Below are 57,671 nucleotides of genomic sequence, written 5' to 3' on the forward strand. Positions count from 1 at the left end.
GAAGCCGAGGTGCCGCTGGCGGAAGACCGCGAGCCCGCGCTCGTCGAGGCGGGAGATCATGGTGCCGCCGATGCGCACGCCGCCGCGCGTGGGCTTCTCCAGCCCCGCGAGCTGGTTGAGCAGCGTGGATTTGCCGGAGCCCGACGCTCCGTAGATACAGCAGATCTGGCCGCGCGGGATGGCGAGGTCGATGCGTTCGAGGGCCACGACAGTCTCGTCGGCGGCGGGGTATTCCTTGCGCAGGTTGCGCACCTCGATCATGGGGCGTTGCGTCTTCGCAGCCATCGACACTCCGTTCTCTCAAACCGCTCGGCGAACCATCGGTGTTCCGGACAAGCCACGGTGCGCGATGGCGCCTCGGGACGGACCGTCCTTCGTCCCAGTGTCCCATGCCGCCGTCCGTGCCGGCATCGGTCTCGGGGATGAATCAGGGACGGTTCGGGGAATGTTCGGGGAACGTTCGTAGGGAAGGCTGCCGGCGATGACGGCCCTGCGACGGCCCCTCCCCCGCGCGTCCGCGCGTGTTCTCCCCGGACGCCGTTACAATGGTTGCGGTCCGGCCCCGTAGCTCAGCTGGATAGAGCATGTGACTTCTAATCTCAGGGTCGCCGGTTCGAGCCCGGCCGGGGTCACCGGAAAACCCCTTGGAATTCCAACGATTCCAAGGGGTTTGATTTTTCCGTCACCCCCGTTTCGTCCCTGATGGGGACGTCGTTTTCACCGTGTTTCGCCGGGATTTCGCAGACGTTGGGGTGCACGGAAGGCACGAAGGGCACACATGGCGTCGCGGAGGTCAGCCGTGGTATTCGCGGTCGGCGATCATGCGCCCGGACTGGTCGAGGGCCGTGGAGAACCTGCCGTAGTCGGAGAGGATGACGCCCATGTACAGCATGTCGACGAGGGCCACGTTCGCCACGCGGGAGAAGATGGCGTTGCCGTAGATGGTGTGCGCGCCGGATCCGGTGAGCAGCGTCACGTCGGCAGATCCAGCGAGCGGGGATCCTACGTGGTTGGTCACGGCGATGGTGTGCGCGCCGGCGGATTTCGCCAGACGCAGCGCCTTGACGGTGTCGGCGGACGAGCCGGAATGGGAGAACGCGATGGCCACGTCCGTGTCCCGCAGGTGGCCGGCGCCGATCTGCTGCAGGTAGGCGTCCGTGTTGAGACGGCAGTCCAATCCCAGATACATGAGCTTCGTGAACAGGTCGGTGGCCGGCACGAGCGAATTCTCCACGCCGTAGATGTCGATGGCGTCCGCTTCGGCGAGCAGCGTGGTGGCCTTGCGGAACGCCTTGACATCAAGGGATCGCCGCAGCTCGTCGATGAGCGACGTGGCGCCGGCGGCGGCCTTGGCCGGCACGTCCTCCGGATCGTCCCATGGGTTGAGGTCGAAGCCTTCGAGCGGGTCGAACGTCACCTGATGCTCGGCCTCCGGATGGCGCAGCACGTAGCGCAGTTCGCGGTATCCGCCGAAGCCGAGCTTGCGGGAGAAGCGGATGACGGTGGGTTGGCTCACCTGGGCCTCGTCGGCGAGCTGGCCGACGGTGAGTTCGGCGGCTTCGTCGAGATGGTCGCGCACGTAGCGGGCTACCGCCCGTTCGGCGGGGCGGAGCGAAGGATAGATGTGGTCGATGCGTTCCCGAATTCCCACCGAAGACTGCACTGTTCCATCTCCCCGGAGTAGTTCCGCCCGCGCGCGGGCGTCTTGTTCGTTTGCCGCAATCGACACTAGCCGACGCGGGTGTGGCGGCGGATGACGCGGGTTGTCTTCAAGGTGAACCGTCCGTTAACTTTTGCGTCGCATTGCGATGCGGATGCATCCGCCATCATGGCTCGTCTCCGGCGGAACGCGACGGGGCCCGGCCATGGCCGGGCCCCACATCGGGATACCTTTTCAATCGTCTCCTATCCGCGGTCTCCGTACCTGCGCCCGACGATGGTCATGCCGATGCCGGCGAGCGCGGTGACGGTGGCGGCCACGGCGATCAGGGCGACGGCGGAACCCGTGTCGGACAGCCGCTTTCGACCGGTGGCGGCATCGATGGATTCGTCATCCCCGTCGTTTCCGTGTTCCGCCGGCCGGCTCGGTCGGTCCGTCTTGTCTTGGTCGTCGGGCGTGTTCGGCCGGTCCGGTTCGGAGGGGTCCGGATCGACCGGCCGCTCCTCCTTCGTCAACGCCCTCCATGCCGATTCCAGGGTCCGTTTTGTTTCGTCCACCGCTTTGCCGTCGGGCTCCGATTGCTGCAGCATCGTGCGGGCCGCGCTCAGCGCCTGTGCGAACGGCTGCCATGTCTCGGCGGTGTAGTCCGTCTCCTTCGGCCCGGAGGAGTCGATGTCCGCGACGAGTTCCGTCAGTGGCTGCAACGTGTTGGTCACGGTGATTTCGGTGATGTAGTACGCTCCCCAGGTGGTTGCCGCCTTGTTGATGCGTACGCGCATGGCGGTGACGTCACGTTGCATGGGCATCGTGACGGCGTGGTGTTCGGCCGTGCCGTCCGAGGTGCTCCATGTCACGTCGCCGGAGGAGGCGACTGGCGTCCATCCGTCCTTGCCGTTCGCTGAGACCTCGATGTCCCAATTGGTGGGGTTCTGGTCTTTGGCGTAGATGCCGGCCAGGTCGACGGTGTCGAAGGTCTGCGGCTTGTCCCACGTCAAGGTGACGTATTGCGGATAGGTGGGGTCATTCCGGCTTTTCGTGCCGCTCCATTCATCGCCGTCGTTGACGTTCGAGGCCGGATAGTCGGCGTTCACGCTGCTGTGTTCCGCGGTGGCGTCCAACGCCAGGTTGCTCAGTACGTCGCCGACCGGCATGGCGAGGCGCAACGCCTCCCCCGTCTTCAGTGTGATGGCGTAGGTGCCGTCGTCCTGCGCGGCGACGGCGCGTTGCTCGGCCGCCGTCCATTCGCCGTCGTCGCCGAATGCGCCGACGCTGGCGGCGTCGGGTCGTTGTTCGGTGGTGATGGTGACGGAGCCGGCGGTGTCGGAGGTCACGTACAGGTTCCGGCCATCGATGGCAGCGATGCCGACGGCGCCGTCGGTCGTGTGGAATCCGAGACGGTACCGGCCGATCGTCTTCATGGCCGAGTATTCGGTCTGCGGATCGTCTTGGTCGATGTTGAATCCGGTGCGGTCGGATGCCGTCGCGCCCGCCAGCACCTGTCCCATGGCGTTGAGACCCGGGTTATACCGCTGCAGTTCTTTGGCTTGTTCGGTCATGGTGGGGATTGTGCCGAGTTTCCAGTCGTAGTACATCTCCTGGGAGTGGATGTCGCTCTGGTCCAGGTTGGAGTACAGCGCGTGCGGACCGTTGAAGTGACCGCCGCCACCGTCGCAGAACCAGTTGTCGATCTCCCAGGTGCCGTATCCGCCGCCTGCGGCGAAGGCGGTGGTCTCCAATGAGGTCAGATTGGCGTAGTCGCCGGAGTTCTCGGCGATGTGGCCGAGTGTGGAGTTCCGTTTGCCGTCGGCGATGATCTCCTTCATGCGGCTGACGCTGGTGGAGTATGGATCGGGGCCGGCGAAGTCGATGTATGCGTAATCGTTGACGTTCACGGGATAGCCGGAGCCGGAGTAGTTCACGCGGGTGGCGATGCTGTAGTCCGATTCCTTGACGGCTTTGCCGAGATCGTTGATCCAGTTGATGTATTGGTCTTTGAAATGCGGGTTGTTGTTCGCCTCGTTCTCGAGCTGGATGGAGATGACGGTGCCGGCCGGATCGGTCTGCGCCAGGTGGGCGAAGATCGCCTCCATCGTCTTGATTTCGGCTTGCTTCATCGCTTCGGCCTTCGGACCGGTGGTGATGAGCGGATAGTCGACCTTGCCTTTGCCTCCGGCGATGTCGTAGTAGTCCCCGATGGGGTTGCCGTCCTCGTCCTGCACGTACCAGGACGGCGCGGTGTATTGGTAGCCGATGTCGACGGTTTTGTGTTCCTTGCCGTTCCATGCGCTGCTGTATGTGGGGATGCGCGAGCCGCTTTGGCATGCGGATCCGAACCATGCGAGGTCGATCTTCAGTCCGTATTTCCTCGCCCACTTCACGTAGGCGTCCAGCACGGTGAAGTCGTATACGCCGGGAGCCGTTTCGACATCTCTCCACAGCAGCGCCTGCGAGATGGTCGCGTAGTTGAGGTTCGCGGTCTTCTCGTACGCGTTCTCACTGAAGCCGAGATCGAGGTGTTCCGTAGGATAGCCGTCTCTGCTGGAGCCGGAGTCCTCCTTGAATTCCTCCTGATGTCCCATGCGTTCCCAGGTGCCCATGTTCTGAGTGAACGAGTACAGATAGGGGCGCCCGTTCACTTCGAGGTAGTATTCGCCGTTGCTTTTCCGTGCGACGCGGGAGACCACGCGCCGATTGTCCTGTGTGTGTCCGCCGTCTTCCGCGGCGACCGCACCGACCGGTGCGACCATGGCGGCTGCGGCGATGACGGCGATGACGGCATGCAGCGCCGTCCTCCATGGATGATGTGTCGTCTGTGACATGATGTTCCTTCTTGGGTGGTTGATTGTCGTGCCGGTGGATGATTTGGGGGACGATGCCCGTGGCATCGTCAGAGCGCTATTGCGATGTAAGGCGTCGGCGACTCATTGCGATACGTCTCGCCGTTGACGATCACGGTCAGCCCGATACCGTGGCCGTAACGGTCGCCGAAACGGTCGTAGTAGATGTCGGCCGTCGTGCCGCCGACCGGCAATCCCAGCAGGCGCCAGTACGGCATCGAGTGTCCTACGGCGAGCGGCCTCACGATGAGCGTGGAATGGGCGGCATCGCCCGTCTTCGGACCATCGGGCATGCCTTCGACACGTACACCGGCGAGACCGGAGATGACGAGGTCGGCGAACGTGGAGTGGTTGTAGTCCTTGCCGCGTTCGTAGCCTCCTTTGTCCTCACGCCATTTCCATGCTTCAAGCCGATCGCGGGAAATCCACGCTCCCGTGTCGGCGTCGAGGTCCTCGTCGATCCAGTCGACGACCCCGCCGTCCGGGGCCTGACGGCGATGGATGGCGGCGTAGCGGCGCATCTCACGCATGAAGTCATCGGAGGTGACGCCACCGCGACCGGAACGGATCTCGGCGATCATCGAATTGAGCGTCTGCGTGGTGGCGAACGGCCAGCAGGGACCGTTCCATTGGCATTCGTGCGGGGAATCGCAGTTCATGTAGCGAGGGTGGCACGCCTCGGCGGTGCGGATGCCTACGGCGCCGCCGAAATGGTCGGTATCGGCGAGGAACCGCCATGCGTCCTCATGACGTTCGTCGGCGAGATCGAACATCCATGGGATGTAGCCGATCTCCTCGCGTACGTTGCGTGAGGGATCCACGTCGGCGAAGTCCGTCGTGGCGAGGATGCCGTCCTTGTCGTCGAGCGGCAGCACTTTGAAGAACCGTCCGTCCTCGTCCCACAGCTCCTCGTGGATGAGCGCGGCCAACGAGGCCGCCTTCGCCTCGAATTCGTCGGCGAGCGCATCCTGACCATCCCAACGTGCGATCGTCGCGATGGCGCGGGCGTTGGCGGCCATGTAGCTGTTGAGCGTCGGGCGCAGCCCCGAACCGGAGATGGAATCCTCCATCGCGTCGCGGTCGTCGTACGACCAGAACAGGCCGTAGCGGGTCATGTTGCGTTCCTCGACCGTGTGATAGAAGCGCACGAATTCGTCGAGCAGCGATACGGCGAACGCACGATCGTCGCGGATCTCGGCGTAACGACGAACCGCGTCGACGACCCAGGACGAATAGGACAGCTCGTCGCCCGGCCCTGTGAACCAGAAACCCACATAGTCGCGGACGAGTCCCGGACCATTCCTGAGCCAGCGCGCCTCGGCAATATGGTGACCGCTGGCGCAGTTGATGGAGTTGTATGCGCCCGCCCAGTACACGTCGGGAAGGAACTCGGTGATGATACGTCCCTCCGGCGTGGATGCCAGATGCTTGCGGAACGTCCACCAGCGGAACCAGTAGACGCGTTCGATGAGCGCGTCGGAGCATTCGAAGAACGGCACCTCATGCTTCATCCAGTCGGCGGCCGCCTCGTTGGGGATGTCCTGGACGTACAGCTCCTCGTCGTTGCGGTTGAAGTCGGAGACGTAATGGTCGATGATGTCGTCCGGTTCGCGCAACGGCGTCGGTGCGGGAGGCTCCTCGACCGGACGGCACACGCCGTCCTGATGGGAGGTCCGATATACGTCGTTCATGGAATCGTCCTTTCAGTCGTAGGACCACACCCGATGACCACAACGACCGCAACGTTACGAATCATCATCGGGCATACGTGGGCGTTCCGCGCGCGGAAGAACCGCGGCGGATCGATATGAAATCAATGAGAATGCGACGGGAGGCGCGAGCGAACCGACTCAGGCCGATTCGCCGCGAACCAAATGGAATCCGACGGTCTCGCGCCTCACCGGCGAGGAGACGTCGCCGCCCATACGGTCGACGAGCATCGTCACCGCCGATTTGGCCATGCCGTCGAAGTCTACGGCGATGGTGGACAGCAGCGGCGAGGTGTACGAGGCGGGACTGACACCATCGAATCCGAACACGGCCTTGTCGCGTGGCACCTGGATGCCCATGCTGGCGAATCCACGCATCAGTCCGAAGGCGAGGAGGTCGTTCATGCAGAACAGCACGTCGTATCCGAGGTCGTTCTGGGCGATCATGGCGGCGGCCTTGAGCCCTCCGTCGACGGTCCATTCGCAGGGCACGATGTCGGTTTCGACGCCGAGGCCCACACCCGTCATGGCCTTTTTCGCCAGTTCGATACCGGTGTTGCGCCCTTCCGCGCTGAACTGGCCGGCGGACAGACGCTGTCCACCGACGATCGCCGCATGCTCGTAGCCGCGCTGCTTCAGATAGGTGAACGCCGCCTTGAACGCCGGTTCCAGCGGCAATGCGACGTTGTCATACAACGGATGAGGGGAGTAATCCTCGAACAGCACGGCGGGATGGTTGCCGATGAGCGAACGCAGTTCGCTTTCCGGCACGTTGTGCAGGTTGAGGATCAGCCCGTCGCACATCGGCGAGTTGACTCGCTTGAGGAAGTCGCGTTCGACCGCGACCGAGGCGTTGGTCTGCTGGACGATGGTCTGCAGCCCGTGCCTGGCCGCCTCTTTGGAGATGGCCCAGGCGAGATCGGCGAAGTACGGGTTCTCGAGGTCGGGCACGACGAAGGCGATGACGTCGCTCTTGCCCTGCTTGAGGAAGCGGGCGGAGGCGTTGGCGCTGTACTTGACCACGGCGGCGGCCTTCAGCACCTTCTCACGTGTGGCCGGCTTGACGCCGTCACCGCCGCGAAGCGCCGCCGACGCGGTGGTGACCGAGACCCCGGCCTCGCGGGCCACATCCTTGAGCGTCGCCACCATGCCACCTTTCATGTTCATCGTCGTCTCCCGTCATTGTAGCAACCGAAACGTTGCGGAGGGGCTGGCCGACAGATCGCGCCCCATCCGCGAATCACCCCTTGACCGCACCGGCGACCAGACCGGAGACGATCCAACGTTGGCAGAACAGGAAGAACACCACCACCGGTGTGAGCGCGATGCAGGTGATCGCCATGAACAGCGGCCAGTTGGTCGAGTAGCCGTTGACCGCGTTGTACACCTGCAGCACCACGGTGCGCTTCTCCTGCGTGGAGATGAATACGCTGGGCCTCAGGAAGTCGTTCCACACGGCCAGCGTCTGGAAGACGATCACCGTGGCGAGAATCGGCCGGATGAGCGGCAGGACGATCTGCCAGTAGATGCGCCAGGGGCTGGCGCCATCCACACGTGCCGCCTCGAACAGTTCGAAGGGCAGTTTCCGCATGTATCCGACGATGAGGTAGTAGCAGAACGCCGAATCCGCGGCGTACAGGGCGATCAGTCCGGGAAGGCTGTCAACGATGCCGACGGCGCCCTCCATCTTGTACAGCGGCAGCAGCGTGGACTGCACGGGGATGCAGAAGGCGAGCGTCAGGACGGCCCCCATGCCGACGGTGAGCCAGTTCCTCTTGAGCACCATGGCGTAGGCGGCGAGCGAACCGATGGCGACCTGAAGGATCACGGCGAACACGGTGACGACGATCGTGTTGAGGAACGCCGTCCAGATGCTGCCGTCCGCGATGGCCTGTCCGTAGTTGGCGAACATCCACTTCTCCGGCAGAGCAAAGGGATGCCTGGTCATGTCCACGCTCGTCTTGAACGAGCTGATGATGACGTAGTAGAGCGGAAGCGCGCAGACGACCGCCAGAACGAGCACCACGATCGACCGCACGATCCTGCGCGACAGGCTGTTGGCACGTGCGTTTGTCATTCGAATCTCCTTTGCACGCTGTTGGCGACGACCTGCTGCACGCTGACCAGCAACAGGCAGGCGATGGTGAAGGTGACGGCGAGCGCCGAGCCCACGCCGTACTGCGACTGTCCGGTGCCGCGCAGCAGGATGGCCTGAGTGATGGTCATCGTGGCGTTGCGGGGACCGCCGGCGGTGAGGGTGTACGGGAGGTCGTACACCTTGAGGTTGCCGGTCATGATGAGGAAGGTGGACACCACCACGGCCGGCACCAGCTGGGGCAGCGTCACGTGGAGGAACTGCTGGCGAGAGTTCGCACCGTCGATGAGCGACTGCTCGTAGAGATCGGCGGGAATCGCCTGCATGTAGGCCAGATACAGGGTGGCGTGCCAGCCGACGCCCATCCACACGCCGACGAAGATCACCGCGAACTGGGCCCAATGGTCATCGGACGTCCACGGAATCGGAGGGATGGTGAACAGGTCGAGGATCTGGTTGAGGATGCCGGACTTCATCGGGGAGAAGATCTGGCGCCAGATGAGGCCGAGGATGGCCTGGGCGGGGATGCCGAGGAAGAAGAACAGCGAACAGGCGAAGGACCGTCCGAAGAACTTCTTGTTGAGGGTGACCGCCAACGGCAACGCCAGCACGGTGATGAGCACCGTGGTGGAGACGGCGAACAGGAGTGTGAATCCAAGACTGTGCAGGAGCTCGGGTTCGGAGAAGATCGTGGCGTAGTTCCTGAGTCCGACCATGCCGTAGTCGTCCGAGAATCCGTTGTAGTCGGTCAGCGAATAGTAAATGGACGACAGCAGCGGGACCAACGTCAGGACGACGAACACGACCATGATCGGCAGCAGGAAGACGAAGGTGGCCCAGTTCTCCGGGCCGATGCGCCTCCTGCCGGCAACCGCGCCGGAGGACGGCGTGTTGCGGGTTCGCGAAACGTTCATGGGAGGATGGCTTTCTTGCGGTGATTGTTGTGTTGCGATGATCGGGTTGACGGTGCGGCCTTCCGGCAGATCGGGGCGGTCGGCGGGACGGGTACCGGCCCCGTCCGCCGTCCGCCCCGCGCGGAACGGCCACGCGGATCGTCGAATCAGATCACTTGACCGAATCCCACTTGGAGTCGAGGTTCTTCGCGGCGTCGGCCGGTGTGGTCTTCCCACCCTGGATGCCCTGCTGCTGGGAGATGACTTCGGCGCTCATCGCGGTCGAGCCCTTTTCGAACGACACCCAGTGGAACTTGCCCTTGAAGAAGTAGTCGTCGTACAGGAGCTTGAGCTGCTCGTCGATCTGGGAATCGTAGTTGCTGGACACGGATGCGGAGCCGTAGGCGGTGGTGAAGAGCTTCAACCCCTCCTTGGAGTTCATGAAGGAGAGGAATTTCTCGGCCTGGGCCTTCTTCTTGGTCTTGGCGCTGATGGCGAACGCCGGATCGGCGCCGCCGTCGATGTAGGGCTCGGAGCCCGGGTACGCGGGGAACGGCGAGAAGCCGTAGTTCACGCCGGCGGCCTTGATGTCGGCGACGTCCCAACCGCCGGTACGGTACATCGCCGCTTCGCCGTTGATGAAGGACTGCTTGACCTGGTCGGCGTTGAGGCCGGTGGCCTCCTCGGGCAGGGCGCCGGACTTGATGAATCCGTCGTTCCATGCCTCGAACGCCTTGGTCCACTCCTTGGCGAAGGTGCTCTTGCCGGCGTAGATCCGCTTGTCGCCGTCCTCTCCGGCCTTCGCGTAGTAGCTGCCGAGCAGACCGATCAGCGATCCGGACATCTCCTGGCCGTTCTCGAGGAACGGGGTGATGCCCTTGTCCTTGAGCTTCTTGGCGAGCGCGGCGAAGTCGTCGAGGTTGTCGGGCACGGAATCGTAGCCGACCTCCTTGAGCAGGTCCTTGTTGTAGACGACGCCGGCCAGCCATCCGGAGATCGGCATGCCGTAGATCTTGCCGTCCTTGGTGTAGTCGGCCAGATACGTCTCGTCGATGCCCTTGAGGTAGTCGGCGTCGGTGATGTCCGCGGCCGCGCCGTTGCTCATGAGATCGGCGCGGTTGTTGCCGTTGAGGTTGAAGACGTCGGGGGCCTGGTTGCCGGCGATGCGCGTCTGCAGGGTGGAGTTGTAGTCGGAGTCGCCCTGACTGTATGAGATCTGGACCTTGATGTCCGGGTTGGCCTTCTCGAAGGCGGCGACTACCGGGTCCATCGTGTTCTTGTTGTAGTAGGAATACACCGTCAGGGTGTCGCCCGATGCGGACGACGAGCCCGAACCGCACGCCGCCATCGGGACGATCATCGCCATGGCGCCGACCGCCGCCGCGACCATCCTGGTAATACGTGACCGCATTGTCTTTCTCCTTGCTGGTTATGGATGTTCTCGCTCCATCGTTGGGCGATGACTTCACTTTAGCACCATTTTCCGTAACGTTACGGTTTTTCTCCGGCAAGCGCGGCGACTCATGGAGAAAACGCTGATTTTTCAACGGTTTGCAATACTTCACAACAGATATATATCAGCGTGTCGCAACGTTACGTTTTTTGCTTTCACCATAACGTTACGACATACAACAAGAGGATGTCGGCAGCAAACGGCGAGAAAGGCTCGCGGACGCGGCGGCACTCCGCCCGTCACACGACGACGGAAACGGAATCCGATGCGCCCGGCCCGGCCGTCACGGCTCGATGATCCAGGAAAGGCCCACGAGCACGATGAGGAAGAGGATGTTGACGGCGGAGTAGACGGCCAGATAGCGGCCCTTGCGGTCCGGGTACTTGCGCACCACGTTCTTGTAGCCGATGAGCGAGGCCATCGAGGCGATGAGCGTGCCCATGCCGCCGAGGTTCGTGCCGATGATGAGCGGACGCCACTGCTCGGTGAATCCGGACAGAAGGATGGTGGTGGGCACGTTGCTGATGAACTGGCTGGAGCCTACGGACACCTCGAGCGGGTGCGCGTCCACGAGGGATGCGGCCAGCTCGTAGAATTCGGGCACACGCTTCATGTTTCCGATGAAGATGAAGAACATGGTGAACGTGAGCGGCAGACCCCAGTCGACGTTCCGGAAGACCCTGCGGTCGCAGATGAGGAACGCGGCGAACACCACCACGCACATGGCCCACAGGGGCACGAAGTCACTCACCGCGAGCAGGCAGACCACGAACAGCAGCGTATAGACGACGGTGCGCCATCCGCCGTAGCCGGCGCCGTAGCCGGTGATGCGGATCTCGTCGGGCTGATGCTTGCCGCGCTCCGGCGCGAGCACCCCCTGCTCGATGCCGGTGCCATCCAGCTCGTTGAACTCGGAGACCGGCCGCCCTCCGAACACCACGCAGGTGACGATCACGAGCATGATGGCCGCCGTGGCGGAATACGGCGCCATGATGCCGATCATCTCCATGGCCGGCATGCCGGTGAGGGCCTTGAGGTACAAGGTTGTGCGCGTTGCCAATCGGCGTGAGCATGCTGCCCACGTTCGCCCCGACCGTCATGAGCGTGCCGACGAGCACCGCATGCTCCTCCATGTCCGCCATGACGAGCACGGAGATGGCGAACGGGATGAACGTGACGAGCGCCACGTCGTTGGTGATGAGCATGGCGGAGAAGAACGTGAGCGAGATGAGCGTGAGCACGAGCCCGCGCTGCGTGTTCACGTGTCTGAGCAGCCGCGAGCCGATGATGCGGAACACGCCGATGCGCTGGAAGCCGCACACCACGAGCATGAGGCATACCAGCTGGCTGATGGTGCTCATGTGGACGTAGCCCTTGTAGTCCGCGTCCGGCGGCACGATGAAGCACGAGATGAGGGCCAATACCGTGGCGACGATGAGATTGGTTTCGCTCTTAAGCAGCCCGACGAGCCAACGTCGCATCGGTTCCTCCGTGAATGTTCCGGCATGGTGCGCCACTCATTCTAATGGAACGCCCGCCCCAACTACGTTCCCACGGCGTGCTGTTTTCCGACCTTTTCCGTCGAAAAACCGGGATGACGACTACTGCCGATTAGGATTCATCGCCGACTTTTCATTGTTGCGACATATGAACGAAAGGGAAACGTACGGCAAATTCCAAACATGCCCCTTCCGCATGCACCCACCACATACCCACCACCCGCGCCGTCGCCGCCCGGGCCGCCGGAAACTACGCGACTACAGCCGGCCGGTGTAGTTTCACTCGCTGTTCACCGTACTTTCAACCAACTTTCCCCCGTTTGACGTCCGTACGCCCCCAAGCGGCGACACCATGGAATACGGCAGAGGTTCACGCCGACACGACGCCTTCCCGGCGTCGCGATAACAGAATACGGACCCGGCCGGCAAGACCGGCACCACACGATACGGACCGCCCGCAAGGGCGGGTCTCCGGAAGGCAGTTGAAGGGAATATGCTCGAACTCAAGGACATCACCAAATCGTTCGGCGACACGCACGTGCTGAACGGCATCAGCCTGGAGCTGGACAACGGCAAGATCATGTCGATCCTCGGCCCGTCCGGCGGCGGCAAGACCACGCTGCTCAACATCATCCTCGGCATCACCGAGCCGACCAGCGGCCAGCTGCTCTACGACGGCGAGGACCTCACCCACGTCCCGATGGAGAAGCGCGGCTTCAACATCGTGTTCCAGGACTACGCGCTGTTCCCGAACCTCACCGCCTACGAGAACATCACCTACGGCCTGCGCAACAACCCGGGCATCTCCTCCGAGCAGGAGATCAAGGAGCTCATCTCGCTGCTGGGGCTCGAGGAGCACCTCAACAAGCGCATCGACGAGCTCTCCGGCGGCCAGAAGCAGCGTGTGGCCCTCGCCCGCACGCTCGTGATGAAGCCGAAGCTGCTGCTGCTCGATGAACCGCTGTCCGCCCTTGACGGCGTCATCAGGGAGTCCATCAAGGCGAAGATCAAGCAGATCGTCGAGCAGTACAAGCTCACCACGATCATGGTCACGCACGATCCGGAGGAGGCGTGCACGATGAGCGACAAGGTACTCATCATCAACCACGGCAAGGTCGCGCAGTTCGACACTCCGGAGAACATCATCGAGCATCCGGCCAGCGACTTCGTGCGGACGTTCATCCTCCACCAGCTCGAGGTCAAGCGCAACAACATCTACACGCTGTTCAACGAGGGCGACGGGGCCGCCGCCGCGCACGCCGGAGCCGAGCCCGTCGCCGCGGGCCGGGAGGCCTGAGCCATGTCGGTCGAATCCATCCAGGCGGGCAAGCAGCTGCCCAACATCCGCCCCGAGATCCACAACTACGAGGCGCGTCCCTCCAAGCCGAAGCAGACGGAGCTGTGGACGCTGCTGGCGATCGTCGCCGCCTGCTTCCTCGGCTTCCTCGTCGTGCCGATGATCCTCGTGATCATCCGCTCGTTCACCACCGCCTCCGGCGCCGGCACGCTGGAGAACTACGCGACGATTCTATCCCGTCCCGAGTTCACGCGTTCGATCACCAACTCGCTGACCGTCTCCGCGGTCTCCGCGCTCGTCGCCGTGATCCTCGCGTTCCTGCTCTCCTACACCATCAACTGCACAAACGTGCCGTCCGGGTTCAAGAAGGCCATCGCGCTGCTCGCCCAGCTGCCGATGCTGCTGCCGACCATCACCTACGGCTTCGCGATCATCTACTCGTTCGGCAAGAACGGTCTCATCACGCAGCTGATCGGGCATCCGCTGTTCGACATCTACGGCTTCAACGGCCTGCTCATCGGCTATGTGATCTACACGCTGCCGACCTGCTTCCTGCTCATCAACAACAGCTTCCAGTTCGTCGACAAGAAGTTCATCATCGTCTCCCACATCATGGGCGACAAGCCGTGGACCACGTTCCTCAACACCGTGCTGAGGCCGCTGGTCGGCACGCTGGCCGTCGCGTTCATCCAGTCGTTCTTCCTCGCGTTCACCGACTACGGCATCCCGACCTCGGTGGGCGGCGAATACGACGTGCTGGCGATGACGCTGTTCAACCAGATGCTCGGCTCCATCCCGAACTTCAACCGCGGCGCCGTGATCGCCGTGTTCATGCTCATCCCCTCGATCATCTCGATCGTCCTGATGACCGTGCTCGAACGCTTCGCGATCCGCTACAAGCAAATCAGCCAGGTGGAGCTGCCGAAGGGCAAGCGCCGCGACTGGACGTGCGGCGTGCTGTCCGTCGTAACGCTCGTGTGCGTGCTGTCCGTGTTCCTCGTGATCCTGCTCATCCCGTTCGTGCAGGAGTGGCCGGACCATCTCGGGTTCACGTTCGCGCATATCGCGAACCTGTTCACCGATTCGCAGCTCACGCAGGTGTTCGTCAACTCGCTGTACGTTGCCGCGATGACCGCGATCTTCGGATGCCTGTTCGTCTACGCCGCGGGCCTGGTGACCTCCCGTTCGAAGCTGCCCGCGTGGGCACGCCGCTCGGTCGATTCGATCTCCGCGATCATCAACACTGTCCCGGGCATGGTGCTCGGCATCGCGTTCCTGTTCGCCTTCTCCGGCTCGCCGCTGCAGAACACGTTCTGGATCCTCATCATCGCGAACATCATCCACTACTTCGCCACCCCGTACCAGATGATCAAGGATTCGCTCACCAAGATGAACGCCGGTTGGGAGACCACCGCCAAGCTCATGGGCGACAACTGGATCAAGACGCTGGTGCGCGTGGTCACGCCGAACGCGTGGCCCACGCTGCTGCAGATCTTCGGCTACTACTTCGTCAACGCGATGGTGACGATCTCCGCGGTGGTGTTCCTCACCGGAGCCCGCACGCAGGTCATCACCACGAAGATCTCCGCCCTGCAGCACATCGCCAAGTTCGACGACGTGTTCGTCCTCTCGCTGCTCATCCTCGTGGTGAACCTCGTGGTCAAGGGCCTGATCGCCCTGTTCACCCGCGACCGCGCCAAGGCGCGCGCGAAGGCCCGCGCCAAGGAGCGCGCGGCCGTGAAGACCCCGCAGGTGGCCGCCTCGTTCAGCACCGTGCGCCCGAGCCGTCAGCTCGCCGCCGCGGCGGCGACGTTCCAGCTACCGACCGACAACAACCGCAAGGCCCGCGGCCTGCTCACGGGCATCGCGTCCGCCGTGTGCGTGGCGCTGCTCGTCACCTTCGGCGCGGTATCCACCTCCGCGGCGGCCGCCGGCGGCAAGGTCGTCATCTACACGAACGCCGACGAGGAGGCCGTCACCGCCTTCGAACACGCGCTCGACCGCAACGGCTACAAGGACCAGTACATCATCCAGGAGTTCGGCACCTCCGAGCTCGGCGGCAAGATGCTGGCCGAGGGCAAGGCGCTCGAGGCGGACATGCTCACGATGAGCTCCTACTACGTGGATTCCGCGCAGGAACGCAACCACATGTTCGCCGACCTGACCGACGTCCACTCCAAGCTGCTCGGCACCACGGAGAACTCGAAGGCCCCGGCCTACCGTTCCCCCACCACCGCGCAGGAGGGCGCCATCATCATCAACACGGAGGCGCTGAAGTCCGCGGGAGTGCCGAAGCCGACCAGCTACGCCGACCTCGCCAAGCCCGAGTACAAGGGGCTCATCTCCGTGCCGGACATGGAGGGATCCTCCACCGGCTGGCTGATGGTCCAGGCCATCGTCGACGCCTACGGCACCGGCGAGAAGGGCAGGCAGATCCTCACGGACATCTACCGCAACGCGGGCCCGCACCTTGAGCAGTCCGGTTCCGGACCGCTGAAGTCCGTGCGCGCCAAGGAGGTGGCGATCGGCTTCGGCCTGCGTCACCAGGCGGTCGCGGACAAGAAGAAGGGCCTGCCCATCGACTACGTGGACCCGACCGAAGGCAACTACTCGCTGACCGAATCGGTGGCGGTGCTCGACAAGGGCCGCGCCACCAACCCGAAGGCGCAGAAGATGGCCGGGATCATCATCGACAAGGGCCGCAAGGAACTGCTCCAGACGTACCCGACGCCGCTCTACCAGGGCGAGCAGGCCCCGGCGAATGCATCCAAGCGTTCGAAGACGTTCCCCAAGCCTTTGACGGTGGATCTCCTCCAGCAGCATCAGGACTTCTCGTCCGAGTGCAAGCGCATCGCGCAGGGCGAGTAGTCGTCCTTTTCGGCCCGGTGGGGGTTGACGGTTCCCGTCGCCCCCACCGGGCCGGGATACGGCTCCCGCCTATCCGGCATCCCGCCGAAAGTGAACGCCGAGCGAACGGGATTCACAAAACTACATACAACACGCCGAGCGCACCCCATAATCAACGTAGAAGTTTTCTCCGATTACGTGCGTGACTACACTCGGCGCTCGGATACGACAAGACGCCGCAACGACATCGATCGCATCGGAATTCAACGAAACACCACACGAAACCATCCCGGAGGGTTTCCGGGAATCCCACGAAAGGAGACCATCATGGCCAACGAATACAAGCTGCTCACCCCCGGCCCTCTGACCACGACGCGCACCGTCAAGGAGGAGATGCTCTTCGACCACTGCACGTGGGACGAGGACTACCAGCAGATCACGCAGAAGATCCGCCGCCAGCTGCTCGAGCTCGCGCACTGCGATCCGGCCGACTACACCGTCGTGCTCATGCAGGGCTCCGGCACCTTCGGCGTGGAGAGCGTGCTCACCTCCGTGATCGGCAAGGACGAGAAGGTGCTGCTGTGCACCAACGGCGCGTACGGCGACCGTCAGGTCAAGATCTGCGAGCACGCCGGCATCGACTACGTGCAGTACGCCGAGCCGTACGACCGCATCCCGGACGCCGACAAGGTCGAGGAGTACCTGCGGAACGACCCGTCCATCACCCACGTCTCGATGATCCACTCCGAGACCACCTCCGGCCTGCTCAACGACATCGCCGCGGTCGCCACCGTCGCCAAGGCGCACGGCTGCACGTTCATGGTCGACGCGATGAGCTCCTTCGGCGGCGTCGACATCCCCGTCTCCGGCTGGGGCATCGACTTCCTCGTCTCCTCCGCGAACAAGTGCATCCAGGGCGTGCCGGGCTTCAGCTTCATCATCTGCAACAAGGCGAAGCTCGAAGCCTCCAAGGGCAAGGCCCGCTCCCTGTCCCTCGACCTGTGGGACCAGTGGAACACGCTCGAGAAGGCCAACGGCAAGTGGCGCTACACCTCCCCCACCCACGTGGTGCTCGCCTTCTCCAAGGCCCTCGACGAGATGTTCGCCGAAGGCGGCATCCCCGCCCGCTCGGCCCGCTACCAGCTCAACAACGACCTGCTCATCGCCCGCATGAAGGCGCTCGGCTTCCGCGTGTTCCTGAACGAGCATCAGGGCCCGATCATCACCACGTTCCTCTACCCGCAGGGCACGCAGTTCGACTTCCACGACATGTACGAGTTCATCAAGGAACGCGGCTACGCGATCTACCCGGGCAAGCTCACCACCGAGGACACGTTCCGTCTCGGCAACATCGGCGAGATCTACACCGACGACATCGAGAAGGTGACCGAGCTGCTGGCCCTGTACATGGGCGAGCGCGGCCTGCTCGAGGCCGCCACCGGCTCCGCCTCCGTACCGGAGGCGATCGCCGCGATGGACAAGGCGGGCGAACCGATCAAGGCCGCCGCGCCGAAGAACGTGAAGCTCACCGCGTGAGCCGCGTTCCACGGGGAATCCAGCGGGAATCGCAAGAGGAAACCAAAGGAGTTACGACAATGACCAACCGTTTCGAGGCCGTCATCTTCGACTGGGCCGGCACCACCGTGGACTACGGCTGCTTCGCCCCCGTCAAGGCGTTCCAGGAGGCGTTCAAGGAGTTCGGCGTCGAGCCGACGATGGCCGAGACCAGGAAGCCGATGGGCATGCTCAAGCACGACCACATCGCCACGATGCTGCGCATGGACCGCATCGCCCGCGCGTGGGAGGACCGTCACGGCGCCGCCCCGACCGACGCGGACACCGATGCCGTGTACGCGCACTTCGAGCCGAAGCTGCTGTCGATCCTCGACGGCTTCGCCGATCCGAAGCCGGGCGTGGTCGAGGCCGTCGCCGCCCTGCGTGCGGACGGTCTCAAGATCGGCTCCACCACCGGCTACACGGACAGGATGATGGAGATCGTCGTGCCGAAGGCGGCCGAGAACGGCTACGCGCCGGACTTCTGGATCAGCCCGGACGGCGTGAACGGCTTCGGCCGCCCATACCCGTACATGGTGTTCCGCAACCTGGAGAAGCTCGGCGTGACCGACGTGCGCCGCGCCGCGAAGGTCGGCGACACGCTCTCCGACATCCGCGAGGGCAAGAACGCCGGCGTGTTCACGATCGGCGTGACCGAGGGCAGCTCGCAGATGGCGTTGAGCCAGGCCGAGTTCGAGGCGCTGTCCGATGAGGACAAGGACGCGGCCCGCGCCAAGGCGCGTGACGCGTTCGTCGCCGCCGGCGCCGACGCGGTCATCGACACGATGGCCGAGCTGCCGACGCTCCTGCGTCAGATCGCCTGAGCCGTCGCTCCGTGCGCACGTACGCACGCACGCACCCGGAAGCTCCCCTCAACGAGGGGAGCTTTTTTCGTCGGCCGCGCACCCGGCGATGACGCGGATGCCGCGTTCGATGTCGCCGGCGTCGGGCCGGACCATGTTGAGGCGAATGTGCGCGTCGTCGGTCTCGTCGACGTCGAAGACGCCGCCGGGCATGAACGTGACGCCGTACGCGCGGCATCGGGCGAGCAGGTCGAGCGCACGCACGCCGTCGGGCAGCGTCACCCACACGTAGTAGCCGCCATCCGGCACGGTCCAGCGCATGCCTTCGGGCGCGTACCGCTCGAGCGCGGCGAGGGCCGCATCGCGTCGCGCGCGGTAGGCGTCGGTGAGGGATGCGACATGGCCCGCGATGCGTCCCTCCTTGAGCAGTTCCAGGCAGATACGCTGCGACGATGTGCTCGTATGCTGGTCGACCATGCGCCGCAACGCGGCGAGACGGGCGATGACGTGCGGGTCGGCCACGACCCATCCGGTCCTCAGGCCCGAGGTGACGGTCTTGGAGAACGTGGACAGGTACATCACGTATCCGCTGTTCTCCATGCCGGCGAGCGGCACGGGTCGGGACGCGGCGGACACGTCCCGCTCCCCCATCGGCCCGTGCGGGTCGTACGACCCGTACCACAGTTCGCCGTAGGCGTCGTCCTCGATGACGAGGCACTGGTAGTGCCGTGCCACGTCGATGAGTGTGCGGCGGCGTTCGATCGGCATCGTCGTGCCGGTGGGATTGTGGAACGTGGGGATCGTGTAGATGAGCTTCGGACGGAACCGCGCGCAGTATCCCTCCAGCAGGTCGGTGCGCATGCCGTCGGCGTCGACGGGCACGCCGACGAGCCGCGCGTCGGCCGAACGGAACGTCTGCAGCGCGGGGAAGAACGTGGACTGTTCGACGAGCACATGGTCGCCGGGATTGACGAACGCGCGCACGATGAGATCGATGCCCTGTTCGGAGCCGGACAGGACCATGACGTTGCGGGCGTCGCAGTTGACGCCACGGTCGCGCATGTGCGCGGCGAGCAGGCCGCGCAGCTCGTCGAACCCTTCGATCGGCGATTCCGGCTGGCCGTCGAACTCGTGCGAGGAGAACGCCTCGAGACTGACGGCGCGCAGCAGGTCGTCGGGGATGTCGGCCGGGTTCGGCGAGCCGGTGGCGAAGTCGACGGGGCAGGGCCGGCCATCCGCGGAGCCGGCCGCCCGCTGTGCCCGGTCGGCCTCGGCGATGTCGTGGTAGGTGAACCGGTTGGAGTAGTCGGAGAACAGCACCGACCACGGCGGACGGATGACGGGAGGCTCGGCGGCCCCCGGTTCCGTCGACGCGCCGTCGCGTATCGTGTGGACGACGGCGGGTTCGCGTGGCGTCCGCGGTTCTCCTTCCCGACCCACGGACACCGTCGATGCCGCCTGTGATGTCGCCGTCACCGCCGTCACCGCCGTCACGAACGTGCCCTTGCCGACCTTCGAGGCGATGAGGCCTTCGTCCTTCAGCTGCTGGTAGGCCTGCAGGACCGTGGCGCGGTTGACGTCCAGACGCGAGGCGAGCTCGCGTTCGGGCGGCAGCCGGTAGCCGGCGGCGAGCGCGCCGGACACGATCTGCTCGCGCAGCTGCGCGGCGAGCTGCCGGTACAGCGGCGCGGCGTCATGCCTGTTCAGTGCCAACCGCATCCCGCCTCACCGCCTTTCCTTGGGATTCCGTTCGACGCGCCTTACGAACACCCTAGGCTACAGGCCGAGGAACAGCTCGTGGATGCGGGTGTCGTCGGTGAGTTCGGGGTGGAACGCGGTGGCGAGGATGTTGCCCTGGCGCAGGGCGACCGGATGCCCGTCGACCTGCGTTTCGACGCGCGCCTCGGGTCCGACCGAGACCACGTACGGCCCGCGGATGAACACGAGCGGGAAGCCTTCGATGCGTTCCGGGTCCCCGGGCGCGCCGAAGTCGGCGGTCGTCTCGAAACTGCCGAGCTGGCGTCCATATGCGTTGCGGCGTACGACGGCGTCGAGCGCGCCGAAATAGACGTTCGGGTCGTTGTCGAGCCTGCGGGCGAGCAGGATCATGCCGGCGCAGGTGCCGAACACCGGTTTGCCGGCCTTGATGTGCGCGTCGATCCGCTCGAACAGGCCGGTGGAGCGCAGCAGCTTGCCCTGCGTGGTGGATTCGCCGCCGGGCAGGATCACCCGGTCGATGGAGTCGTCGAAGTCCTCGGCGGCGCGCAGCAGCTTCCACGGGGCGCCGAGACGGTCGAGGACGGCGGCGTGTTCGGCGAACGCGCCCTGGACGGCGAGGATGCCGGTGACGCCGTGGCGTGCGGTCTCGGCGTCGTCGGACTCCTCCTTGGAGATGTATTGGACGGCTACGACCATGATGGGACTCCCGGAATCACTCGCCGCGGGCGGCCATGATGGTCTGGATCTCGTCCTCGTTGATGCCGACCATCGCCTCGCCGAGGTTTTCGGAGAGCTTGGCGAGCAGGTCGGCGTCCTGCCAGTTTGCGGTCGCCTTGACGATGGCGGCGGCGCGCTTGGCCGGGTCGCCGGACTTGAAGATGCCGGAGCCGACGAAGACGCCCTCGGCGCCGAGCTCCATCATCAGGGCCGCGTCGGCCGGGGTGGCGACGCCGCCGGCGGCGAAGTTGACGACCGGGAGACGGCCGTTGTCGTGCACGTACTTGGCGAGGTCGTAGGGCACGGCGAGCTGCTTGGCCGCCTCGTAGACCTCGTCGTCGCGAAGTCCCACGAGCTCGCGGATCTGCTTGTTCATCGTGCGCATGTGACGTACGGCCTGGATCACGTCGCCAGTGCCCGGCTCGCCCTTGGTGCGGATCATCGCCGCGCCTTCGGCGATGCGGCGCAGGGCCTCGCCGAGGTTCTTCGCGCCGCACACGAACGGCACGTCGAACTGGTTCTTGTCGATGTGGTAGACGTCGTCGGCCGGGGAGAGCACTTCGGACTCGTCGATGTAGTCGATGTCGATGGCCTGCAGGATCCGGGCCTCGGCGATATGGCCGATGCGGACCTTGGCCATGACCGGGATGGAGACGGCCTCCTGGATGCCCTTGATCATGGCCGGGTCGCTCATGCGGGAGACGCCTCCGGCGGCGCGGATGTCGGCCGGGATGCGTTCCAGCGCCATGACCGCGCAGGCGCCGGCGTCCTGGGCGATCTTCGCCTGTTCGGGCGTGGTCACGTCCATGATCACGCCGCCCTTGAGCATCTGGGCAAGGTTGCGGTTGAGTTCGGCACGGTTCTGCGTCATGGTGTTCGGTGTCCCTTCGTGTGAGGTGATGATCGGACGGGATCGTCGCCGCGCGTTGCCGTGGTCGACGTCCGTCGGCGTTCATTATCGAACGCGAAAGCACGCACCCACCCAAGCCGGTCCAATTTGGACCGGACCAATCAGGGATTTCCTCACCCAGCCAATCCGGCTTCGGCCATGCAATCCAGCCATGCGACCGGCCACGCGGCCAGGCCGTCCGTCACCCGATGTTGTTGCCGTAGACCTGGGCCTGAAGGTCCTTGCGGGAGGTCTCCAGCTTGGTGATCTCGCCGAGGAGGGCGATCTTCTCCTCGCCGTCCGGGAGCATCGCCATGCGGCGGCGGGCGGCGCCGATGCGGCGCATGAGCCCCATGTCGAGCAGCTTGGCGAGCAGTTCGTTGGCGTACTGGAGCTCGGCCTTGGAGGGGGCGCGCAGCTGCGCGTCGGCGGCCGGGGCGTCCTGACCGGCTCCGCCTCCCTGACCGGCCCTGCCTTCGGCGGGCAACGGCAGCGGCATGACGGCGAGCTCGTTGATGACCGGTTCGAGCATCGGCCCGCCCGCCTTGGTGAGGTTGTGCATCCACAGACCCTGCGGGGTCTCGTTCGACGGCAGCCCGCCGGCCGCGGCGATCGCCTGGTAGAGCGTGCGGAACACCGGCGTCATGAAGTTCGCGAGCGTCAGCGCCTCGAACCAGTTGTGGTCGACGGCGCGCGGCACCTGGATGAGCATCGCCATGAACTGCTGTTCGGCGATGAACACGGCGTCGTCGATGCGGAAGTACGTCTGTTCGGCCGCATCCCGATGCTCGATCTCACGCCGGCGGGCCGGGTTCATGTACGGATCGCCGGCACCGCCGCGCTCCTCGCCACGCGCGAACGCGTCCGAACCGCCGCCCGCTCCCCCGAACCTGCGGCGCGGCGCGTACGCGTCATCCTCGCGCACATGCTGCCGGCGGCGAGCCGTGTTGACTTCGCGGCGCATGATGTCGAGATCCACGCCGATGCGGCGCGTGGCCTTGCGCGTGTAGATGTCGAGCAGCGAGCGGTCGCGAATCTGCGCGACCAACGGCGCCACGGCCTTGACCGCGCCCATCTGGCCGGTGGTGTACGTGGTGTCGAACCGGCCGATCGCCGCGTCGATGACGAAGTCGTACAACGGCTTCGCGTTCGCCACGAGCGAGCGCACCGCCTCGTCGCCTCGTTCGATCCTCAGGTCGCACGGGTCGAGGTTGTCGTCGGCGACGGCGACGAACGTCTGCGACAGGAACGCCGAGTCGAGGCCGAACGCGTGCAGCGCCGCCTTCTGCCCGGCGGCGTCGCCGTCGAACGTGAACACGATGCGCGAACTCAACGGCTGCCCCTCGACCTTCAACGGCCCCACCAGCTGGACCGCGCCGAGCGAATCGTCGGCGATGAGACGCCGCACGATCTTCGCATGCTCGGCGCCGAACGCGGTGCCGCACGTCGCGATCGCCGTGTCCACGCCGGCCAGATGCATGGCCATCACGTCCGTGTAGCCCTCGACGATGACGACCTGGCGCTTCTTGACGATCGCCTTCTTCGCGAGGTCGATGCCGTAGAGCACCTGGTTCTTGCGGTAGAGCGCCGTGTCCGGCGTGTTGATGTACTTCGCGGCGATCGTGTCGTCCTCGTACAGCTTGCGCGCGCCGAAGCCGAGCGTGCGGCCGGTCGAATCGCGGATCGGCCAGGTGACCCGCCCGCGGAAGTAGTCGTAGACGCCGCGCTGGCCCTGACGGGCCAGTCCCGCGTCGAGCATCTCCTGCTGCGTGAAGCCCTTGGACGCGAGGTGCCGCACGAGGTTGTCCCAGCCCTGCGGCGCGTAGCCGCAGCCGAAGCGTTCGCAGTCGGCCTGGCTGAACGTGCGTCCGCCGAGGAGCTTGCGCGCGGCGAGCGCCTCCTTGGTCATGATCTGCGAGACGAAGAAGCGTTGCGCCTCCTCGTTCGCTTCGAGGAGCCGGGCGCGTTTCGAACCGGAGTGTCCTTCCGCACGTCCGTTGCCCGTGTTCTCGTAGTGCAGTTCGATGTGGTATTTGTCGGCGAGCAGCTGGACGGCCTCGCGGAAGTCGATGTTCTCCTGCTGTTCGACGAATTTGAACACGTCGCCGCCGAGTCCGCAGCCGAAGCAGTGCCAGACGCCGAGCGCGGGGCGCACGTTGAAGCTGCCGGTCTTCTCGTCGTGGAACGGGCAGAGCCCCACGTACGTGCCGGTGCCCGAGGGCTTCAGCGACACGGATGCGGATACGATGTCGTACAGGTCCGCGGATGCGCGCACCTTCTCCACGTCTTCCTTCTTGATCATTCCGGCCATGACACACTACCCTACCGCCTGGCGTGGGATGCCGGAACAACTCGCCCGTCGCCGTGCCGGACCCGTGCCGCACCCACGCGGGCGCGTGGCGACGGGCTCAGAACAGGATGGAGTGGAGGGCGAGCGCGGAGGAGTCGGTGAGGGAGGCGACCTGGTCGACGGCGACGCGCAGGCGTTCGTCGTCGTTGGCGGCGTTCTCCCAGTCCTCGAGGAACTGCGCCTCGAGGATGTCGGAAGGGTGGGGCGAACCGTCAATGAGCACGTCGACGAGATCCGTCACGATGCGGCGTTCCCGCTCGTGCAGCGGCTCCTTCTCACCGGGCGCCATGACGAAATACACGGCCACGCCCTTCAATGCGACGATCTCGTATGCGGTGTCCTCGGGGATGACGACGTTCGCGGAGTACCGGGTGAGCGGGCCGGAGCCGTATGTGTCCCTCGTGGCCTCCTCGACGCTCCATGCGAACCGTCCGATGAGGTCGGAGGTGATGTTCTTGAGCTGTGCGAGCGCGGTTCTGGATCCGTTGAAATGCTCGGGGAACATGTCGAGACGCCTGAGCCGCAGGAGCGCGGCGACGAGCCTGTCCTCCTGCCATTGCGGGCCGTACCATTCGCGCGCGGAGACGGCGATGCGGTCGACGATGCGCGCGTCGCGCAGGACGATGGGCTCGAACGCGCCGGTGGCGATGGCGTCCTCCACGTCATGCACGGAGTAGGCGATGTCGTCGGACAGGTCCATGATCTGGCATTCCATGGGTTTCGCCTCATGGGGCGCACCGGTCTTCAGCCAACGGAAGACGGGTTCGTCGTCCGGGTACACGCAGTATTTCAGGCTGCGCTCCCCTTTGGGGTGTTGCGCTGCCTCGGCGAGGGTCCACGGGTATTTGACGGCCGCGTCGAGCGAGGCACGCGTGAGGTTGACTCCGGCGGAGCGGCCGTCCGGGTGGAACACCTTCGGTTCGAGTCTGGTGAGGAGGCGCAGGGTCTGCGCGTTGCCTTCGAATCCGCCGATGTGCGCGGCGATGCGTGCGAGCTCACGTTCGCCGTTGTGTCCGAAGGGCGGGTGGCCGAGGTCGTGGGAGAGGCATGCGCAGTCGACGACGTCGGGGTCGCAGCCGAGGAGTTTGCCGATCTGGCGTCCGATCTGCGCCACTTCGAGCGTGTGGGTGAGACGCGTGCGGGCGAAGTCGTCGGTGCCGGCGACGAGGATCTGGCTTTTGGCGCCGAGCCTGCGCAGCGCGGACGAGTGGATGAGGCGGGCCCTGTCGCGCTCGAACGCGGTGCGCGCGGCCGATTTGGGAGGTTCCGGCGCCCAGCGCTCCTCATCGGAGGCGGCGTACCCCTCCCCCGCCGGTATGCGTTCGACCGGTCGTGTCTGTTCCATAGGCGACTCCCCTCGCCCACAGCCTATCAGTCGCGCGGAACCTCTCCGACGTCGTCCCGGCTGTCCTGCCGTTCGTGCTGCTGCAGCTGCTGGAGTTCGGCGACCTCGTGTTCGAGTTCGGCGATGCGGCGGACCTGTTGCGCGATGAGCAGGTCGCGCAGGTCGCGCCTGCCGTTGCGCACGCGGAGTTTGGGAACGAAGGTGCGTTCCTCGGTATGGTCGTCGTTCCGGTCGGCATGCGGTTCGGTTCCGGCACGCTCGTCGCCGTCAAGGTATTGACCGCGCCAACGGGCTATGCACCGTTCGATGCGTTTGTACCCGATGAGCGACGAGTCGAGGCCGTTGTCATGGAAGATGCGGGCGGGCGAGTCGCCCGCGGCGTAGCGTCGGATGCATTCGCGCTTGAACGCCTCCGTGTAGCGGATGCGGCCGTTGGATACGCGGTCCACGGCCGGCAGGGACCTGAGGTATGCGACCTCCTCGTTCGTGAACTCACCGACTTCCACGACGACCTCCTTTCCCGGGTCATGACACATGCGATGGGTTCGATGCATCCGTTATATCGAACAGATGTTCGAAGCGGGCGATATCTACCGCTTGCCGTCAAGCGGCGTGTCGCCATAAGAAACGGGCGCGCCGGCCGCGCGATACGACCGGCGCGCCCCATTTGTTGTTGGGGATTGGGCCTCACCCGGCCATGCGACGGGCATGGTCCGGATGAGACGTCGGCATCATGCTCACGCGTTGAGCGCGCGCTTAGTGGCACGGCTCTTGGCGAACACCGTGGCGGCCGCGCCGGCGAGCAGCGCGCCGAGCACGACGAACAGGGCGATGCCCGCGGCGCCGGTCTTCGGCAGCTCGGTCACGTTCTTCACGTTGAGGACCGTGGCGGTGGTCTTGTCGGCGGGAATGGTGACGAGACCGTACAGGTCGTCGGCCTTCCCCTTGGTGACCGTCGGGTTGCCGTTCTCGTCGATCCGCACGGTGAAGTTGGCCTTGACGGACTGCATGTAGCCCTCAGCCGGCTTCTGCTCACGGACCACGTATCCCCACGCCTTCAGGCCCTCGACCTTCACGACGCCGCTCTTCGGGGTGCGCAGCCTGGTGGTGTATTCACCGACCTTGACGTCCTTGTCCTCACGATTGACGGACGGGTCCGTGTAGTCGGACTCCTTCTTGTCTGCGGCGCGCACGTATTCGCCTTCGCCGACCTTCTTGAACACGAGCGCGTTGCCGATGCCGTCCCCGGAATAGACGACGTCGAAGTACGCGCCCTCGACGCCGGCACCCTTGGCGTCCACCTTGGTGAACTGGAACTTGCCGAGCGTGGTGGTCACGGTCCTGCCGCCGGATTCGGTGCCGCCGTTGTGGCTGACGGTCGCGGTGTTGGTGACCTTGTCCAGGGCGTCGCCGTTGACCAGAGCGGTGTAGGCGAGCGTGATGGTCTTACCATCGTTGCCGGCCACGTTGTCCAGCGTGACCGTGGTCGTGGTCTGCCCGGTCGCGGCGTCCACGGTCGGGCCGGAGAGCGTGTAGTCGGCGCCCGCCGTGAGCGCGGTCTCGTTGCCGTCGAGCTTGCCGTTCGAGTTCTCGTCGTAGAACACCTTGATGCTGTCCGCGTTCACGGTCAGGCCCTTGGAGGCGACGTCCTTAATCGCAAACGTGTAGGTCTCGTATCCGGTGGTGTTCGGCACCTTGCCGGAGACCGCGTAGCTGAGTTTCTGGCCGACCTCGGCGGTGTTGTCGGCCGCGCTGCCGTCGACCTTCTTGTCCGGCGTCGGGGCGACGTCCGGCTTCACATCCGCCACACCGAGCTTCTGCTCGGTCGCCGGGGTCGCGTCCGTGTCGAACAGGGACGTGCACACGGTGCCGTTATCGTCCTTCAGCGCGGTGGCGACCAGCAGGTTCGTGCCGTTGCTGTCGGTGACGAAGTACCAGCCGGCGGCGGGGACGGTGGTGGCCTGGCCGAGCGTCAGCGGAGTGCCGGTGACGGACGGCTCGTCGGATCCGAGCTTCGTCGGCACCTGCAGCGCCTTCACGAAGGCACGCAGCTTCGCGCCGTCCTTGACGGTGTCCAGCCGAGCGATGGCGTACAGATTGTTCGGCGCGTCGCCTTTCTCGATCTGCGCGGCCGTCATGGCGTCGGAGATCTTCAGATCCCACTGGCTGCCGTCGACGGGTTCGAGCCCCACGGAGGTAAGACGACCCTGATCGTCCACCACGGCATCCGTGTACGAGGCGATCCGGTACGCGGTATACGTGTTGTTCTCGGCCTTGTCGTCGACCTTGTTCAGCGTGATGGTCGGCTGGTACGTGTCATCCAGCGTGACCTCCGCCGCATTCGCGGTGGCCGCGCCCAACGCGAAACCACCCAGCAGGGTCGCCGCCGCGGCGACGCCTGCGAAAAGCTTCCTCAACTGCATGAGAAAACCCTCTCTTCCTTACCTATTCTCCGTGCCCCGACCGAAGCCGTCGGCACGATTGATTGTTCTTGCAATCGCGGAGGCTCCGGCCCCTTCCGGAGCCTTCACGATCCGCAAATCCTTCTGTTGCCGCTGAACACTCAGGCCATGAGGCCCTTGCGCTTGCGGTATTCGTTGGCGACGAGCGCTCCTGCGGCCGCGACGATCGCGGCGATGCCGCCGAACACGAGCCAGTCGCGCGCGCTCATGCCACCGGTGAACGGCAGCACGGAGACCGGCGGAACGAACGTGTTCACGAACGTGGGCGCCTTGCCGATGATGCCGTCGCCGTCCGTGTCGTTCCCCGTGACGTCGCCGTAGGTGACGACCGCATCGAGCCCGCCGTCGACATCGGTGACGACGACCTTGACGGCGTACCCGTCAGTGCCGTTGGTCTTGCCGGTGTCGTACCGCCAGCCGTCCGCCGGATCGGCGGTGTCCTCCTTGAGCCGGAACGTGTAGGTGCCGGCCTTGGTGAACGTGAGTTCGGGCAGGGCGCCTGCGGTGGCGGTGCCGTCCTGCCGCAGACCGACCGTCTGCGTGGCGCCGGCCTTGATGGCTCCCGTCGTGTGCGCGGTCAGCTGCCTGACGGTGTCATTGCCGGACGCCGTGGCGCATGCGGACCAGTCGAGGCCGGAGGCGTCGCACTTGGCAAGATTCCTGGGCGCGGTGGCGCCGGGGACGGTCACATCGCCGGTCCCGTCATCAGTGCGGATGAGCGTGAACGTGAAGTTCCTGCCGTTCTCGCCGGACCAGTCGCCGCCCTGCACCTGCTTGTCCAGCTGGATGCGGGCGTGCGCGTCGGTGGTCTCGTCGGCCACGCGGATGATGGTGGAGCCGGTGAACAGCGCGGACGCGTCCGTGAGGTCGGCGAGGGCCTTGCAGCCGTCGGGCGTCGTGGATTTCGCCGGGCAGGGCGTCACCTTGACGTCGGTGAAGCCGTCCTCGGATGCGAATGTGGTTTCGAGCAGCGTCTGGTTGGCGTACCGGTTCCAACCCTTGTCGAGGGCGAAGTAGCCGTATTTGAGCAGGGGGATGTCCGCCGTGTCGCCGTAGCCGTACTGGAAGTGGCGCAGCGATTCCTCGGTGGTCGGCGCGTCGGTCCAGGTGAGCGTGCCGTCGGCCCCTTGCGTGCCGGATTGTTTGATGCCGTTGACGTACTGCAGTGGATCGTCGCCGCCGTCGCCGGCCCATTGGGTCATGGTGCGCACGAGCGTGCCGACGCCCACGTTGACGCTGACGTCGTCCTTGGCTCCGGATGCGACCTGATGCATCGTGCCGTCGGCATCCCGCGTGTAGGCGGTGGCGTCGGCGTGCACACCGGTCGCGTCGACGACGACCTTGGTCCAGTGTTCGTTGACCCGGTAGCCCTTCGGCGCCGCGGTCTCCTTCACCCAGTAGGCCTTGCCGGTCTCCAGCAGAGTATTGTCGTTCGCTTCGGGGAAGCTGACCGCGCCTTCCAAGCTGAGACGTCCATCGGCGACCTTCTGATCGGTGGTCTGCTTTTCGGCGAGCGGCTTGGTTGCGGGTGCGCCGTTCTCGTCGGCGTACAGGGCGAAGGTCGCCTGGCTGTCGGAGGTTCCCGGTGTGCCGGCCTTGACGGCCACGCCGTTCTCGTCGGTCTTCTGCACGACGAGGATGTTCCGGATATTCGGCACCTGGATTTCGGTGGCGTATTTACGGTCGTAGCCTTCGCTGTCCAACCGGAGCATGCCGGAGGTGTCCGTGCCGTCCTTGTTTTGGAGCACGTCGTTCGGGATGTAGTAGTAGCCGATGGCGTAATGCACCGGATCGCCCTGTTGCGCGGCGTAGTAGTATTCGCCGATTTCGCCGGGCAGGTCCTCCACGTCGGCCATCCACTGGCTGCTGGAGTTCGGGGCGAACGTGTTGTAGGCGTCGCCGTGTTTGGCGTAGTTGCTTTGCGCGGCCTTGAGCACGCCGGCGAAGCCTTCGCCGGTCTGCGTCCATCCGTCGACTGCGTCGCCGGTGACCGCCTGCCAGCATTCCTTCGCGTCGCTCACGCTCTTGCAGGCGGTGCCGTTGAAGCGCATGGGCACGGCGACGAGGCTGCCGTCTTTCAGCATGGCGCTGGTGATCTCGGTCTTGCCGGAGCCACCCGCGCGTTCGCCGGTGACGCGCCCGTCCGTGATGGTGGTCTGCACGCGCGGCGTGGCGATGGCTCCGGTTGCGAACCGGTTGTTCGACACCGCGTACACGTTGTGGGCGTCGGTGGCGTCCTGTCTGAGTTCCAGTTGGATGTCCTTCACCGGACGGTAGCCCTGCGGGGTCTGCGCCTCCCTCAGCACGTAGTGGTGGCTCTTCGCGTACAGCTGGCTCAGGGTGATGTTCCTGCCGGAGGCGTCGACGAAGGTGAACTGGCCTTGTTCGTCGGTGGAGCCGGTCGCCGTGGGCGCGGCGCCGTCCACGACGGCGTAGTTCCCGTCCGCCTGGTAGAGGTCGAAGAGTACGCCGGGGATCGGGGTGCCGGTCTGGTCGATCTTCACCACGTCGCTTTGCGGGATGGTGCGCAGATTGAACTTGAGCATCATGTTCGACTGGTCGTTGCCGCGTTCGAGGTAGAAGAACCGGAGCGTGTGCTGCGTGTCGTCCCCGTAGACGTACTTGCCGTTCGAGGCGCGCTTCCAGCCGGCGTCCGCGCTGAAGTCGGTGACGCCGGCGTTGCGGTACATCTGTTCGAGGGTGGTGGTGTTGCCGCCGACAGTCACTTCGCCGGTGGCGAAGTCGATCTTGCCTTCGGCACGGCCGTGGCGTCCGCCGATGTCGAGGACGAGCGTGTCGTCGATGTACACCCATACGTCGTCGTCGCCGGAGAATTCGAACGTCGTGTCCTTGTCTCCGGTCAGACCGTTCGTCGGCTGGGTGAACGGCACGGTCATGGACAGGCCGAAGCTGTGGTTGAGTCCGCCGCAGTCGGTGAGCTTGTCCGGGTTGCAGCCGTGGGCGAGCAGGTCCTGCACGGCGGGGCTGATCGAACCGTTGTTGAGCGGGAAGAATCCGAGGCTGTTCGCGTCCGAGGCCTTGGTCTCGGTCCATGAGTAGTTGCCGTTGGCGTCCTTGGCGTCCGAGAGCCGGGCGTGCGTGTTGCGGCTGTCGTACGTGTAGTAGCCGTCGGTCATCTGGAACAGGTTGGCGTTGACCGGATAGTTGGTCTTGTAGCAGGTGATCTCGTCCTGCGTGCAGGCGGTGTTCCTGTCCGCCCCATTGAACAGGTAGGCGAGCGAATCGGTGGCGCCGTTCGTCACGTCCCCGGTGTTGAGCGTCTGTCCGTCGGCGGTGACGATGTCGCGGCTTCCGGCGAGCCGCGGGTATCCGTCATTCCCCAGAGTGGGGTCGACGATGCCTTGACGTACGGCGCTGCTGCCGTCCTTCGCGGGGACCGAGCCGACGCCCTGCTTGGCGGAGGCGTTCATCCACGGCGTGTAGTTGCGTCCGCCGGAGATCGTGTCCCACGCGTATTGGGAGAACTTCAGCGCGCCCTGGTTGATGCCGGAGTCGCGGTGATTGCCGGCGTCGGCGTTGATCTGCCGGAAGTCGAAGCCGTAGTCCTCTTTGTATTGGTTCAGCTGTTCGAGGGTGCCGTCGTGCTCGCCGGGGTTGTCCCAGTCGTATCCCCAGTAGTCGTTGAACGTCATGGTGGCGCCGGCGGGCGCCTTCGTGGCGATTGCGGAACCGTCCTGCGCCGCGGCCTGCGCGGCGGAGGAGGCGCCCTTCCCCGCCTGTGCCGCCATGGCGGTGGCGCCCACTCCGGCCGCGGTGCCGATCATGGCGAGCGTGGCCACCAGTGCGCCCGTCCTTCTCATCATGTCCTGCAGACCTGTGCTCGTTCGCATTGCCGTTTGCATCTCTTCCCGCATTCCCATGCGTCCGTGTCTCGGTTCCCTCCGACCCCGGAACCCCCTACCACGGGGCAAACAGCACCATCCCGGAATCTTCCGTACGCACGTATCGTATCCATTGAAAACTGCGGATTACAGCCCCCCAAAGCCCCTTTCGGGCACCACAATGCCCCCTCCATCATCCCCCATCCACAGTATAGATAGGGGGCCTGCCACGTCCCCACGTATGAGGGGAACTATGAGATACGCCACATCATCCGGATCGGTATCCGGCGTGGCGGCCATGTCCGGCCTTCGGTACGGCGCGGACCGCTTTGTCCGGCGACGTTCATCGGATACGAGAAGGGGCCTTCCGGCGAACCGGAAGGCCCCGATGCGGCGCGAGCGGCGGAGGCGACGTCACAGCAGCGTGGACGCGTCCAGCTTGGCGAGGTCCGCGGGCGGCAGCACCTCGGCGGCGTGCTCGTACAGGCGCGGGATGCGGTTCCTCAGGCAGGTGAAGATCTCGTAGCTGATGGTGTCCGCGGCGCGGGCCCAGTCGTCGGCGGTCGGCTCGGCGAACTCCTCGCCGCGGCCCGGACCGAACAGCTCCACGGTGTCGCCCTCGTGGACGCCCAGCGCGGCGGCGGAACCGTGCAGGTCGAGGATGAACTGGTCCATGCACACGCGGCCGGACACGCGGTACAGCTTCGGTCCTTCGGTGGTCATCACGCGCACCGGCCCGCCCGGCTTCTCCACGTGCTTGGCGCCCTGCATGTCGAAGCCGGAGGCGGAGCGGTGGATGCCGTCCGCGTAGCCGAGCGGCACGATCGCGGTGGAGGTGTCGTCGGGCGTCAGATACGTGCGGCCGTAGGAGATGCCGTGGCCGGCCTCCACGTCCTTGACGGTGCCGAGCTGCGCCTGCAGGCGCATCGCCGGCTTCAGCTCATAGCGGGAGGGCGTGCCCATCGCCGGATCCGGCTCATAGCCGTACAGGCCGATGCCCGGGCGCGTGAGCTCGAAGTGGATCTCCGGGCGGGACAGCGTGGCGGCCGTGTTGGCGAGGTGACGGATCTCCGGAGGGATGCCGGCGGCCTCCATGCGGCGCGTGAAGTCCTTGAAGTTCTCGATCTGACGGTCGGTGGAGGCGACGAACTCGGGCACGTCCGGACTGTCCGCCACGGCGAGGTGGCTCCATTGGCCCACGATGTGCAGCACGCCCTCCTTGGCGAGGGGCACGAGCTTGGCGAGCGCCGCGTCGAACCCTTCCGGGGTGAAGCCGTTGCGGCCGAAACCGGAATCGACCTTCACGTGCACGCGGGCGGTCCTGCCGAGCCTGCGGGCCGCCGCGGCGACGGCGTCGATGCCGGGCAGGGAGCCGACGGACACGTCGATGTCGTTGGCGATGAGCTCGTCGAACGGCACTTCCGCGCCGTTGTAGACCCAGGTGAGGATGTGGCAGCGGTCGGGGCCGATGCCGAGCTTCCTCAACAGCAGCGCCTCATGCGACTGCGCGGTGCCGAGCCAAGTGGCGCCGCCGGCGAGCGCGGCGAGCGCGGAGGGCAGCAGGCCGTGGCCGTAGGCGTCGGCCTTGACGACGCCCATCACGGCGGTGCCGGAGTCCGGTCCGCCCACCACATGCACCAGATGCGCCATGTTGTCCCGCATGGCCTTGAGGTCCACGATGGCCTGCGCCGGGTAGCGGCGGCGCGCGGCCGCATAGTTGGCTTTGCCTTGTTCCCCGGAGAAATCGATGCCGGGGGCTGCGTTCATAGTCATGAGGCCCTATTCTTGCTCGGCTTGGTGACGAGACGGTAACCGGGCCCACATTGCGGCCGTCCGGCGGACGGCGGCGCCATCGTCCACCGACGTCGTGTTCCATGGGAGAAGACGCATCGTGAGACGCGCGCCCCCGTTTCTCCCGCACCGCACGTATACTCTCCCCTTACACGGTTCGCTTGCCGTTCTCCCGCTCGTAACCTGCGGAGGCAACAATCAACCGTATTGTTCAGACTCCCGGCGTTGAGGCGTGTCGGGGTCCCGGAATTCCGTCCGGTCAAGCCCATTCCACTAATTCATGAGAGAAGACCATGAATCTGTTCCGTAAGAAAACGGTGGATCAGCTTGTCGCCGATTCCACCCCGCTCAAGCGCACGATGCGCACCTTCGACCTGACGATGCTCGGCATCGGCGCGATCATCGGCACCGGTATCTTCGTGCTGACCGGCAAGGGTGCCCTGACCGCGGGCCCGGCCCTGTCCGTGTCGTTCCTGCTCGCCGCGATCTGCTGCGGTTTCGCCGGCCTGTGCTACGCCGAGTTCGCTTCGATGGCGCCCGTGTCCGGTTCCGCCTACTCATACGCGTATCTGGCGTTCGGCGAGCTCATCGCGTTCGTCATCGGCTGGAATCTGATCCTCGAGTACGCATTGCAGGCGGCCACCGTGTCCGCCGGGTGGGCCGGCTACTTCAACAAGCTGCTCGAGGACTTCGGCCTGAGCCTGCCGGTCGAATTGACCGCCGCGTACGGCACCACGCCCGGGGTCACCACCTACTTCAACCTGCCCGGCTTCATCGTCGTGCTGATCATCACCTGGGTGCTGTCCATCGGCATCAACCAGACGAAGAAGACCAACGACATCATGGTGATGATCAAGCTCGCCATCATCGCGCTGTTCATCATCTGCGCCATCTGGTACGTCAAGCCGTCCAACTGGCAGCCGTTCTCCCCGTACGGCATCTACACGTTCCAGCCCGGCTCCACCCAGCCGTACGGCATCCTGCCGGCCGCGTCCATCGTGTTCTTCAGCTTCATCGGCTTCGACGCGGTCTCCTCCTCCGCCGAGGAGACCGTCGAGCCGAACAAGACGCTGCCGCGCGGCATCCTCCTCTCGCTGGCCGTCTCCACGGTGATCTACATCATCATGACGCTGGTGATGACCGGCATCGTGCCCTATCAGGAGTTCGCGCAGTTCATCGACGCCCCGGTGGCCGGCGTGATCCTGTACACCGGCATGAACTGGCTCGCCGTGGTCGTCAACATCGGCGCGCTGGTCGGCATGACCACGGTGATGCTCGTCCAGCTGTACGGGCAGTCCCGCATCTGCTACGCGATGGGCCGCGACGGCCTGTTCCCGAAGTTCTTCAGCGAGGTGCACCCGAAGCACCGCACGCCGTTCAAGGGCACCTGGTTCTTCGGCATCCTCACCGCGATCGCCGGCGGCTTCATCAACATCAACATCCTGTTCGAGCTGGTGAACATCGGCACGCTGTCCGCGTTCATCATCGTCTCCGCCGGCGTGCTGTGGATGAGGAAGACGGCCCCGGACGCACATCGCGGGTTCAAGGCTCCGGGCGTGCCGGTGGTGCCCGTCCTGTCCATCATCTTCTGCCTGGTGTTCATCGCCGGCCTCAACTGGGAGACCTGGGTGCGCTTCGCGATCTGGCTGGCCATCGGCCTGGCCGTCTACTTCGGCTACAGCCGCAGGCACTCCAAGCTCGAGGGCGTGGACGACGCCGGCACCCCGCAGGTCGCCGCGACGAAGGCCGAATAGCCGCCACGTCCGCCCGATACGACGAAGCCCCCTCGATTCCTTGCAAGGGACCGAGGGGGCTTCGTCGTAGATTCAGGGCATCGGAATAACGCTGTCAGTCCATGCCTCTTACCACTCATGCCGCTGGTAGGCGATGCGCGTGGTGTCCGTGGGCCGGTCGATGAGCTGGATGAGCCCGCAGCGCGCGAAGCCGGCCGTCTCGAGCACGTGCTGCATGGCCTTGTTGTTGGGGTGGGTGTCGGCGCGCACGTTGCCGTGGTGCTTGAGCGCCCACATGATGCATTCGCGGGCCGCGTGCCTGACCAGTCCGGACGAGGCGATGCGGTGGATGGTCACGTAGGAGTCGCCGTCCAGCCAGGCGCCCTCGATGTGCCGGTAGGTGGGGTCCTCCCCCGGGCATACGGCGAATTGGGCGAGGATGCGCTCGTGTCCGTTGAGCGTGTCGACGAGCAGCATGGTGCGGTGGTTGGCGATGTCGTCCCTGACGACCTCCTCGCGGGGGAACGTGGTGCCCCACTGGGTGGGGTTGCCGTTGCGGGCCATGAGCTCCCGCGCATGAGCGTAGATCTTGAGCATCTGGGGGAAGTCGCGCATGGTGGCATGGCGGAAATGCCGGGAGGACGTATTGGAGACCACGGTTCACCTCACGGTAGGCGGGAATTGTTGTGACTGACCGGCTACGCTACCACGTCCGCCCCACAAACGCCGGGGCGTGGCCTCGCGATCCGGCCGGGAACGTGTTTCGGCCCTCCCGTCCGTGCGGCGGGAGGGCCGAAACCGATGGCGGGACGGCAATCGTCAGTGGGTGGCGATCTCGTCGACCTTGGTGACGTGTCCGCCGAACTGGGCCCTCAGGGCGGTGACGACGCGCAGGATGTCGTCGGCGGCGCCGCGCGAATCCTGGCGCTGCCACAGGGCGGCGGCCGTGGTGGGCGTGGGCACGCCGAGTTCGAGCGCCGCCTCGATCATCCACTTGGCCTCGCCGGATTCGTTGGCGACGGCGGGCACGCCCTTGAGTTCGGGGTCGTCCTTGGTGGCGTTCTCGAACAGGTCGAGCAGCCAGCTGGCCACGACGGAGCCGGACCTCCAGGAGACCATGGTCTTGGCGGGGTCGGTCACGTATTCGCTGCGCATCATCGTGGCGAAGCCTTCGCCGAACGCCTGCATCATGCCGTATTCGATGCCGTTGTGCACCATCTTGGCGAAATGGCCGCCGCCGACGGGTCCGGCGTGCACGAGCCCGTATTCGCCTTCCGGCTTGAGGCTTTCGAAGATGGGCAGCACGGTCTCGTAGTCCTTGTCGTCGCCGCCGATCATGAGCGCATAGCCACGTTCGGCGCCCCACACGCCGCCGGAGACGCCGCAGTCGAGGAAGCCGATGCCGTGTTCGGCGAGGGCGGCGGCGTGGTCGCGATCCTCGGTGTACTTGGAGTTGCCGCCGTCGACGACGATGTCGCCGGCCTCGAGCAGTTCGCCGAGCTTCGCGATCGTGGTTTCGGTGGGGGCGCCGGCGGGGACCATGACCCAGACGACGCGAGGGGCGTCGAGCGCGGCGACGAGCGCCTCAAGCGAGTCGACGTCGCGTCCGGAGTCCGGATCCATGTCGAAGCCGACGATCTCGTGGCCGTCCTCCCTCAGCCGCTTGACCATGTTGCCGCCCATGCGGCCGAGTCCGATCATTCCCATCTGCATTTCGGGTACCTTCTTTTCGCTGTGATGTGCTGTTGTGTTGGATGCGTGCGGTTGCGACTGTCCGCAACGGTACGGCGTCGCACCCGTTCGACGGTTGTTTGTTGCGGCTTGTTGTCGCGGTGCGTCAGAGGTTGAGCGCGCCGGCGACGGCCGCGGCCTCCTGGTCGGGGGTGCCCAGGCCGATGTGCACGTCGACGTGCGTCTCGTCGGCGCCCGGCTCCTCGAGGATGTCGAACTGGCTCTGGAGCATGCCGGGTTCTGATGATTTGTTGCAATGACGCGGCTTTTCGGCGTATCAGAATACAAAACGACCCTATGAACGTCTGATTTTGCGCGTAGCGTTGGCCCGCGAGGCCGTCGTTTTTGAATTTGTGTGATGTATCTCACATTTCCGAAATCCGTCCGTCGAAGGGCGAATTTTGGCGTTTTCCTCGTTGTACCGGGGTTTTCGGAATACGCCTCTCTCCGATATTCCCCAAGTGCCATACGGGAAACGCCCGTAGGCGTACACAGAACAGAAAGGTGTCTACCATGGCAAGCTTCTCTCGCCTGACCTCCTCCGCTACCGAGGTCGCTACTGCTCTCCGTTTCATCGCCCTTGCGTCCTGCGCTGATGCGCCCGTCCAGATGGATGGCGACAAGCCCAAGCTGTACGAGGGCAAGGAGGTTCATCAGCTCGGCAACCTCGCCGTGAAGGCGCTTCAGAAGGATGGCTCGTGGGCCGTCGTTCAGAACGTGTCCGTCAAGTCCTTCAGCGTGAGGGATTGGCCGCAGTTGGTCGAACTCAAGCCCACGGGGCGTGTCATTCTCACGCCCTACGTCAATCGCTCGAATCGGCTCGCGTGGTCGGTGATCGTCGAGGATCTCGCTCCTGTGGATGCGAACCCCGGCAAGTGACGGAATCCGATTTGAGGGGGGGCGGTCTTGATTGGTGGTCGGCTGGCCCCCTCCCCGTTGGAAGGAGCTGATGATGGCTATTCCCGATGGCGTCGTGCCTCTGGCTGAGGCCCTGCAAGGCACGGGCATGGATCTGCCCGAGTACACCCGGCTGTGGGCCTATTTCGGCAACAAGCCCGTTGCCGTGGAAGGTTTGTGGGGGCCTGCTGGGCTTCGCCCCCTCGATGCCTGCATTGCCGATGGCGTGCTTTTCGACCCCGTGGCGATCGCCTTCAACGTCGGTCTGATGCGCCGTGGCATGACCGAGATCCGCCGCATGCAGGAGCAGATGCTGACCGATGGCGAAACCCGCGATTCACTCGCCGAGCAGATCGAGCGTGAATGGCGGCAGGAGAAACGCGAGGAAATCCGCGAGATGCGATGGGAGGCTTCCCGATGATACTCGCGTTCCTCGCATTGGATGTGACGTTTCAGCTGGGCCTGACGGTTTGGCTGATGCTTTGGATGGACGGAAGGAGACTCCGCTATGAGCGGAAGGAAGCGGGCCGTGAAGGCTTGGCTGGAGCCGGGGGTGTATTCGGCTTTGCGGATGTGGGCGGCGGCGACGCCGGGCATGACCATCTCGAAGATGGTGGATCTAGCGATACGCCGGGAACTGGCCCGGTTGCAGGCCCAGCAGAAACCGCTGGACGTGACGAACTCCGACAAGCTGGAGGACTGGACGGAGGAGGAGATGGATCCGCGCGTGCGGGCCGTATCGAGGTCTCTCAGGACGGCTACCAGCGATGGAAACGGGAACGCGCCGAGGCGCGGGCTGCGCAAGACGGGAAGACGGCCCGATGATGCATGAACTGCTGGAATGGGCCACGTCCACGAGCGCGCCGGTATGGAGCGTGGCCGTCGCCCTTTTTGTGGGTATCTTCGCCCGCGAACTGACCGAAGCTTGGAACCATGATCGCGAACGGGAACGAGCAATGAGGGGAGGTGAGAACGATGATGCGACTGATTGACGGGGAACCATACATCTCACAATCCGACATGGCCGCGTTGGGGGAATGCTCCGACTCGACCGTGGCCTACCTGACCTCGCGCGGGGTCTTCCGCGAGTCGGTGAAACGAGCCTCGGGCCGGTATTGGTATCGGCTCGCGGACGCGCTCTCGTGGCGTGCGTCCTACCGGAAGGGGCGGTAGCGAAGAAGTTCCCCGGCTGGCCCCCGCGCTCGCGCGGGGGTCAAGCCCCCGAAGGGGGCGCAGACGGGAGGCCGCGAATGCGGCCGAGCGCCAGTACTATAGGGGAACTTCTGTGACAAAACCTCAAAACCGTTGGAAACATTGGCCTCGCGGGCCATTCCAACTTCTGTGACAAAACAGTTCCACCTCTGTGACAAATCCACTTCTGTGACAAAAACGCCCCGTGAAGAGGCAACTCCACGGGGCGGGAAGGAAAACGACATGACGGACATATCCACCGACACCGGGAAGACTATCTCGTTCGTCCGCAAGATCCGCTACCCGGACAAGGAAAAGGTGCGCAAGCTGAACAACATTGTCGCGCATCCCCGTTCGAGATGCTGGATGGTCACCATCCCCGCGAAGTACGTGAATCGTGACCCGACGATACTGACCGACGTCGCGAAACGCCCCGGATGGTCATACATAGGCCAGATGGAGGAGGGCACCGGCAAGCGCTTCGAAGAGAACGAGGGGAACCGTCCGAAAGCGCCGGAGGGAACCGTGGATCCGGAAGGGAACCCCGTCCAATGGCTGTACGGAACCGATGGGTTGTACCAGGGGCTTCAGCACTATCATTTTTGCTTCTATACGCCTCAGATGCGCATGGGGTCTTTCGCGAAGCTGTTTCCCACGCAGGCCCATATCGACAACGTGCAACGCGGGAAGGAGGCCGTCGCCCGGTACTGCTCGAAACTCGACACCCGTATCGCAGGTCCTTGGCAAAGCGAGGGATTCTCATTCGACGGCCAAGGCAAGCGCACGGATCTGACCGACAGGCAGGCCGCCCGGCAAACCGCATTCGACGGCACGAACCCCTTGACGCTGATCGCCCAGAATGTGGATCTCGCCCCCTACGCAAAGGAGCTGAAAGACGCATACGCCGCCGGGCAATACGAGCGCTCCAACAGCTACCGGGACGTGCAGATGCTGTATCTCATCGGAGACGGGCGCGTGGGCAAAAGCCTCTACGCGAAGGCATACGCCAAGCGTCGCAAGCTGCCGTTCTACATCGTGCCGAATCGCGGGCCGGATGGGACATGGCATCCATGGGATATGTACGACCAGCAGCGCACGCTGATCTGGAACGAATTCAACCGCGACAAAAAACCCGGCATGTCCCAGCTCCTCGAGTTCTGGGAGGGGGAGCCGCAAACCCAGCTCACGGCGAGGTACGCGAACGGTTTCGCCTTCTTCGACCGCATCGTGTTCACGTCGAACGTCGGGATACGCGATTGCTACGACGAGTCGGATCTGAAAAACCGCTCGGCATCGGTACTGGGGCGCATCACCACAGTTCGCGTCACGCTGGACGACGATCTGGACACCGTGCGCTTTGAAAAGATCGATGGGCCGACGTGGTGGGATGGATTGCCCGAGACGGAAAGCATCATCGGCATGATGGAGGAAGTCGGCATGACCGATGAGATGATACGCCACCACATCATCGAACGTCAGGAAGCCCTTGACGGGCGTCAGGAAACGATGGAGCAGGACGGGGAATGGGAGAACTCCCTGATGGAGGATCTGAAGGACTTCTGAAACCCCGTGGTACGGGCCGTAGCGGTACGCCGTGCGAAAGTGCCCGCCGCCCGGTGCCTCGGTGCCGGGATGTGACAGGCCGGTGGTGTGACGCGCCGTCCGGCGCCCCGACGCGGAGCCGCCGCTTGCAAGGCGTAGCGCTCGGGAACGTGCCGGACGCGCGTTGCCCCCGGCCCGGTGCCCCGACGTGCCGACGTGACGGAGCGGCGCGGTGCGGGGTTGCGTCGCGTACCGCGCTCGTACCACGACGGGATCAGACCGAAAAGGCCCCGGCCAGACTCTCAACGGCCTCGCTCTTCATCCCGAGGGTCTGGACGGTGTAGTACGCCGTCATCACGTTCGAGGAGTGGCCGAGGATCTTCTGGGCGGTCTCGATGGGGACGCCGCTCTGGGCCATCGCCGTGGCGCACAGGTTTCGGGACGTGTGCGGGTTCCAGCTCTTCCGCCAAGCCTTGCGCTCCTCCTCGCTGCTGAACCGGAGCACGGGCTTGTCGTTGTTCATCCGATGGGGCAGTTGGTTGATGTACGCCTCCAGCAGCTCGTACCAAAGCTGGCGGTGCTTCGACGGACGCAGCACATGACCCTTCGCGTCCAGCCACACGCAATCCCTCTCCCAGACGTACTCGCCGTGCCGATGACCGTTGCGGTGCATCTCCTGATCCAGCTGGAGGCCCAGCAGTGCCTTCCGCCACCGTTCGGGCAGGGGTATCGTCCGATGACCGGCGTCGCTCTTCGCGCCCGGCCTCAGGTACCAGCCGCTCAGCCCGCTTGTCTTCGGGTCGTGACGCTCCAGCACCTGACGGATCTCCACGGTGGCCGGCTGGCCTTTCCTCGCCCGCAGGTTCGTGAAGCACGACCATTCCAATCCCAGCAGCTCGGCGCTGCGCAGACCCAGCATCATCATCAGCACGCGCGGGTAGTCGTCGTGGTACGGGCACTCCGGCCTTTCCAGCCAGTCCAGCAGACCGCCGACCAGCTCCAGATGCGCGTCCGCAGTCCTCTCCACCAGCTCCCTGCGCTCCGGAACGTACTTGGGCTTCTTGACCAACGCCATCGGGCTGTGCCCCAGCACCTTCGTATCGATGGCGTAGGTGAAGATCGCCGTCAGCTCCTTGTGTATCGCGACCCTCACGCTCGGATACGGGCAAGCCTCGATGACCCGCACCGCGTCCGTGTCGGTGACGTCGCCGACACGCTTCTTGCCCATCGCTGGCAGGATCCAGTGATTGAACGTCTCCTTCTTCTTGCGCTTCGAATGCTCCCGGATCTCCGCCTCCGAATAGTGGCCGAGGTACCGCGCCGTGAACTCGTCCATCGTCGGGGTCTGCGGCCGCTCCAATCCCCGGCTGACCAGCCGGGACAGATTCTCGGCCCTCCGCTCCATGGCCTTCACGGGCGTGTCCCCATACCCGCGGATCTTCCTCTGCTTCCCGTCCACCGTCAGCGTCATCGCCGCGCACCACACGTCCTTGCCGTTGTTCTTCGTCTGGTAGACGGTGCCCAGACCCTTCATGCCACGTTGCTTTGCCATGCCTCAAATCGTAGCAGAAAACGACCCTACCAACGACCCTATGAACGGCAAAAAAGAAACCCCGGAACCTTGCGATTCCGGGGTTTCGTGTTGTGTTGTGGAGCATGCTCGGCTTCATGAAGTGGTTCTCGCGGGTGGACAGGCGCGCCAGCACCTCGTCGAACGTGCCCTTCATGTAGACGAACACGACGCCCGGGCGGCGCAGCTTGTCGCGGTAGGCCTTCTTGAGCGCCGAGCAGGTGACGACGGCGGGTTCGCCGGCGGCGATGCGGTCGTCGATCCATGCGGCGAGGGTGTCGAGCCACGGCCAGCGGTCCTCGTCCGTGAGGGGGATGCCGGCGGACATCTTGTCGATGTTGGCCTGCGGGTGGAAGTCGTCGGCCTCGGCGTACTTCATGCCGTAGTGGTCGGTGAGGTGGGTGGCGACGGTGCTTTTGCCGCAGCCGCACACGCCCATGAGGACGATGATCGGCTTGGTGCGGTCGAAGTAGCCGTTCGGGACGGTGTTCTCGACGATGATGGGTGCGGTGGTCATGTTGGTTGTTCCTTCGTTGGGATGCGGATGATGGACGATCGGCGGGTTCGCGCTTCGGAGGGTCAGACGAGCGGCACGAAGATGCTGCAGATCATGACGAGGGCGAGCACGACGACGGACAGCAGGCATTCGAGCACGGTCCACGTCTTGAACGTCTCGCCGACCTCGAGGCCGAAGTATTCCTTGATGAGCCAGAAGCCGGCGTCGTTGACGTGGGAGAGGAACACGGAGCCGGCGCCGATGGCGATGACGAGCAGCGCGATGGCGGGGGCGGCCACGCCCATCTGGTCGACGACGGGCCCCAGGATGCCGGCGGTGGTGATGATGGCGACGGTGGCGGAGCCGGTGGCGACGCGGACGAACGCGGCGATGACCCAGGCGAGCAGGAAGATGGAGATGGAGGAGCTTTCGACGAACCTGCCGATGACGTCGCCGATGCCGGTGTCGACGAGGACGCCCTTGTAGCCGCCGCCGGCGCCGACGATGAGGAGGATGCCGGCGATCGGGGGCAACGCGGCCTTGAGGGAGTCGTTGACGGCCTTCCAGGACATATGGGTGGCGTGGCCGAGCACGAGCATCGCGAAGATGACGGCGACGGCGAGCGCGATGGCGGGCTTGCCGAAGAAGGCGAGGACCTGCGCGTAGACGGCGTCGGAGCCGGCCTGGTCGGGGGCGGCGATCTCGAAGATGGCGTTGCCGAGCATAAGGATGGCGGGCATGAGGATGCACAGCACGGACAGGGCGAACGGGGGCTTGGCGGTCACGGGGTCGCCGTCGGCGTCGACGCTGCCCTTGCCGGTCTCGAAGTTCTCGGGGGCTCCGACGGGCACCCACTGGGCGGCGAACTTGGAGAAGAGCGGGCCGACGAGCGCGGCGGTGATCACGGCGATGGGCAGGCCGAACATCATGGTGATGCCGACGGAGCCGTTCTTGAAGCAGCTCAGGGCGGCGAGAGGGCCGGGCTGCGGCGGCATGCAGGCGTGCATCACCGAAAGCCCCGCCAGCGTGGGGATGGCGACGCGCATGAGCGGCAGCTTGGAGCGGCGGGTGATGAGGATGATGACGGGGACGAGCACGACGAGGCCGACCTCGAAGAACATCGGCAGGCCGATGAGCGCGCCGATCAGGGCCATGGTCCACGGGATCATGCGCGTGGAGGTCTTGGCAAGGAGCGTGTCGACGATGCTGTCCGCGGCACCGGTGTCCATGAGCACGCGGCCGAGCATGGCGCCGAGGCCGACGAGGATGCCGACGGAGGCCATCGTGGAGCCGAAGGTGGTGGAGAAGCTTTCCACGGTGGCGACCGGGCCGTAGCCGGAGCCGATGCCGACGACGAGCGCGGAGAGGAGCAGGGAGACGAACGGGTGCAGCTTGGCGACGGTGACCAGCAGGATCAGGACGACGATGCTGGCGACCACGCTGATGCCGAGCTGGGTGCCGTTGAGCTTGACCGCCGTATCGGCCGCGGCAAGAATCATGGTATTCATAATCCATCTCTTCTTTGAGTCGTGGTATTGGATGACGAAACCTTGTCAACCAATCTGTTTTGTATGTTGCAATAAAATATAACGTCTCGATTTGGAATACGCAATACGATTCATTGCCGGCGTGTCGAATATGTATGCCATAAACACGTATCGTGCGATACTTATCCTATGAATACGGAGATGAAGGATAAGGGGACCGACGGCACGGGCACGGCGGGAGCGGACGAACGATCCCTGCACGACCGGCTGCTGGACGAATGGGGCACGGCCATCGTCGATGGCGTCATCGCCCCCGGCGAACGCCTCCCCGAGCCGGAACTGGACGGCGAGAACCCCTCGCGCACCGTCACGCGCGAGGCGACGCGCGTGCTCGAATCGATGGGACTCGTCACCGTCCGGCGCAAGGCCGGCGCCACCGTCAATCCGATTCGGGAATGGAACATGTTCGACCCGCAGGTGGTGCGCTGGCGACTGTCCGGACGCTACCGCCTCGAAGCCCTGCACGAGCTGTCCCAACTGCGGTCCGCCATCGAACCGCTGGCCGCACGCCTCGCCGCCGCGCACGCCACCAGCGAACAGTGGGCGGCGCTCACCGAAGCCGCCATCGGCATGGTCTCCCACTCGAACCACGCCGACGAACCGGAATACCTGGAGGCGGACAGCCTCTTCCACCGCACGCTGGTGGAGGCGAGCGGCAACCTCATGATCGCTGACCTGGCCGACGTCGTCGCCACACTCGAAGGACGCACACAGCACGAACTCATGCCGAAGACCGCGAACCAGGAGGCGCTCGACCTCCACAGCGAGGTCGCGGCGCTCGTCCGCAAGGGCGACGGCGACGGCGCCGAAGCCGCCATGCGCCGCATCGTCGGCGAGGCGGACGACGCGATCACGCGCATCGCACGCGGCTAAACGCATCAGCGGAAACCGCCGCCGCATCGCGGCGGAACACAGCAGGGCCGTCCCCACGGGGACGGCCCTGCACATCGCATATCACAGGAAACGGCTCAGACGACCTTGCGGACGAACGGATCGGAGCTGATGCCCTTGGCGAGGATGTCCTTGCACCACTCCTTCGCCGTGAACAGGCTGTGGTCGCGGTAGTTGCCGCAGCTCTCGATCGTGGTGGCGGGCACGTCGTCCCACGTGGCCTGGTAGGCGATGAACTCCAGAGACTCCTTCAGGGCCTTGGCGACCTCCTCGGTGGGATGCTCGCCCCAGGTGAGCAGGTGGAAGCCGGTGCGGCATCCGAACGGCGAGCAGTCGATGTAGCCGTTGATGCGCTCGCGCAGCAGCACGGCGATCGTGTGCTCAATGGTGTGCAGGCCGGCCGTCGGGATCGCGTTCTCGTTCGGCTGGACGAGACGCAGGTCGTAGTTGGAGATGACGTCGCCGTGCGGCCCCTTCTCCGTGTCGATATAGCGCACGTACGGCGCCTTCACCTTCGTGTGGTCCAGCTGGAAGCTCTCGACGACGGGCTTCTCCTTGGTTTCCTCGGCCATTTGTTGTCCCCCTTAGCGTTATGCGGAATGACGGATACCATAATAGACGGTAGTCCTCAGAGGTAAGGGACGAGGAAAGGGGATCGACATGCGGTTCTGCATGGAATGCGGTCACGAGCTGGAGCCGGGCACCCGGTTCTGCACGGAATGCGGTGCACCGGTCACGGAGGATCCGGACCGGACGCAGCCCGACGGGACTCTCCCCGACGGAACCCTCCCCAACGGCATACCTCCCGTCCCGATGCCCGACGCCCCGCTCCCCGGGCCGCTTCCCTCCCCCATGCCGGCGCCGGCCGCCGCCAAACCCAAACGCATGTGGATCGTCATCACGGCCATCGTCGCGGCGGTGGCCCTCGTCGCGGCGCTCGTGTTCGCGTTCACCGTCGGCCGCGACTTCTTCACCGGCGCCACCCCGCCCACATCATCGGCGTCGTCGGACGCCGGCACGTCGTCAGGCGACGGCACGACCGGTTCCAAGACCAAGAAGAAGACGAAGACCAACACCAAGTCCAAGGCGACCGCCAAACCGGACGCGAAATCGCTCTCGTCGATCACCAGCAAATACTCGTCGACCGACGTCTCGGTCTCGGCGATGTTCCTCGGCGACGGCACGTCGTCCACGACCGGCGCCGACTATTCCGCGGACGACATCGCCAATACGGCCGCGGCACGCACGAAGTTCGTCTCCGCAGGCCTGTACCTGCCGGTGTACGTCGCCGCCCGCTCGAACGGCGGGGACGCCTTCGCCGAAGCACAGTCCATGATGTCGACGATGAGCAACGACGACGCGAACCAGGCGATCGCCGACCTCGGCGGCTTCGACGCGGTCAACCAATGGCTCTCGTCCCACGGATACGACGACACGACCCTCGGCCGGAACTACGGCGACGTGGCGGCCAGCGACGCCGGCTACGAGAACTACAGCTCCACCTATGACGCGGTACGCATGCTCGCGGCGGTGGACGCCGACGGCGCATCGGACCTCATGAACGTCGACGTCGCGTCCGAAGGCGTGGCCATCCCCACCGACATGACCGTCCACGCCCACCGCGGCCAAGGCATCAAGAACACGTGGAACTATTTCGCCGTCGTCACCACCCCGCACGGCAAGGCGGCGGTCGCGCTCGCCACGCAGAACCAGGGCAAGGAGACGGCCGCGAAGATCATGGGCGAGGTCCTCGCCGACATCGACTCGCAGCTCGCCAAGGCGGACGAATGACGGACGGACGGCAGTCCCGCATGACACGCGCCCAGTCACGCGCCGAGGCAAGGCGACGGGCGCGGAACCGCCGCATCCTCGCCGCGGCCATCGCCGTCGTGCTCGCCGCCGCACTGGTGTTCCTCGGCACGCTCGCCTATCCACGGATCACGGGAGGCGCCTCGGCGCGGGACGACGCCGCATCCGGGACATCGGCCGCGTCCACCGCATCGAAGGACATGGAGGACACAACGACGGCGAACACGGGCGGAGACGTCGCAAGAGCCAAACCCCCGGAGCCGAACCACGGCCGGATGCGCGTCGAAGCGGCCAGGCAGGCGGCCGAAACAGCCATCGGACAGTATCCCGGCTCATGGTCGGTCCACGTGGTCGACCTGGAGAGCGGCCTCGAAAGCGCGGCCGGCTCCGACCAGCCGATGGTCGCCGCCTCGCTCATCAAGCTGTACATCATGCTCGCCGTGTTCGACGGCATCAATCAAGGCACGATCGCCGACAGCGCGACCATCGACGCGGACCTCACGCAGATGATCACGGTGAGCTCGAACGACGCGGCCAACCGGCTGCTCGCCGTCATCGGCGGCGCAAGCGGCACCGGAGGCACGGGCGGCACGTCGCAGGCGATCGCGACCGTGACCGACACCGCCGCACGCTACGGGTTCACGGACACGAAGGAGCTGCGCGCCCTGACCGGCGCCGCCTCGGGCAACACGGTGGAGAACTGGACGTCGGCGCGCGACTGCGCCCTGTTCCTCGCCAAGGCGTACCGCGGCGAACTGGTCTCCCAGGACGCGAGCAAGCGGATGACCGACCTGCTGCTCGGCCAGACCCGCCGTACCAAGATTCCGGCGGGCGTGCCGGCCGGCGTGCAGGTGGCGAACAAGACCGGTGAGCTCGCGGCAGTGCAGAACGACGCCGCCATCGTCTACGCCCCGCACCCGTACGTGCTCGCCGTGATGGCGAACGACGTGGACGAGTCGGCGGCCGGACGGATCGCGTCGCTCTCGGCCGCCGTGTATCAGGCGTTCGCAGGGTAGGACGGGCCTGTACCACCCGCCGCATCCCCGTCGCAATCCTGTCGCAGGCCCGTGGGCCGGTCAGATGGCCTTGAGCGCCTGGGAGAGGTCGGCGATGAGGTCGTCGGCGTTCTCGATGCCGACCGAGATGCGGATGAGGTTCGCAGGCACCTGCAGCGTGGTGCCGGCCACGGAGGCGTGGGTCATGGCGGCAGGCACCTCGATGAGGCTTTCGACGCCGCCGAGCGATTCGGCCAGCGTGAAGATCTCCGTGTGGTCGACGAGCCGCTTGGCCGCCTCGGCGCCGGCGGCGAGCTGCACGGAGACGACGCCGCCGAAGCCGCCGTGCATCTGACGTGCGGCGATCTCATGGCCCGGGTGGGATTCGAGGCCCGGGTACCAGACGCGCTCCACCACATCCGCCGGCTGGGATTCGAGCCACTGCGCCACCTTGAGCGCGTTCTCGGAGTGGCGCTGCACGCGCAGGGCGAGGGTCTTGAGACCGCGGATGTCGAGCCAGGAATCGAACGGGGAGGGCACGGCGCCGGCCGCGTTCTGCAGGAACGCGACCTGCTCGCGCGTCTCCTCGTCATTCAACACCACGGCGCCGCCGACCACGTCGGAGTGACCGCCGATGTACTTGGTGGTAGAGTAGACGACCGCGTCGGCGCCCTCGTCGAGCGGGTGCTGGAGGGCGGGCGAGGCGAACGTGTTGTCGACGACGACCTTGGTGCCGTGACGGTGCGCGATTTCGGCGGTCAAAGCGATGTCGGTGATGTTGAGCAGCGGGTTCGACGGGGTCTCGACCCAGATGTAGCGGTACGACTTGGCGGCGAGCGCCTCCTCGACGGCCTTCGCGTCGGTGATGTCGACGACGTCGAGGCCGACGCCCCACGGCACGAACACCTTGGAGAGCAGCCGGTAGGTGCCGCCGTACACGTCGTTGCCGAGCAGGATGTTGTCGCCGGGCTTGAGGGTGGAGCGCAGCAGCACGTCGATGGCGGCGAGGCCCGAGGAGAAGGACAGCGCGTACTTGGCGCCTTCGACGGCGGCGAGCTGTTCGTCGAAGCTGGTGCGGGTGGGGTTGATGGAGCGCGAGTAGTCGTGTCCGCCCCTGAGGCCGAGCACGCCGTCCTGCTTGAACGTGGAGGTGGCGTAGATCGGCGTGACGACGGCGCCGGTGGTGGGGTCGGGCTCCTGTCCGGCGTGGATGGCGCGGGTGGCGATGTCGGTGGCGGTGAACTTGGCGTTGTATTCGGCGGACATGATGGGTGCGTTCCTTTCGGTGTACTGGGTGTTGTGTATTGAGGTATCGGTTTATCGGGTTTTCGGAAGTATCGGGGATGCCGTGCGGCCCACGTCACAGGTACTGTTCGGCGAGCGACGGCTTCGTGGTGCGTTCGACGACGTCGGCGTAGCCGTTGGCGCGCATCCAGTCGTCGTTGAAGATCTTTTCGAGGTAGCTGCGGCCGGAGTCGGGGGCGAGGACGACGACGAGCTGGTTCTCGTCGAGGTCGTGCTCCTTCGCGTATTTGATGGCGCTGACGACGGCCATGCCGGAGGATCCGCCGACCAGGAGCGCTTCGTCGGCGGCGAGGCGGCGGGTCATCTCGAACGCTTCGGCGTCGTTCGCCTTGACGATCTCGTCGGGGATGGAACGGTCGTACGCCTTCGGGTAGAAGTCCTCCCCCACGCCCTCGATATCGTACTGGTGGACGTCGGCGAGGCTCGGCGCGGAGTAGATGGAGCCTTCCGGGTCGGAACCGACCACGACGACCCTGCCGTCGGAGGCCTCCTTCAAGTATTTGCCAGTGCCGGAAATGGTGCCGCCGGTGCCGATGCCGGCCACGAAGTGCGTGATCTTGCCTTCGGTCGCCTCCCAGATCTCGGGGCCGGTGGTGGCGTAGTGGCTGGCGGGGCCGTTCGGGTTGTCGTACTGGTTGGGGCGGAAGCCGCCGGGGATGGCCTTGGCGAGGCGTTCGGCGACCTGGTAGTAGGAGCGCGGGTCGTCGGGGCCGGCGTCGGTGGGGGTGACGACGACTTCGGCGCCGTATGCGCGCAGCACGGCGCGCTTGGATTCGGAGACCTTGTCCGGCAGGGTGAAGATCGTGCGGTAGCCGCGCTGCTGGGCGACCATCGCGAGTCCGACGCCGGTGTTGCCGGAGGTGGGTTCGACGATCACGCCGCCGGGCTTGAGTTCGCCGGAGCGTTCGGCCGCGTCGATGATGCGCGCGGCGATGCGGTCCTTGGATGAGCCGCCCGGGTTCATGTATTCGAGTTTGACGGCGATGGTGGCGTTGACGCCTTCGGCGGCCGGGATGTGGTTGAGCTTGACGATGGGGGTGCCGCCGATGAGTTCGGCGACGGTGTTCGCGATGGTCATGATCGTCTCTTTCCTGATGTGGTTCCGGTCCGTCGGGCCGGGTCGGCTTGGTCTGGGGTTCGGTTGTGGGTGGGGCGACGTGTGCCGTCGCGAACCGGCGTTCCCGGACGAATGGGAAAGTGACGATGTGTGGTGCGTTGCGATGGATGCGTTGCGGACTGCTGTTCGGTTGACCTCGGGTGTGGACCTCAAGTCCGTCCGGTTGGTTCGTGGTGTCCGATGTCCTTGTGCGAAGACCGGATATCGGTACCCCCAACGCACCAATAGCCTTGCGCGAAACCTCTGCGCGTGAATTCGACATGGATGTGCGGCCGATGGCCGCGTCCGAATGCTCTATCTCAAGTTATGCGTCACTGACCGTTCGCCCGGGGGCGTCGGTTAGCGACAACAACACGAGATAAACTGCATGCCTCATACCCTACCACCGCCGACGACGTCGGCGTGTCGCGGTCCGATGTCCGCTACAGCGAGGCGGCCTCGATGAGGCTTCTGGTGTAGTCGGATTCAGGGCTGCCGAGCACCCGGTCCGTGGGGTCCGTCTCGACCACGCGGCCCTCGTGGAGGACGAGGATGCGGTCGGCGAGATGCTGCACGACGCCGAGGTCGTGGGAGACGATGATGAGGGCGGGACGTCCGCCGTCCGCGCCCGCACCGTCCGTCCCCGCACCGTCCATCCCCGAGCCGGAGAGGATCGACTGGAGCGTGTCGAGGATGCGTACGCGGGCGGCCACGTCGATGGCGCTCATCGGCTCGTCGGCGAGGATGACCTTCGGCTCGTTGACGATGGCGCGGGCGATGGCGACGCGCTGCACCTGCCCTCCGGACAGGTCGCACGGATAACGATTGAGGAACGCGCGCGGGTCGAGGCCGACGCGGGCCAAAGCCTGCGCGGTCTTCGCGCCGACCTCATCGAACGCGAAGCCGAGGGCCTTGCGGCGCAGCCACAACGGTTCGGACACCGAACGTTCGACGGTCCAGCGCGGGTCGAGCGAGCCGTACGGGTCCTGGAAGACGATGGACGATTCGGCGCGTAGAGCCCGCATGCCGGCCGTGCCGCGTGCGACCTCGCTCCCCCGGTAGACGATCTCCCCCGAATCGGCGGCGTCAAGGCCCAGCATGATGCGGGTCAGCGTGGTCTTGCCCGAACCGGACGCGCCGATCACGGCGAGACACTCCCCCGCGCGCACCTCGGCGGACACGTCGAACAGCACCTGACGGCGGCGTTTGCGCGCGAAGAGTCCGGACAGCCTGGACAAGCCTGCGTGCATGTCGCGGACCGCGAACGAGGCATTGATATGTCTTGCGGAGAGCAGGATGTCGGTGGGTTCGGAAACAGCGGCAACGTCAGTCATGATGCGCCTCCAAGGTCAGTGCGCGGGCGGCGGAGACGAGGTCGCGGGTGGGCGCGGCCTTCGGCGCGGCGAGCAGGTCGGCGGTCGTGCCGGTTTCGACGACGGTCCCCGTGTCGAGGACATAGCAGCGCGTGGTGGCGCGCGCGAGCACGGCGAAGTCGTGGGTGATGAACAGCATGGAGGCGCCCGCGCCGTCGACGAGCGAGACGAGCAGGTCGACAATCTGGCGTTGCGTGATCGAGTCGAGCGCGGTGGTGGGTTCGTCGGCGATGATGAGGCGCGGCGAGGTGATGAGGGCCGTCGCGATGCCGACGCGTTGGCGTTGTCCTCCGGACAGTTCGTGCGGCCGCTTGCCCAGCACGTCTTCGGGCAGACCGACCTTGCCGAGCATCGCCCGGACGCGGTCGGCACGTTCCGCCGGCGTCAGGTCGTAGTGCATCCGCAACGGCAATTCGATCTGTTTCGCGACGGTCAGGACCGGGTTCAATGCCGCGGACGGGTTCTGGAACACGGTGCCCACGTATCGTCCGCGCAGGTCGGCGAGCGTCCGCTCGTCGGCGTAGCCGTCGCCGTCCAGCACGACCGCATCGCCCATCGTGATCCGTCCGGACAGGGTCGCGTTGTGCGGCAGCAGTCCGAGCAGCGATTTCGCAATCATCGACTTGCCGGATCCGGACGATCCGATGAGGCCGACACGTTCCCCGTCCGCGATGGACAGGTCCACGCCGTGCACGACCTCCGTCGCCCCGACGGCGACGCGCAATCCTGTGATCTCAACAGCCATTCATGCCTCCCTCAACGCGGGATTAGCGACCGGGTCGGCCGCGTCGCGCAACGCGTCGCCGAACAGGTTCAACGCGACGACGACGAGCGTGACGACGAGGCCCGGCCACAGCACGGTCAGCGGGAACACGTTGATGAGTTTGACCGAGGTCGCGAGCGAATGCCCCCAGCTGGGCACGCCCGCGCCGACCCCGACGCCCAGGTACGTGAGCCCAGCCTCGGCCAATACCGATGTGCCGGCGGACATTGACAGCTGCACCGCGAGCACCGGTGTGATGTTCGGCACGATGTGACGCACGAGCACCGCGAACCCGCCGGCGCCGTTGGCCCGCGCCGATTCGACGTACTGCGAGCGCGCCGCGAGCAGCGCGGCGGGCCGGGCCACACGCGCGAGGTTCAGTCCGTAGGCGATCGAGCAGGCACCGACGACGACCGCCGCCGAGGCACCGAACGGCACGGCGAGCAGGAGCGCGATGAGCACGGTGGGGATGGAGATGAGCGCGTCGACGACCGCAACGGACACGGACGCCAAGGCGTTCGAGCGCGCGACCATGAACCCGACGAACAACAGTCCCAAGGCCCCCGAGCACACCACCGTGAGTGACGCGATCGCGAGGTTGGTGCGCGAGCCGGCCATGAGCCAGCTCAGCACGTCCGCGCCGGTGCCGTCGGTGCCGAGCCAGTGGCCGGCGGACGGCGCGGCCCACACGTGGTAGCCGTCGGTCTCCAGCAATGGCCGCGGCGTCCAGAGCAGGGAGACGAGCGCGACGAGCAGCCACAACCCCAGCACGATGAGCGCGTAGCGTCCCGTGCCGTGCGACCACATGGTGGCGAGGACCACTCCCGGGCGGCCGCGCCGCCGGTCCGTGCCGGCGGGGGCGGGGTTCGTACGCGTATCGGACATATCGTGCATATCAACCATCATTCCTCCTCTCCGTATGCAAGGCGCGGATCGAGCGCGCGGTGGGCCAGGTCGACGATCAGACCCAATACGAGGAAGAACGCGGCGAGCAGGAACAGTTCGCTCTGCACGGCGACCAAGTCGCGGTTGCCGACGTCGCCGACGAGCAGCGCGCCGAGACCCGGCAGCGCGAACAGGTTCTCGATGACCATCACGCCGGTGATCATCGACGCGAACGTCAATCCCACGACGGACACGAGCTGCGGGGTGGCGAGGCGCAGTCCCACGCGCAGCATCGCCTGCCATCGGGTCATGCCGCAGGCCATCGCCATGTCGACCGGACCGCCGTCGGCGGCGACGTCGTCGAGCGCGGCGTGCGTGTAGCGCATGATGCCGGCCGCGGCGACGAATCCGGTGGCGAGCGCCGGCAGGATCAGCGATGCGAACGCACGCCCGGGAGCCCCCGCCCATCCGTCGGCCGGGAATCCTTGCGAGGGGAACAGACCCAGCAATCCCACGCCCTGTCCGAACAGCAGGAGCAGCAGCAGGCCGCTCCACAACGCGGGCACGGCGCCGCCCACGATGGCGAGCACGTGGAAGAAGCCGCGCAGCCGCGGCGAGCGTGCGATGGACGCGGCGCATCCGAGCGGCAGTCCGATCGCGAGCGCGACGACAAGGCTCATCACGATCAGCGGGAACGTGATTGACGCACGCGCGCCCACCTGCGCGGCGACGGCACGTCCGGTCAGCGCGGACATGCCGAGGTCGCCGTGCAGGAGCCCGCCGGCCCAGTCGAGGTATTGGACGACGTACGGACGGTCGAGGCCGAATTCGGCGCGAAGCGCGGCCACGCGCGAAGCGGTGGCGTTGGTGCCGGCCATGACGACGGCCACGTCGCCTGGCAGAATGCGCAACGCCGCGAACACGAGCACCGAGACGCCGAACAGTGCGGCCGCGAACAGCAGCAGCCGTTTCACCACGAATCGCATGACGTTCCTTTCGTCATCGTCCGCCGCACCCGCAGGGCGGGTGGCGGGACGTCACTTGGACGGCGTGTAGGTGACCTGCCAGAGGGGCAGGACCGTCTGGGAAAGGTTTTCGGGGTAGCCGGAGACGCCCTTGGCGTAGGCCTGTTCGACGCGCCAGCTGAACAGCCAGTCGGCGGGAGCGTCCTCGGAGACGATCTTCGCGGCCTGGGCGAGGTACTTCGAGGCCTCGTCGTCGGAGGTGGCGGCGAGGGCCTTGGCGTAGAGGTCCTGCACCTGCTTGTTGTCGTAGTGGTAGTAGTAGCTGGGCGTGGCCCACTTGTAGAAGTCGTGGCTTTCGGCGTGGTCGACGAGCGAAAGGTCGTAGTCGCCGTTGGTGTGCACGTCCTGCAGCCAGGTGGAGAATTCGACGTAGTTGATCTTGAGGTCGATGCCGATGGGCTTCAATTGGCTCTTCAGCTGGTCGCCGAGCTCGGTGCCGTACACGTTCGCGTAGGTGAGGGTGAGCTGGAGCGGGTTCGTCTCGCTGTAGCCGGCCTCCTTCATGAGCTGCTTGGCCTTGGCTTCGTCGTGCGGGTAGAGGCCGGTGAGGTCCTCATAGCCGGGGTCGACCTTGGGGATCGGGCCGCCGAGGGCCGCGTCGACGCCGCCGCGCGAGGCGATGAGCTGCTTGTGGTCGATGCCGTAGCGGATGGCCTGGCGCACGCGCTTGTCGGCGAGTTTGGCGTTGGTCATGTTGAACGCGAGGACGAACTTGTCGGAGCCGTCGCCTTCCTTGACGACGTAGTCGGGATTCTTGCGGAACGGTTCGGCGAGGGTCGCGGTGATCGGCGAGAGGACCTGCACGTCGCCGGATTTGAGCGCGTTGATCCCCGCGTTGTCGTCGGGCAGGAACCGGATGATGACGTTCTTGGTCTTTGCCTTATGCGCGGTGCCCCAGTACTTCGGGTTGGCCTTGAACACGATCTTGTCGCTCGGATCGAACGAGGCGACGGTGTACGGACCGGAGCCGAGCGCGCCGGTCTTCTCGTCCCATGTGCCGTCCTTGTCGTAGACGAGGCCGGGGCGGCCGGTCAGGTACCACAGCATGTTCGAGTCGGGCGCGGAGAGGGTGAGCTTCACGGTCTTCGCGTCGACGGCCTCGGCCTTGTCGAGGTTCGTGACCTGATCGTAGTTGTAGTACTGCTTGGCTTTGAGCTCGTTGATGGACCAGGCGACGTCGTCGGCGTCGAGCGTGTCGCCGTTGGAGAAAGTCATGTGGTCGTTGAGGTGGAACGTGTAGGTGAGGCCGTCCTTGGAGATCTCCCAGCTTTTGGCGAGTCCGGGGTGGACCTTGTTGTCCGAGCCGCGGGAGACGAGGCTTTCGTACACGTTGCCGATGAGGATCTGTTCCAATGCGGAGCCGGATTGGTGGCGGATGTCGAGGTTGACGGGGGCGAGCTTCAGCCCGATCGCGACGGTGTCCGCCTGTTTCCCGGCCGCGGAGGCGTCCTGCTTGCGCGTGAAGTACGCGTTGACGCCGACGACGAGCGCGGCGACGACGATGACGGCGATGAGGGACCACAGCCATCCGAGGGAGGGGCGGCGGCCGGGGCGTTTGGCGCGGCCTTCGAGGCTGGCGTCGGTGCTGGCGGCGTTGTTCGTGGCCGTGTTCGCGGTGTTCGTGGCACCGTCCGTGGTGTTCGTGGCGACGTTGGCGTTGTTCGGGGTGTTGGTGCTGTTGGTTGCGCCGGCTTCGCCGTGCGCACCGTTGTCCTGTGTCATGGACCGGTTCTCCTGTCGCGTGTTCGGGCATGCGTGCGCCCGCTTGCGCGTTGTCTGTATCTGGATATGTTGGGTTATGCGTGGTTGACCGCCCGTGGAGGGTCGATCACCGGATATCACTATACGCCGTTCACGCGCCGCGTCCGCAGCGTTTGCCGCCGGTGCCGCCGCGTCCGCCGGACCCCCATGGTCCTTGGCGTTCGGCGCGCAGCGCGGCGAGGTGGTGTTTCATGGCGACGAGCATGATGTGCGCGTCCTCCAATCCGAGGTGGCGTTCGCTGCGGTCCGGCGCGAGCGCGCCTTGACGTTTCGCGTAGGCGTCGAGCGTGTTGTCCCCGTACAGGTGGTGTTCGCTGGGTGCGGCGCCGGGATCCCATCTGCGGCTCATGGGGAGCGTGTCGATGATGGTGATGCGGCCGTCCCGGTAGCGTTCCGCGTAGCCTTCGATGGTGAGCATGAAGAAGCCGTGTTCGAAGGTGGCGTTGTGCGCCACGTAGGGTTGCCGTTCGAGCCGTTTCAGGAGTCCGGCCTGTGCGGCGGGCCATTCGTCGAACGGCCGGTGTCCGTCCGAGGCGGCCCGTTCGCGCACGTCGATGCCGGTGAGCTTGGCGATGAACGGGTTGCCGAGCCGTGCGTTCATATCGGGCACGCCGAAGCCGAGGCGTGATTGCCCGTAGGCGTCGCCGGCCCGGTAGTCGGATTGTTCGTACGCGTAGTCCGCGGGCGCTTCGGCGGGTCGCTGCGAGATCATGTTCATGTATTCGAAGCCGATGTCGATGATGTAGACGCGTGCCGGGTCGATGCCGGTGGTTTCGATGTCGATGCCCATGACGGTGTCGACGTCCCGTCCGGGAAGGTAGACGTCGCGCCAATCGGATGTGGCCGCGTCGTGCGCACGTCCGCGGACGTCGATGGAGAGGTCGGCGGGTTCTCCGCCGGGTGCGGTGGCGCCGGACAGGTTGGCTCGGGCGACGAGCGCGTCGCTCTCCCGCCGCGTGCGGCGTTCCGCGTTGCGCCGTGCGGCGCGCGTCTCGAGGATCGTGCCGGTGCGGTCCGCGAGGTCGTCGAGGCGGATTCCCGCCGTGCGGGCGCCTTCGGCCGGTGTGAGCGTGACGACGGAGGCGCGTCCCTGTTGCCGGTGCGTGGCGTTCCAGAGGTGATGCCGTTCGCCGAGACGGATGAGCCATGCGATGTCGTCGTTGAGCCGACGGTTCGCCCATGCGAGGGCGCGAGGCAGCCGGTAGGAGGCGATGCGGCGGTCGAAGTCGGTCATGAACGCGGTGGAGCATTGGGCGATGACCGCTTCGAGCCGTTCCCGCGTGACGTAGTCGGCGGCGA

At 65.5% G+C, this 57,671-nt stretch carries 45 protein-coding genes, 1 tRNA gene and 2 pseudogenes (2 of these 48 running past the window's edge); 15 read left to right on the forward strand and 33 right to left on the reverse strand.

Annotated features, from left to right (window positions below; all coding sequences use genetic code 11):
• Positions 1–285: the 5' end (the start) of an ABC transporter ATP-binding protein gene (locus tag JS531_RS03390; protein WP_236034450.1), read on the reverse strand. 423 nt of this gene lie to the left of the window's left edge; only the first 285 of its 708 coding nucleotides appear in the window; the start codon lies at positions 283–285; its stop codon lies beyond the left edge, outside the window.
• A gap of 273 nt (positions 286–558) precedes the next feature.
• On the opposite strand from JS531_RS03390, the gene JS531_RS03395 reads away from it, so the two are divergent.
• Positions 559–632 (forward strand) — tRNA-Arg (locus JS531_RS03395).
• 161 nt (positions 633–793) lie between these two features.
• On the opposite strand, the gene JS531_RS03400 is transcribed toward JS531_RS03395, so the two are convergent.
• The 8 genes and pseudogenes from JS531_RS03400 to JS531_RS03435 form a co-directional block, all read right to left on the reverse strand.
• Positions 794–1,663 carry an SIS domain-containing protein gene (locus JS531_RS03400; protein ID WP_214312672.1) on the reverse strand — a complete coding sequence of 290 codons (870 nt, stop codon included), beginning with the start codon at positions 1,661–1,663 and terminating at the stop codon, positions 794–796.
• A gap of 242 nt (positions 1,664–1,905) precedes the next feature.
• A complete protein-coding gene (locus JS531_RS03405) occupies positions 1,906–4,479 on the reverse strand; it encodes a DUF4978 domain-containing protein (RefSeq protein ID WP_214312674.1) in 2,574 nt (857 codons plus the stop codon).
• Between the two features lie 68 nt (positions 4,480–4,547).
• The gene (locus tag JS531_RS03410; protein WP_214312676.1) at positions 4,548–6,188 is read right to left on the reverse strand and encodes a hypothetical protein; all 1,641 of its coding nucleotides are present in this window, start codon (positions 6,186–6,188) and stop codon (positions 4,548–4,550) included.
• Positions 6,189–6,347: 159 nt separating this feature from the next.
• Positions 6,348–7,373 (reverse strand): LacI family DNA-binding transcriptional regulator, encoded by a 1,026-nt coding sequence (locus JS531_RS03415; RefSeq protein WP_214312678.1) that lies wholly within the window; start codon positions 7,371–7,373, stop codon positions 6,348–6,350.
• A gap of 73 nt (positions 7,374–7,446) precedes the next feature.
• Positions 7,447–8,283, reverse strand: a complete 837-nt coding sequence (locus tag JS531_RS03420) for a carbohydrate ABC transporter permease (protein WP_214312687.1) — start codon at positions 8,281–8,283, stop codon at positions 7,447–7,449.
• Positions 8,280–9,215, reverse strand: a complete 936-nt coding sequence (locus JS531_RS03425; protein ID WP_214312688.1) for a sugar ABC transporter permease — start codon at positions 9,213–9,215, stop codon at positions 8,280–8,282. The genes JS531_RS03420 and JS531_RS03425 overlap by 4 nt, the downstream gene beginning before the upstream one ends.
• Before the next feature lie 151 nt (positions 9,216–9,366).
• Positions 9,367–10,605: a sugar ABC transporter substrate-binding protein gene (locus JS531_RS03430; protein ID WP_214312690.1), complete on the reverse strand. Its 1,239-nt coding sequence runs from the start codon at positions 10,603–10,605 to the stop codon at positions 9,367–9,369.
• A gap of 325 nt (positions 10,606–10,930) precedes the next feature.
• Positions 10,931–12,128, reverse strand: a pseudogene (locus JS531_RS03435) (SLC13 family permease).
• A 511-nt stretch (positions 12,129–12,639) separates the two neighbouring features.
• On the opposite strand from JS531_RS03435, the gene JS531_RS03440 reads away from it, so the two are divergent.
• From JS531_RS03440 to phnX, 4 genes are all read left to right on the forward strand, one after another.
• Positions 12,640–13,443 carry an ABC transporter ATP-binding protein gene (locus JS531_RS03440; RefSeq protein ID WP_214312692.1) on the forward strand — a complete coding sequence of 268 codons (804 nt, stop codon included), beginning with the start codon at positions 12,640–12,642 and terminating at the stop codon, positions 13,441–13,443.
• Between the two features lie 3 nt (positions 13,444–13,446).
• Positions 13,447–16,311, forward strand: a complete 2,865-nt coding sequence (locus JS531_RS03445) for an ABC transporter permease subunit (RefSeq protein ID WP_214312694.1) — start codon at positions 13,447–13,449, stop codon at positions 16,309–16,311.
• A 306-nt stretch (positions 16,312–16,617) separates the two neighbouring features.
• Positions 16,618–17,826 (forward strand): 2-aminoethylphosphonate--pyruvate transaminase, encoded by a 1,209-nt coding sequence (locus JS531_RS03450; protein ID WP_214312696.1) that lies wholly within the window; start codon positions 16,618–16,620, stop codon positions 17,824–17,826.
• 59 nt (positions 17,827–17,885) lie between these two features.
• Positions 17,886–18,668, forward strand: a complete 783-nt coding sequence (gene phnX / locus JS531_RS03455) for a phosphonoacetaldehyde hydrolase (protein WP_214312697.1) — start codon at positions 17,886–17,888, stop codon at positions 18,666–18,668.
• 48 nt (positions 18,669–18,716) lie between these two features.
• On the opposite strand, the gene JS531_RS03460 is transcribed toward phnX, so the two are convergent.
• The 9 genes from JS531_RS03460 to alr all read right to left on the reverse strand — a co-directional run bounded on the left by JS531_RS03460 (position 18,717) and on the right by alr (position 33,744).
• Positions 18,717–20,366 carry a PLP-dependent aminotransferase family protein gene (locus JS531_RS03460; RefSeq protein WP_214312699.1) on the reverse strand — a complete coding sequence of 550 codons (1,650 nt, stop codon included), beginning with the start codon at positions 20,364–20,366 and terminating at the stop codon, positions 18,717–18,719.
• Between the two features lie 57 nt (positions 20,367–20,423).
• Entirely contained in the window at positions 20,424–21,062 is a 639-nt protein-coding gene (gene pdxT / locus JS531_RS03465) for a pyridoxal 5'-phosphate synthase glutaminase subunit PdxT (protein ID WP_214312701.1), read from the reverse strand.
• Positions 21,063–21,078: 16 nt separating this feature from the next.
• Positions 21,079–21,954 carry a pyridoxal 5'-phosphate synthase lyase subunit PdxS gene (gene pdxS, locus JS531_RS03470; RefSeq protein WP_131314059.1) on the reverse strand — a complete coding sequence of 292 codons (876 nt, stop codon included), beginning with the start codon at positions 21,952–21,954 and terminating at the stop codon, positions 21,079–21,081.
• A gap of 220 nt (positions 21,955–22,174) precedes the next feature.
• Positions 22,175–24,283 carry a DNA primase gene (gene dnaG / locus JS531_RS03475; protein WP_214312703.1) on the reverse strand — a complete coding sequence of 703 codons (2,109 nt, stop codon included), beginning with the start codon at positions 24,281–24,283 and terminating at the stop codon, positions 22,175–22,177.
• Positions 24,284–24,380: 97 nt separating this feature from the next.
• Positions 24,381–25,667 (reverse strand): deoxyguanosinetriphosphate triphosphohydrolase, encoded by a 1,287-nt coding sequence (locus tag JS531_RS03480; protein WP_214312705.1) that lies wholly within the window; start codon positions 25,665–25,667, stop codon positions 24,381–24,383.
• Positions 25,668–25,693: 26 nt separating this feature from the next.
• On the reverse strand, positions 25,694–26,173 hold the full coding sequence (locus tag JS531_RS03485; RefSeq protein ID WP_214312713.1) for a hypothetical protein: 480 nt from the start codon (positions 26,171–26,173) through the stop codon (positions 25,694–25,696).
• A 231-nt stretch (positions 26,174–26,404) separates the two neighbouring features.
• Positions 26,405–28,090 (reverse strand): isopeptide-forming domain-containing fimbrial protein, encoded by a 1,686-nt coding sequence (locus JS531_RS03490; protein ID WP_214312721.1) that lies wholly within the window; start codon positions 28,088–28,090, stop codon positions 26,405–26,407.
• A gap of 140 nt (positions 28,091–28,230) precedes the next feature.
• On the reverse strand, positions 28,231–31,980 hold the full coding sequence (locus JS531_RS03495) for a fibro-slime domain-containing protein (protein WP_214312723.1): 3,750 nt from the start codon (positions 31,978–31,980) through the stop codon (positions 28,231–28,233).
• Between the two features lie 405 nt (positions 31,981–32,385).
• Complete coding sequence (alr, locus tag JS531_RS03500) at positions 32,386–33,744, reverse strand: alanine racemase (protein ID WP_214312731.1); 1,359 nt, start codon at positions 33,742–33,744, stop codon at positions 32,386–32,388.
• A gap of 311 nt (positions 33,745–34,055) precedes the next feature.
• Here alr and JS531_RS03505 point away from each other — a divergent pair, with 311 nt between their 5' ends.
• Entirely contained in the window at positions 34,056–35,516 is a 1,461-nt protein-coding gene (locus tag JS531_RS03505; protein ID WP_214312738.1) for an amino acid permease, read from the forward strand.
• Positions 35,517–35,624: 108 nt separating this feature from the next.
• Here JS531_RS03505 and JS531_RS03510 read toward each other — a convergent pair whose 3' ends face one another.
• From JS531_RS03510 to JS531_RS11245, 3 genes are all read right to left on the reverse strand, one after another.
• Positions 35,625–36,110 (reverse strand): N-acetyltransferase, encoded by a 486-nt coding sequence (locus JS531_RS03510; RefSeq protein ID WP_214312919.1) that lies wholly within the window; start codon positions 36,108–36,110, stop codon positions 35,625–35,627.
• A 204-nt stretch (positions 36,111–36,314) separates the two neighbouring features.
• Positions 36,315–37,208, reverse strand: a complete 894-nt coding sequence (gene gnd / locus JS531_RS03515; protein WP_214312746.1) for a phosphogluconate dehydrogenase (NAD(+)-dependent, decarboxylating) — start codon at positions 37,206–37,208, stop codon at positions 36,315–36,317.
• A gap of 124 nt (positions 37,209–37,332) precedes the next feature.
• Positions 37,333–37,458 carry a hypothetical protein gene (locus tag JS531_RS11245; protein ID WP_276313131.1) on the reverse strand — a complete coding sequence of 42 codons (126 nt, stop codon included), beginning with the start codon at positions 37,456–37,458 and terminating at the stop codon, positions 37,333–37,335.
• 281 nt (positions 37,459–37,739) lie between these two features.
• On the opposite strand from JS531_RS11245, the gene JS531_RS03525 reads away from it, so the two are divergent.
• The 6 genes from JS531_RS03525 to JS531_RS03550 all read left to right on the forward strand — a co-directional run bounded on the left by JS531_RS03525 (position 37,740) and on the right by JS531_RS03550 (position 40,877).
• The gene (locus JS531_RS03525) at positions 37,740–38,105 is read left to right on the forward strand and encodes a hypothetical protein (protein WP_152358727.1); all 366 of its coding nucleotides are present in this window, start codon (positions 37,740–37,742) and stop codon (positions 38,103–38,105) included.
• Between the two features lie 70 nt (positions 38,106–38,175).
• The gene (locus JS531_RS03530) at positions 38,176–38,544 is read left to right on the forward strand and encodes a hypothetical protein (RefSeq protein WP_163197355.1); all 369 of its coding nucleotides are present in this window, start codon (positions 38,176–38,178) and stop codon (positions 38,542–38,544) included.
• 87 nt (positions 38,545–38,631) lie between these two features.
• Entirely contained in the window at positions 38,632–38,955 is a 324-nt protein-coding gene (locus JS531_RS03535; RefSeq protein WP_152358725.1) for a hypothetical protein, read from the forward strand.
• The gene (locus JS531_RS03540; RefSeq protein ID WP_163146924.1) at positions 38,945–39,115 is read left to right on the forward strand and encodes a hypothetical protein; all 171 of its coding nucleotides are present in this window, start codon (positions 38,945–38,947) and stop codon (positions 39,113–39,115) included. Before JS531_RS03535 ends, JS531_RS03540 begins: the two co-directional genes overlap by 11 nt.
• Positions 39,099–39,296: a hypothetical protein gene (locus JS531_RS03545; RefSeq protein ID WP_214312748.1), complete on the forward strand. Its 198-nt coding sequence runs from the start codon at positions 39,099–39,101 to the stop codon at positions 39,294–39,296. Before JS531_RS03540 ends, JS531_RS03545 begins: the two co-directional genes overlap by 17 nt.
• A gap of 261 nt (positions 39,297–39,557) precedes the next feature.
• Entirely contained in the window at positions 39,558–40,877 is a 1,320-nt protein-coding gene (locus tag JS531_RS03550) for a hypothetical protein (RefSeq protein WP_214312750.1), read from the forward strand.
• Between the two features lie 253 nt (positions 40,878–41,130).
• Here the strand turns inward: JS531_RS03550 and JS531_RS03555 are convergent, their stop codons facing one another.
• The 3 genes and pseudogenes from JS531_RS03555 to JS531_RS03565 form a co-directional block, all read right to left on the reverse strand.
• Positions 41,131–42,408, reverse strand: coding sequence for a tyrosine-type recombinase/integrase (locus tag JS531_RS03555; protein ID WP_214312752.1), 1,278 nt, complete (start codon positions 42,406–42,408; stop codon positions 41,131–41,133).
• Between the two features lie 109 nt (positions 42,409–42,517).
• A pseudogene (locus tag JS531_RS11290) lies at positions 42,518–43,072 on the reverse strand (gluconokinase); the annotation flags it as partial.
• Complete coding sequence (locus JS531_RS03565; protein WP_214312753.1) at positions 43,006–44,430, reverse strand: gluconate:H+ symporter; 1,425 nt, start codon at positions 44,428–44,430, stop codon at positions 43,006–43,008. The pseudogene JS531_RS11290 and the gene JS531_RS03565, both read right to left, overlap by 67 nt.
• 180 nt (positions 44,431–44,610) lie before the next feature.
• On the opposite strand from JS531_RS03565, the gene JS531_RS03570 reads away from it, so the two are divergent.
• Positions 44,611–45,342 (forward strand): FCD domain-containing protein, encoded by a 732-nt coding sequence (locus JS531_RS03570; protein WP_214312755.1) that lies wholly within the window; start codon positions 44,611–44,613, stop codon positions 45,340–45,342.
• 95 nt (positions 45,343–45,437) lie between these two features.
• Here the strand turns inward: JS531_RS03570 and JS531_RS03575 are convergent, their stop codons facing one another.
• Positions 45,438–45,932, reverse strand: a complete 495-nt coding sequence (locus tag JS531_RS03575; RefSeq protein WP_214312756.1) for an S-ribosylhomocysteine lyase — start codon at positions 45,930–45,932, stop codon at positions 45,438–45,440.
• 88 nt (positions 45,933–46,020) lie between these two features.
• Here JS531_RS03575 and JS531_RS03580 point away from each other — a divergent pair, with 88 nt between their 5' ends.
• Both JS531_RS03580 and JS531_RS03585 read left to right on the forward strand, forming a co-directional pair.
• A complete protein-coding gene (locus JS531_RS03580) occupies positions 46,021–47,151 on the forward strand; it encodes a zinc-ribbon domain-containing protein (RefSeq protein ID WP_214312757.1) in 1,131 nt (376 codons plus the stop codon).
• Entirely contained in the window at positions 47,148–48,185 is a 1,038-nt protein-coding gene (locus JS531_RS03585) for a serine hydrolase (RefSeq protein ID WP_240542012.1), read from the forward strand. The genes JS531_RS03580 and JS531_RS03585 overlap by 4 nt, the downstream gene beginning before the upstream one ends.
• A 60-nt stretch (positions 48,186–48,245) precedes the next feature.
• Here JS531_RS03585 and JS531_RS03590 read toward each other — a convergent pair whose 3' ends face one another.
• The 8 genes from JS531_RS03590 to JS531_RS03625 all read right to left on the reverse strand — a co-directional run.
• On the reverse strand, positions 48,246–49,430 hold the full coding sequence (locus JS531_RS03590) for a cystathionine gamma-synthase (RefSeq protein ID WP_214312759.1): 1,185 nt from the start codon (positions 49,428–49,430) through the stop codon (positions 48,246–48,248).
• Between the two features lie 94 nt (positions 49,431–49,524).
• A complete protein-coding gene (locus JS531_RS03595; RefSeq protein WP_214312761.1) occupies positions 49,525–50,547 on the reverse strand; it encodes a pyridoxal-phosphate dependent enzyme in 1,023 nt (340 codons plus the stop codon).
• Positions 50,548–51,008: 461 nt separating this feature from the next.
• Entirely contained in the window at positions 51,009–51,815 is an 807-nt protein-coding gene (locus JS531_RS03600) for a dipeptide/oligopeptide/nickel ABC transporter ATP-binding protein (RefSeq protein WP_214312923.1), read from the reverse strand.
• Between the two features lie 76 nt (positions 51,816–51,891).
• The gene (locus JS531_RS03605; protein ID WP_214312763.1) at positions 51,892–52,683 is read right to left on the reverse strand and encodes an ABC transporter ATP-binding protein; all 792 of its coding nucleotides are present in this window, start codon (positions 52,681–52,683) and stop codon (positions 51,892–51,894) included.
• Complete coding sequence (locus JS531_RS03610) at positions 52,684–53,508, reverse strand: ABC transporter permease (RefSeq protein ID WP_240542018.1); 825 nt, start codon at positions 53,506–53,508, stop codon at positions 52,684–52,686.
• A 95-nt stretch (positions 53,509–53,603) separates the two neighbouring features.
• Positions 53,604–54,572 (reverse strand): ABC transporter permease, encoded by a 969-nt coding sequence (locus JS531_RS03615; RefSeq protein ID WP_214312765.1) that lies wholly within the window; start codon positions 54,570–54,572, stop codon positions 53,604–53,606.
• Between the two features lie 51 nt (positions 54,573–54,623).
• On the reverse strand, positions 54,624–56,333 hold the full coding sequence (locus tag JS531_RS03620) for an ABC transporter substrate-binding protein (RefSeq protein WP_214312767.1): 1,710 nt from the start codon (positions 56,331–56,333) through the stop codon (positions 54,624–54,626).
• A gap of 130 nt (positions 56,334–56,463) precedes the next feature.
• Positions 56,464–57,671 carry the 3' portion of a DNA polymerase III subunit epsilon gene (locus tag JS531_RS03625; RefSeq protein ID WP_214312769.1) on the reverse strand. 247 nt of this gene lie beyond the right edge of the window, so 1,208 of the gene's 1,455 nt are visible here — the last part of the coding sequence; its start codon lies off the right edge, out of view; it ends in the stop codon at positions 56,464–56,466.

The sequence above is a fragment of the Bifidobacterium sp. CP2 genome (assembly GCF_018555635.1).
Lineage (GTDB): Bacteria > Actinomycetota > Actinomycetes > Actinomycetales > Bifidobacteriaceae > Bifidobacterium > Bifidobacterium saguinibicoloris.

What these genes read in the sequence shown, in the direction of transcription:
- pdxT (WP_214312701.1), bottom strand. Translation starts at nt 21,062, where the DNA reads ATGGTCGTAGCCGTCCAATACATCTCCAAGGAGGAGTCCGACGACGCC.
- JS531_RS03620 (WP_214312767.1), bottom strand. Translation starts at nt 56,333, where the DNA reads ATGACACAGGACAACGGTGCGCACGGCGAAGCCGGCGCAACCAACAGC.
- JS531_RS03445 (WP_214312694.1), top strand. Translation starts at nt 13,447, where the DNA reads ATGTCGGTCGAATCCATCCAGGCGGGCAAGCAGCTGCCCAACATCCGC.
- JS531_RS03530 (WP_163197355.1), top strand. Translation starts at nt 38,176, where the DNA reads ATGATGGCTATTCCCGATGGCGTCGTGCCTCTGGCTGAGGCCCTGCAA.
- JS531_RS03405 (WP_214312674.1), bottom strand. Translation starts at nt 4,479, where the DNA reads ATGTCACAGACGACACATCATCCATGGAGGACGGCGCTGCATGCCGTC.
- pdxS (WP_131314059.1), bottom strand. Translation starts at nt 21,954, where the DNA reads ATGACGCAGAACCGTGCCGAACTCAACCGCAACCTTGCCCAGATGCTC.
- JS531_RS03575 (WP_214312756.1), bottom strand. Translation starts at nt 45,932, where the DNA reads ATGGCCGAGGAAACCAAGGAGAAGCCCGTCGTCGAGAGCTTCCAGCTG.
- JS531_RS03540 (WP_163146924.1), top strand. Translation starts at nt 38,945, where the DNA reads ATGATGCATGAACTGCTGGAATGGGCCACGTCCACGAGCGCGCCGGTA.
- JS531_RS03495 (WP_214312723.1), bottom strand. Translation starts at nt 31,980, where the DNA reads ATGCGAACGAGCACAGGTCTGCAGGACATGATGAGAAGGACGGGCGCA.
- JS531_RS03425 (WP_214312688.1), bottom strand. Translation starts at nt 9,215, where the DNA reads ATGAACGTTTCGCGAACCCGCAACACGCCGTCCTCCGGCGCGGTTGCC.
- JS531_RS03545 (WP_214312748.1), top strand. Translation starts at nt 39,099, where the DNA reads ATGATGCGACTGATTGACGGGGAACCATACATCTCACAATCCGACATG.
- JS531_RS03590 (WP_214312759.1), bottom strand. Translation starts at nt 49,430, where the DNA reads ATGTCCGCCGAATACAACGCCAAGTTCACCGCCACCGACATCGCCACC.
- JS531_RS03585 (WP_240542012.1), top strand. Translation starts at nt 47,148, where the DNA reads ATGACGGACGGACGGCAGTCCCGCATGACACGCGCCCAGTCACGCGCC.
- JS531_RS03595 (WP_214312761.1), bottom strand. Translation starts at nt 50,547, where the DNA reads ATGACCATCGCGAACACCGTCGCCGAACTCATCGGCGGCACCCCCATC.
- JS531_RS03525 (WP_152358727.1), top strand. Translation starts at nt 37,740, where the DNA reads ATGGCAAGCTTCTCTCGCCTGACCTCCTCCGCTACCGAGGTCGCTACT.
- JS531_RS03580 (WP_214312757.1), top strand. Translation starts at nt 46,021, where the DNA reads ATGCGGTTCTGCATGGAATGCGGTCACGAGCTGGAGCCGGGCACCCGG.
- JS531_RS03420 (WP_214312687.1), bottom strand. Translation starts at nt 8,283, where the DNA reads ATGACAAACGCACGTGCCAACAGCCTGTCGCGCAGGATCGTGCGGTCG.
- JS531_RS03605 (WP_214312763.1), bottom strand. Translation starts at nt 52,683, where the DNA reads ATGGCTGTTGAGATCACAGGATTGCGCGTCGCCGTCGGGGCGACGGAG.
- JS531_RS03415 (WP_214312678.1), bottom strand. Translation starts at nt 7,373, where the DNA reads ATGAACATGAAAGGTGGCATGGTGGCGACGCTCAAGGATGTGGCCCGC.
- phnX (WP_214312697.1), top strand. Translation starts at nt 17,886, where the DNA reads ATGACCAACCGTTTCGAGGCCGTCATCTTCGACTGGGCCGGCACCACC.
- JS531_RS03610 (WP_240542018.1), bottom strand. Translation starts at nt 53,508, where the DNA reads ATGTGGTCGCACGGCACGGGACGCTACGCGCTCATCGTGCTGGGGTTG.
- JS531_RS03460 (WP_214312699.1), bottom strand. Translation starts at nt 20,366, where the DNA reads ATGCGGTTGGCACTGAACAGGCATGACGCCGCGCCGCTGTACCGGCAG.
- JS531_RS03450 (WP_214312696.1), top strand. Translation starts at nt 16,618, where the DNA reads ATGGCCAACGAATACAAGCTGCTCACCCCCGGCCCTCTGACCACGACG.
- alr (WP_214312731.1), bottom strand. Translation starts at nt 33,744, where the DNA reads ATGACTATGAACGCAGCCCCCGGCATCGATTTCTCCGGGGAACAAGGC.
- JS531_RS03480 (WP_214312705.1), bottom strand. Translation starts at nt 25,667, where the DNA reads ATGGAACAGACACGACCGGTCGAACGCATACCGGCGGGGGAGGGGTAC.
- JS531_RS03555 (WP_214312752.1), bottom strand. Translation starts at nt 42,408, where the DNA reads ATGGCAAAGCAACGTGGCATGAAGGGTCTGGGCACCGTCTACCAGACG.
- dnaG (WP_214312703.1), bottom strand. Translation starts at nt 24,283, where the DNA reads ATGGCCGGAATGATCAAGAAGGAAGACGTGGAGAAGGTGCGCGCATCC.
- JS531_RS03615 (WP_214312765.1), bottom strand. Translation starts at nt 54,572, where the DNA reads ATGCGATTCGTGGTGAAACGGCTGCTGCTGTTCGCGGCCGCACTGTTC.
- JS531_RS03550 (WP_214312750.1), top strand. Translation starts at nt 39,558, where the DNA reads ATGACGGACATATCCACCGACACCGGGAAGACTATCTCGTTCGTCCGC.
- JS531_RS11245 (WP_276313131.1), bottom strand. Translation starts at nt 37,458, where the DNA reads ATGCTCCAGAGCCAGTTCGACATCCTCGAGGAGCCGGGCGCCGACGAG.
- JS531_RS03565 (WP_214312753.1), bottom strand. Translation starts at nt 44,430, where the DNA reads ATGAATACCATGATTCTTGCCGCGGCCGATACGGCGGTCAAGCTCAAC.
- JS531_RS03600 (WP_214312923.1), bottom strand. Translation starts at nt 51,815, where the DNA reads ATGCACGCAGGCTTGTCCAGGCTGTCCGGACTCTTCGCGCGCAAACGC.
- gnd (WP_214312746.1), bottom strand. Translation starts at nt 37,208, where the DNA reads ATGCAGATGGGAATGATCGGACTCGGCCGCATGGGCGGCAACATGGTC.
- JS531_RS03440 (WP_214312692.1), top strand. Translation starts at nt 12,640, where the DNA reads ATGCTCGAACTCAAGGACATCACCAAATCGTTCGGCGACACGCACGTG.
- JS531_RS03505 (WP_214312738.1), top strand. Translation starts at nt 34,056, where the DNA reads ATGAATCTGTTCCGTAAGAAAACGGTGGATCAGCTTGTCGCCGATTCC.
- JS531_RS03410 (WP_214312676.1), bottom strand. Translation starts at nt 6,188, where the DNA reads ATGAACGACGTATATCGGACCTCCCATCAGGACGGCGTGTGCCGTCCG.
- JS531_RS03570 (WP_214312755.1), top strand. Translation starts at nt 44,611, where the DNA reads ATGAAGGATAAGGGGACCGACGGCACGGGCACGGCGGGAGCGGACGAA.
- JS531_RS03535 (WP_152358725.1), top strand. Translation starts at nt 38,632, where the DNA reads ATGAGCGGAAGGAAGCGGGCCGTGAAGGCTTGGCTGGAGCCGGGGGTG.
- JS531_RS03430 (WP_214312690.1), bottom strand. Translation starts at nt 10,605, where the DNA reads ATGCGGTCACGTATTACCAGGATGGTCGCGGCGGCGGTCGGCGCCATG.
- JS531_RS03490 (WP_214312721.1), bottom strand. Translation starts at nt 28,090, where the DNA reads ATGCAGTTGAGGAAGCTTTTCGCAGGCGTCGCCGCGGCGGCGACCCTG.
- JS531_RS03510 (WP_214312919.1), bottom strand. Translation starts at nt 36,110, where the DNA reads ATGCGCGACTTCCCCCAGATGCTCAAGATCTACGCTCATGCGCGGGAG.